Source organism: Chryseolinea sp. H1M3-3 (genome assembly GCF_029360725.1).
GTDB lineage: Bacteria > Bacteroidota > Bacteroidia > Cytophagales > Cyclobacteriaceae > Chryseolinea.
The window spans coordinates 461,371-519,041 of the sequence record NZ_JARKMY010000009.1 but is presented as its reverse complement, the minus strand read 5'-3'; the positions used below and the strand labels follow the sequence as shown (position 1 = coordinate 519,041).

Here is a 57,671-nt window from a genome sequence, read left to right as displayed (position 1 = left end):
ATTCGGAAGGAAAAGCTACTGAACAATCACGTTTAGACAATCAAAAAGATCCGACAGCATTTACTCCTGCAGTCGAAAATGAAAGCGGAGAAAATGCTGTCAACGAGAATTTGGCTGCTTTTGACCGAAAAGAACAAACCTCCAGTGTTACTGTGGTTAATAAAGATAACAAGTCCATTGCCAATACTTTACCGGATGAAAAATCACAGACTACTTTAACTCAAAAAAACAATCTTGTTGGTGTTAAGCCCGAGCGTCCGCTTCCCGCTTTCTATGAACCCAAACAACCAGAACTTCAGCTCCCCGTTTCAACAGCTGACCCCGGCATGTTATTGCTTGCTAAATTAGATGCAGAAGAAAAGAAGTACGCCAAGGAAGAAAAAAGGCAGCAGAATAAATCTGAAAAACTGTGGACGTCGGTAGGGTTTGCAGCTGGTGCATTTAATGCTAATAATCCGAGCATTTCCCCCGTTCCTTCCAATAGCTACTATTCCCTGAATGTTGCTAATACAGCATCAAAACAATCCAAGGCTTCAGGTTCGGCGTACTCTGTTGGTGTTAGTATAGGAACCAAACTCTCGGAACGGTGGGTGCTGCAAGGCGGCGTCAACTATTTGACACAATCCTCAGACTACACTGCTAACAACGTGGTGGTTATGGGCGGCAACTTTGACGCACCCAAGGCTGAGTCACTAAATGCTTTCAACTCCCAGTTAGCGGATGCATCTGCACAAACCAGGGTAGCGCAAACATATCCGTACAATGTAAATAATAGTGTGCGGTTTGTGAGCGTTCCCCTCCAGGCTGGTTACCTTATTCTTAATAAGAAATTTGGAGTTCAGCTAAACGCCGGTGTATCGACGGATCTGTTTCTGCAAAATACAATCACTCCCGACGGCGGTGGTTTATCTAAGACGACGCAAGGCCGAGGTGATGATTCCCCTTATCGTTCGCTGAACTTTAGTGGATTGATGGGAACAGAATTAAGCTATAAGTTGGGTTACCGTTACAGAGTTTCTGTTAATCCGGGACTTCGCTATCCTTTTAGTTCTGTATATAAATCGGCGACCGGTGTTGATGCCACACCACTTACCTTTGATGTCGGTTTAAGATTCCGTTACATTTTTCACTAGGCTTTCCAACTTTCAATCTGCTGCCGCTGTCTAAGCATTCAAATAACCTACCGTTATATGGATACCTTAGAGAATCGATTACAAAAGAGGATGCATGTTTCCCTCTATGCGCTGCTCTTCCTGACGATACTTTTGGCGATAAGTGTTCTTTTGGAAAGTTGTACGGATAAATGTGAAATCAAAAGTCAATACGTTTATCTTGAACCGGTATACACAACCGTCGATGAACTCAGGGCGAGTATTAATCTTTCAGCTCCTGAACCCATTAAAGCGGTAGGTAAGATCTATCTGAAAGACAATTTTTTATTTGTGAATGAACCGGGCAAAGGTATTCACATCATTGATAACCACGATCCAGCACATCCGAAGCCTAAAAGTTTTCTTAAGATCCCGGGTACTTATGACATGGCTGTCAAGGGGAACGTCCTCTATGCAGATAGTTATGTCGATTTAGTTGCCTTTAACATCTCTGACATAAATACTATTAAAGAGACCGGGAGACTTGAAGGCGTTTTCAAAAACTATAGAAGTTTTGGAATGCCAACCGACGTGAATTGTTGTGTCGTTACCGACTGGACTCAAAAACAAGTTGTTGAATTATATGAATCAGATTGTGATGTCAACATGCAGCCATGGGGGGGCGTTTACTATGAAGATGGTATAGCAGTGCGTATGGACATGGTTGCAAGCTTCAGTTCAAAGGCCGCTGTCACCCCAGGTTCTGGCTCTGGACCAGGTGTCGGCGGCTCTTTGGCTAGGTTTACGATCAGTGGTGATTATCTATACATGCTGGACGGCAGTGACCTGCAAGTCGCAGATATTACGAACAACAATAACCCTGTGGCTAAGGGCAGGTCTGTATTAGCCTGGGATATTGAAACCATTTTTCCATATAAAAATAATTTGTTCATTGGTTCCGCCAGTGGTATGCACATCATGGACATTTCATCACCGGAGACTCCAGTGAAGTTAAGTACTTATGCGCATGTCAGAAGCTGTGATCCGGTAGTAGTGGATGATAACTATGCTTATGTAACGCTTCGCTCGGGAAATATGTGCCAGGGCAATAACAATCAACTTGAAGTGATTGATATAAAAGATCTAAGTTCTCCCACGCTTTTGAAAGCATATCCAATGACTAACCCCCATGGACTTGGTATAGACAATACGACGCTGTTCGTCTGTGATGGTGATGACGGGCTAAAAGCATTCAATGCTTCTGATATCAACGCTATCGACAAAAATTTGTTAGCACATTATAAATATATCAATGCGACTGATGTTATTCCCCACAACAATACTTTGATCATGATAGGAGAGGACGGCCTGTTTCAATACGACTATACTAGTCCCACAAGTATTAAATTGTTAAGTACGATTGCAATACAGCATGAGAACTAGCCTTGTAACCCTAGCTTTCATGATCACTGGATTTTCGTTGTCTGCGCAGACCGAGACAATTGAAACATCCGAAAACAAACCGAGATACTTTAATAACTTTTTAGCCGGCGCACTACTGGGCGAAGAAGGGAAGGGGACCGGCGTTTCACTTTCAACGACTCATGGTGTCCGTTTAAAAAGATGGACTCTTGGGGCTGGCGTTGGCTTCGATTCATATCTAAATTGGAAAGCAGTTCCTGTGTTCGGTAGTATTGGATTTGACTTCGCAAACATTAAACGCAATGCTGTTTTCCTACAGTTCAACGCCGGCTATTCCAATGCCAGAATCGTCAACAGAAATAATCAGCAATGGGTCTCGGATTATAGAGATTATGGGAGTGAAATGATTTCTTCGCTGATCGGGTATCGGATTGCCGCAGAGAAATTCAGTTTATATATTATGGCGGGGCATAAATTTCAACGCGCGCATTATTCCTACAATCCCGAACCATGGCGTAGTTCGTATCCAGCAACAAAGATTAGCGTGGAGGAAAATATGAACAGGTTAGTAGTGCAGATCGGATTTGGACTCCACTAATGCTTATTCAACTCATCAATCGCGGTAGCGATGTGTTCCCATTTGTCGTTCACTTCTTTTAATTCCTTTTCCACTTCATTAAAAGTTTGCTGAACCTGTTGCAGCTTTTCAAAATTTCCGAACACTTCAGGCTTAGCCATCTCGGTTTCCAAAGAAACTTTTCTTTCTTCAAGCGATCCTATTTTTACCTCAATATCCTTCAGGTCCTTTTCCAGCAGCTTTAACTTATTATCATTTTTTGGTGGTGCTGGTGTAGCATCTTTCGGCTTCTTATCTTTTTTAGGTGGCTCTGCCTGGCTAATGCCGTCTACTGCATTTTTCTTTCTCCAATATTCATATTCATCGTATGTGCCAGGATATTCTTTTATCTTTTTGTCTTCTATGTACCAGATTTTGTTTGCGATCTGGCTAATGAAATGTCGGTTGTGGGAAACAACAACAAAGCTTCCTTTATATTGTTGAAGGGCTTGTATGAGGATGTTTTCCGAAATAAAATCCAGGTGATTCGTAGGCTCATCCAACAATAAGAAGTTCGCTTCGGATATCAAAGTTTTCGCAAGTGCTACACGCGATTTTTCTCCTCCAGAAAGTACTTTGATTTTCTTAAATACATCTTCGTCGGAAAACAAAAAGCATCCTAGGACGCCTCGCAGTTCTTGTTCCGACTTCCCGGAGCCCGCCTGCTTGAGTTCTTCCAAAATTTCATTTTCAACGTGCAAAGATTCCAACTGATGTTGCGCATAAAAAGCCTGGATTACATTGTACCCAATAATACGTTCTCCATCTACAGGCTCGGTATTTGAAATAATTCTCAGCAAAGTTGATTTACCCTTACCGTTAGCACCAATCAGCGCGATTTTGTCACCACGTTCAATGGCAACAGCAGTATCTTTCAAAATTTCCAGCGGACCATACGCTTTAGAAACATTGTTCAGCGTGACAATAAACCTGCCTGGTTGCTGATTGAACTTGAATTTAAAATTCACAGCAGCAGTATCGTCTACCACTTCTTCAATCATGTCCATTCGTTCGAGGGCTTTTACTCGTGATTGAACTTGTTTCGATTTTGTTGCTTTTGCTCTGAAGCGTTCAATAAACCGTTCCGTCTGCCGTATTTTTTGTTGTTGATTTTCGTAAGCGTTCTGCTGAATTTCCTGACGCAACTCTTTCTCTTGTAAATAGTAACTGTAGTTACCCTCATAGGTGACGAGTTGTTGTTGGGTAACATCAACGGTTTTCGTTATGACATTATCCAGAAATGTTCTGTCGTGAGAAACCACCAATACAGCGCCATCATAATTCCGAAGGTAATTTTCAACCCATTCAATTGAAGGCAAGTCCAAGTGGTTGGTGGGCTCATCGAGCATGAGAAGGGAAGGTTTTTCCAATAGGAGTTTGGCTAACATAACACGCATTCGCCAGCCTCCTGAAAATTCCCGAAGGGGACGGTGAAGATCTGCCGTAGCAAATCCAATTCCCTCCAGCACTTCTTCGGCTTTGGACTGAATGGTGTATCCTCCGAGATGTTCATATTTTTCCTGGAGCTTCGAGAGCTTGTCAACCAGACTGTCAGAATATTCAGTCTCAAGTTTTTTAATAACAACCTCAATTTGTCTTTCGATATTAACCACTTCCTTAAAAGCGCCCATCGCCACGGTTAAAATCGAGTCGTCGGATTGATAGGAAAGCAAATCCTGATTAAGAAAGCCAATCGTACAGTCCCCACTCTTACTTATCGACCCCGCGTCCAACGTCAATTCGCCATTAATTAATTTTAGTAAAGTCGATTTACCCCTTCCATTCAGGCCAATGAGACCTATTTTATCATTTGGTTTAATAAACATGCTGGCATTTTCGTACAACGCCCGACCGCCAATGAAGTATGATATGTTTGATACTGAAATCATGGGCGCAAAATTAACGGATTTGGGTGATTTTTAGGCGTCAAAAAGTTTTTAAAACGATCTTAAGACTCGCTTTAACCATTTATGGAATGATGTGTTTTTGTAAGTTGTTAATGCCTTACATTTCCGCTACAAGTCAATATTCGTCCTTTCTTTAATTTTGTTACTAAATTGATTTCCGATTAAAAGAGATAAACCCTGACTATGAATACATTAAAATCGATTCCTGTTATGATGCTAGCATTTGTGCTGGCCTGTAGTAACACAAAAACACCTGATGACTCAACTTCAGATTCAACCTCAGCATCGGCTACGGGCCACAATGCCGCTAACGACGAAGGAGGTGAAGCCGCAATTACTGACTATGCGAAAACGCTTCCTCTGGATAAAATTAAATTGCCTGCCGGGTTTTCTATTGATGTCTATGCTGAAGTAGAGAATGCACGTTCCATGGCATTGAGCCCTTCGGGCGTAGTATATGTAGGGAATAAGGATAAAGACAAAGTGTATGCGGTAAAAGACACAAACGGTGATTTTAAAGCAGATAAAAAGTGGGTACTGGCTTCTGGATTGAATATGCCGAATGGTGTAGCATTTAAAGATGGAGACTTATACATAGCAGAGGTTAGCAAGATCTCGAAGATTGCCGGTGTGGAATCAAAATTGGGCAATCCTCCAGCACCTACTACAGTAAAGGATGATTATCCAACAGAGACGCATCACGGATGGAAGTACATTGCATTCGGTCCTGATGGAAAGCTATATGTTCCAGTTGGAGCGCCATGCAATATCTGTGAATCAAAAGACGAAGTGTATGCCAGCATTACACGGATTAATCCGGATGGGTCTGCGCGCGAAATATTTGCGAAAGGTGTTCGTAACTCTGTTGGTTTTACATGGCATCCGGAAACAAATGAGTTGTGGTTTACTGATAACGGTCGCGATATGCTCGGAGATGATGTACCTTCTTGCGAGTTAAATAATGCATCGAAAGCAGGAATGCATTTTGGTTATCCGTACTGTCATGAGGGCTCTATCAAAGATCCTGAGTTCGGAAATAAAAGAGCATGTTCGGAATTTACACCGCCTGCCGATAAACTTGGACCTCACGTTGCGCCCTTGGGCCTGAAATTTTATAATGGCAATATGTTTCCTGCAGCGTATAAGAATCAGCTGATTGTCGCAGAACATGGATCCTGGAATCGGTCAAAAAAGAGTGGATACAATTTAAGCCTGGTGAAGATGAGTGGCAATAATAAAGTTACGAGCCATGAAGTATTTGCCAGCGGGTGGCTGGATGACGCCACCCAAAAAGTTTGGGGGAGACCTGTCGACGTGCTGTTACTTCCCGATGGATCAATGCTTGTTTCAGATGATCAGGCAAATGTGATTTACAGAATTACTTACAAGGGTTGACCTCCACCAAATTATTGATCAGCCATTTTAGGTAGCCCAGGCGTTGTTGATGATGCGAAATATTAAGTCTGAAACATAGCCATAAAAAAACACTCAATATTCAAACTCCATGCGAATTGAATATTGAGTGTTTTCTTTTGTACGATGTTACTTCAATTCCCTTAACCAGATGTTACGGTAGCTGATCGGCTCACTTGGATCGCCATGATCTTGTAGTAAGATTGGGCCAGGACCATGTTTCTTATAGGATGGTTGTCCGCGATAAGTAGTTTCTCCTTTTATCTCCACATTATTTTGTACCAAAACGCCATTATGGAATACAGTAATTCGTGCAGGGCTTTTTAATGAACCATCATCATTAAAACGAGGTGCAGTCCAGACTACGTCATAAGTCTGCCACTCGCCTGGTTTCCTGGAAGCATTGGCCAACGGAATATGTTGTTTGTAAATACTTCCTACCTGGCCATTCACATAAGTTTTGTTGTTGTAACCATCCAGGACTTGAAGTTCATATCCGGAATCACCTTGACCGGTAGCTGCAAAGAAAATCCCGCTGTTACCGCGAGCTTGTCCTGATCCTGTAATGTTCGCGGGAATACGATACTCAAGATGAAATTGATAGTCTTCGAATGACCGTTTAGTGCGGATGGGGCCTGTTCCTTTTTTTACGGTAATTATACCGTCACTTAAAGTCCATTTTGCAGGACCTGTTGGTTCTTTAGGTGACATCCATTCATCAAGATTCTTTCCATTAAATAATATAATGGCATCAGATGGCGGCTCACCTGCTTTCGCGGCGGGCGAAACAAGTTTAGGTACAGGTTCCCAGACTTCTGTCAGTTCTGGTTTCGGTAAGTTATCATCTTGCGCAAAGGTAGCAGTCGTTGCCATGATACATGCTAAGATTATGAAGGACGTTTTCATGTTTTATAGTGTTGAAGTGTTGAAGTTCGAAGTGTTGAAGTTACTGGTAATTTTCATGGTGGTGTACTATCTCTTTTTCGCTAAAGTGTTTAGAGTTATCAAAAGTCATCGGCGATATCGTCCACCTTTTTACTCTTATCATCACGCATCATTTTGTGTACACCGTACGAAATATATAACATCCGAAGTTGACGTTTATTTTCTGCACTAAATTTTAGAATTAGATTGTCAGTCTTCCAAAAGTAGGTTTCATTTTTCATGTCGTAATCCGATTTACCATAAAGTGATTCCAGTGCTTTCATCAAACGTTCATCTTTATCGGTGATGACATTGATTTCATAAATAAGATCCTTATAGGTCTTTAGTTCCACCTTGTAAATTTTGACTTCGCCAATTTTTTCGTAGTCCACATTTTCCACTTCATAAAGCTTGGCGGGGAATTCGTCTCGCTCTTTAAATTCTTTCTTGAGTTTAAAACCCTTTACAGAATCAATAGATGTTCCAAGTTTGATGTCCTTGAAACCATTACGTTTGTCGAGTTCCGATAAACCCTGACCGAAGCAAGTCGACACCCCAAAAAAAACTAGTGAAAGAAATCTAAGTTTATACAGCATCAATTAATAAACTTAATAGGAATCGAAATTTTAGTTTTATCCCAATAAAGCAAAAGATCGGCCACTTCGTTCCGATGATCAAATTGCATGGTAAATGATTCATAAACCATATCCGTAGTCGTCACGGGAACATCAAAACGCATAACATCGAGCTTGGAATTGTAATTGTAAGCACCCCATAGTCCAACTTCGCTATTTATTATGACTGTCCATTTATCTTTTTGAGGAATGGTAAATAAAGAATAGGTTCCTGCCTTTAATAATGTGCCGTTAATCTGGATGTTTTTTGTTGTCGTTATTTCAGTGGCCTCATTGGCTCCTGTACGCCACACTTGATCGTACGGAACAAGTTTGCCAAAAATGTCTCGATCTCTTTTCTGTGGCTGTGAGTAGGTGATTTTTATATATGCATCTTTATATCGGATAGCAATAATGGCAATCGGACTCGGACGTGGTTTCACTGGTTCCTGACCAAATATGTCCGGCATGGCACACACCATCAGAAGCATGAGTATGAAAGAGTTTCGTTGTATCATGATGTTTTAAAGATAGTAATTTGTGACAATCTACTGATGTTGCACGACTTGCAATTTCTAAACCACGCGAGAGTAGGATGGAAAGCGAAGAATCTGTTTATACCGGATTTTTTATTCGCTATAAGACTTATAACTTCGAAACTTTATTAACAATTATGGATCGCCCGGCATTTGATGATATATATATGGAGTTGGCGGTAAATTTAGCCAGACGTTCTCATTGTATTAAGCGGCATGTTGGTGTGGTGCTGGCAAAAGACACTCGAATTATTTCGATTGGCTATAATGGTCCACCTCCGGGTACACACAATTGCGATGAGGAGTGGCCGGAGATTGGCTGTCCCCGCGATTCTAAAGGAGGATGCTCATTAGCGATTCATGCCGAGCAAAATGCGATATTGTATGCCGTAAAAAATAATGTATCAGTAGAAGGTGCTACGCTATATACGACCCTTTCACCTTGCCTTGCCTGTGCGCGAATTATTTTTACCATGCGTATAACAAGAGTGATCTTCTTAAAGTCATACGCCGAACATAAAGGTATACCTTCGGATGAAGGCGTAGATTTTTTAAGAAAGTTTGGAGTAACTGTTGACCGATATATTGGCCAACTCAGTAATGTTACGCATATGATCTGACCACCCAAGGGCAATTCTATCCCTTTTCATCCGTGGTGATGATCCAGATGTGAATTATTATTTTGCGAAAAACGAAATGATCAGTCCGCCACAGGCGGATTATTGAATTACCTTTTCTAAATCACTGATTAATTTAGCGGTAACGCCTTTATTGTTTTTATTTTCTTTAAATACAGCAAGTGCGCGTCGTGCCATTTCGTATAAGCCAATGGGATTCTTATCTGCTTTGTAGCTGCCGATGCACCATTCTAAGTCAGCCTGAAGTTGATTGTCAAGTCCGAGAGTTTTCAATTTCTCTAACGCAGCTTCTGTAGTTTTTACTACTGGATTTGATTCGGAAACCGTCGTTGTTTTTGTTGCTCGTTTTGCTGGAGCTTTGCTTGCAGTTTTTGTTGCTGTTTTAGCCATAATAGTGTGGGTTAATTTTTTTTTTCGAAAGTTACGTGTGTTAAGTCGGTAAGACAAGTGGTTGATTTATATAATTTTATGCAACCGAATGAAGTACCCTAAGTGTTAAACAGAAATTTTGTACTACGGTTTAAAAAATGTCGCGGTGGTGAAATGTTGTTGTGAAGAAGTCTATGGTCCAAGTCTACCTGCTGTATCTGGTGAATTAGTTTCCGTTGAATATATAGTAAGTCGTCTAGATCCTCGTGTCCAATATTGGAAATGGCGACGGGCTTAGGTAAGCATCAATAGAACCGAGCGACACATATCAAGGACTAACGATAATTAGTTGTTACCGTCAAGTTCGCGAAGGCTGTTCATCAGCCAACATAAGTTCAAGCTGAACTAAACGATGGCTCGACTTTTTTGTAGGAATAAGGAAAAGATGTTGAACAATGGTTCGATGCATGTTCACTGCGAGCCAATTTCTACCAAAGGATCCACTTGATATTGAAAGCGTATTTATAAACCCGAATAAGATTCACTTGTTTGTTTTCGTCGACTTGCTACGGATAGTAGTAAGCGTTATCTCGATATACGGCAATCATTCATTTCGTAACCGAGGTTTCATCTGCTGAGTAATCACACCTCACCCTAAAGTAAGTCCGACGCGCTCTGAGAAATGAAACTCCTTGCACTATGTGAATATGCGATGCCTTGAAGAAATGTTTGAGGAGGTATTGTTTGGAAGTTATCCGGAGTGAGGTTCCCGTTATTAAGGAAGGTAATTGAAATTAGGTGATGATGTTGACTATTCAAGGAGAGCGAAGTGGTATAAAAAACGAAAGGGAAGTAAATCTAATTTACTTCCCCTCGCAAAGTTTCCTTAGGCCTTGCCTAATTACTTCTTCTTTTTAGCGGCCTTCTTAGCAGTTTTCTTTGCTGCTTTCTTTGCTGCTTTCTTCGCTGTTTTTGCCATAGCGTTTTTTATTTTTGTGTTAAACGATACGAAAAGTTATAACAAATATTTTATTCGCAAAAATTTTTCGCAAAAAATTTTTCATTCAGCGTTTTTTTTCGGATCATAAAAAAAGAAGAAGTGATCAACTTCATGACTTATATTACATTCACTTCTGCTTGAAGAGTGATGTTAAATTTTTCTTTCACACTCTCTTTAATCTTCATCGCGAGCTCCCAAATTTTTTCTCCTTTACCTCCACCGTAATTCACTAACACGAGTGCTTGATGTTGATGAACACCGATGTTGTCAAAAGTTTTTCCTTTCCATCCGCATTGTTCAATCAACCACGCCGCAGGAATTTTTACAAGACCATTTGTTGATGGATAAGATGGAAGCGATGGAAAATCCTTCTTAATAAAATCCATTAAATCAGCTTGTATTGAAGGATTTTTAAAGAAACTTCCAGCATTACCGATGCGTGTGGGATCAGGTAATTTGTTACTACGAATGTAAATCACGGCATCACTAATTGCTTTGAGTGATAAATTTTTTGCGCCAAGTTGTTTCAATGTTTCATCAATAGCACCATAACTAACATTGAATTGATGATCTTTTTTTGTGAGTTGAAAAGTAACACTTGATATCAAAAATTTGTCTTTCAATTCTTGTTTAAAGATGCTTTCGCGATAACCAAACTTGCAGCTTTCGTTATCGAAATATCTTACATCACCTGTGCTGATTTCGACTGCCTCAACACCCAAAATATTTTTTTTTATTTCTACCCCATATGCACCTATATTTTGCATCGGAGCAGCTCCAACCGTACCTGGGATGAGTGAAAGGTTCTCGATGCCACCATAATTTCGATCCACACAATACATCACAAACGCATGCCAATTCTCTCCGGCGCCGACACGTAAAGTGACAGTTGAATCATCTTCACGGACAATTTCTTTTCCATAGATCTCTACTTTGATGACTAATCCGTCAAAATCTTTTGTCAGGAGTAGGTTACTTCCGCCGCCGAGGATAAAATATTTTTCTTTTTTAAAAATTTCAGATGCAAACAGGCTCTTAGCTTCTTCAACCGACTTGATTGTTGTAAAATATTTAGCTGTTGCTTGTATTCCGAACGTGTTGTAGGGAAAAAGATCTACATTTTGTTGGATCGTCATGAGAATAATTTAACGGATGTTAATAACGCGAAGGTATTGAGTGATCAGGAAGGCGCCAAAGGATCGACATGATGCATAAAAAAATAAAAGCTATGTTCCCCATAGCTTTTATCCTGCTCAAGTCATACGCAATCAATTTACATTTTCAGCAAGCTTGTCTTTTGATAATTTAAAGATGCATATTCTTGGAAAGCGACCCGCTAAATAGGTAGTACCACATACCGCAAGTCCTCCGTCGGCTGTCTGTGTCAGACTGGCGATCTCAAACGGGTTAGAGAAACCCAGGTATCTACTGCTGATAAACGTCCCGGCCGCTTCATCGTAAAATAGAAGTCCGATTTGTTTTGTTTTCGTATCCGTGCCGTAGATCAAAACATTTTTATTGTCGATAGATGCGCGCAAAATCTTGACTTCAGCATTTTCAACCATCTCTGGCAAGCTGTATCCACCAAGATCGGTACTCGACGTATTTCCTGATGTAGACAAATCTTTGTTAGGTAAAAGGTAGTTGTCGCCAAAGTTGAATCGTGATGTAGCAAACTTGCTTCCTCCAAGAGACGTGACTGCGCTAAAACCTCCATCATCCTGTTGACCTTGAACAACTCCTATCGGATCATCAGAAGTGATATTCGTGAAGACTAATGAAAACGTATAATTGTAGAAGCCATTAAAATAATAGAGGCTGCTGCCGGCGACACGACCAACTTCAAATGGATATTGTCTGCCGGTTCTGATAAAATGATTGATAATAGGCTCTTCAATATCTTCTCCGGTTCCGATACTGTATCCTTTTGAAATTTGTAGCGCTCCTGAAACACTTACTAAAGAAATCACTGATTCCTTACTGCCATTGTTATAGCTTAAGAGTACGAACTCATCTCCTTCGAACGACGAAGCCGCCGGATAAGTAAGACCTCCTTCCACCGGTGTAATGTTAACTGCACTGAGATCAGCATCTACGTCAACAAGTTGCGCCTCTTGTGTTACAGCATCCATGCAAAAGAAATAATACTTGTCTTGATATGCCGCGAACTTAGCAATAGGATTGACGGAGCTTTCCTCCACCTCAATTTCGGTAACGAATTTTCCGAATTTGTCGGCTTTCAATAAATATATACCAGTAAAATTCGAATTGGTTAATTTGCGGCCGCCTAAAACCAAGTAGCCGCCATCTGGTGTCTGTCTTATATCAATAGGAAAATAAGAAGCATCAAACTTACTGTTGTCAAAAATACTGGTGAAGTTATTGGTATCGAATGCCGGATTAGATTCTTCGGTACATGAAAACATGAAGCCGCCAAGAAGTGTGATAAGTATTAATATTCTTTTATTCATGACGCAGCTCATTTTAGATCTAATGTTTTGAAGCCACTGGATAAAAAGCGTAATGGGAAGAGGCATCCGATAGAGATATTTAAATTATCGAGCGTGAGATCATCCATAACGTCCCCAACTCCTGATAAGCGATCGCTGTCATAACGGTTTTTGGTCGAAACGATGTTACTCATTCCATGCCGATACAGTACGTCAAAGTTCAGGCGAACATTGTTTCCTAAGTTGTAGTTTAAACCAACGCCTCCCATCAGACCCCAATGATTTTTAGCAAAAAGATCTTTCGCTCCGAGGTTGATCGTCTCCTCAGTGAATTCGTTCACACCACCTGCAGCATTATCTATACCTTTTACTGATACCGATTTACTCGCGTTGATCAGCATTGCGGAGTAAACTCCGATCTGAACATATGGACGAATCTTGTTTCCCATGATGTCATACTTTACGATTAAAGGAATAATCGCATGGTCAACTTTTTGTTCTTGCTCAAAGTCCAGTTCAACATGATTTGTTGTTTCTATGTCCGACGTCCACTCATAGGAGTTTGTATACAGAAACCTGCTGTGTTGATAAGTTGGCTGGAAGCTAAATGAGAATCCCTTAAAGTAAAAAGTTACCTCCAACGTCGCCTGCGAGCCGACTAAATCATAGTTCTTATACTGCTTGGCAATGTGATCGAACTCATAGTTGGTTGGTGCAATGACACTGTACGATTTCTCCACACCAACCTTTGACCAGTTAGGTCCGGCTTTTAATCCAAGCCACCATTGTTTGTTCAGAAATTTTGCATCCTCCTTCGCTTTCTTTTCCTTGTATGCAGGCGATGCAGGTTTCTTTCGTTTTTTTTCCTGAGCCACTCCAGCGGTGATGATCAGGCAGCAAAGTAAAAGGAGAGAAAGTCTTTTCATTGGTCCAAAAGTGTTAAGGTGTTAAGTCTCGCTGATGTTTTGAGTTTAAGTTAGCTACTTTAAAATCACCAGCTTCTTAGCTTCTTTATAAAAACCTGTTCTTAATTGATATATATAGTGTCCTGCGGGAAGTCCTGAAATATTCACATCCACTTTATGTTCACCGGGGTTATAAATACCATCGACCATGTTTAGTACTTTCTTTCCATCGTTGTTGAAAAGATCAACGTTAACATGATAAGAACTGTTGACTTTAAAATGGACGGTGGTTTTATCCCTGGCAGGATTAGGATAGCAGTCTTCAAGCGAAAAACGTTCGCCGATAAATCCTTCGGTACCAAGAATGACTTGTTGGGCGAGTGGAAGTTCCTGGAATATTGTTCCGTCAGAAGTTCCGGTGGTCATCAGACCTTTTGTGTCGTCGTTTTCAAAATTTCCGTCCGGAAATATTTTATTCAGTTTACCGTCATCGACCAGCATCCAGTCACGAAGGATGTTTGCATAGACCACCCGGTAGTCATACTGCATGGCTAGATTTGTACCGGAAGCATTGGTAAGAAAAGCATCACCAACGACACCGGGCTTAACACCCTTTCCAAAAATAAACATCGGACCGGCAGTACCATGATCGGTTCCATAACTGCCATTGGACCCAACTCTTCGTGAGAACTCTGAAGTAGTAATCGTCAACGCGCGATCTTCAAGTCCACGCGCCCTCAGATCTTCCTGAAATGCTTTCATGCTGGTTGACACATGGTACATGAGTGCGGCGTGACTTCCCATAGTCGGGTCATACTTTTCTACCTGATCGGCATGTGTATCGAATCCCCCGATTTTGACGAGGAACACTTTTGTTTTACATCCGCCGGCGAGTAGTCGTGCTACTAACATCAACTGTTCCCTTAGGCGATTAGTCTTGCTGCCATTGGGTGCGTTGAACGGATAAGAAGAAGGGTAGACCACGCTGGATGGGGAAGTGCCATTAAGGACATCACGGAGTCGTTTCGTGTAGTCTTCAGTTTTGTCTTCCAGATCCAATATCCACTTGAGCTCTTTGTAGTACGAGGAGTCTTTTAAATACTCAGGTGGAATTCCGCGTGGGTCTACCGTTTGATCTTCAAAGAAACCTTCCAGATTGGTTAAATCATCTGGCCCGTTTCCTGATAGTGTAAATGATGTTGGAATATTTCCTTCTTGATGGAATAGCAATGACACATCACCACCAATTTCAATGGCGAGCGGGTCGATCATTTCATTTTCCGGAAAATTCGGATTTAAAAATTCTTCGGGATATCGGTAAGGTGCATATTCACCTTGTAAATAACGACCTACCCAACCGGATTGAAAATAGTCGTCATACGATCCACCCATAAATGTTATATCGCGTCCACGAAAGTGTGAACCATTATTATTTTTATAAGAGACACCCTGAACTACCGCCATCCGTCCCTGATCATACATCGCTTTCATTGCAAGCATGTCGGGATGAAGTCCGATGCGAGAACTTTCTGGTAATGTGCTGTCCAGCTCTACATATTTTCTTAGACTGTTAGCGGCAGGTATTGCAATGTTTGCCCGCTTGCTGTAGTACTCATCGTACTTCGCCACCGGAATACAACAATTCAATCCATCGTTACCGCCATGCATCTGAAGGATGATCAGCACACGATCATTCTGACTGGCGGCTGCCATACGCGTCAATACGTTTTGTCCCATAACACGCATCGAAATACCTCCTAATGTAAAAGGTATGCTCATGGCCAGCGGAAGCTTTTTTAGAAAATCTCTTCTGGATTTGTTCATGATTTGAAGCGTTTAGGATAATTGATATTCCGGTGACTGTAATAATGAACCAAAAAGACGGTTGAGCCATTCGCGCAGTTCGCCAATATCGGTGCCCTGATTCCAGGTGTCGGTCCAGTATGCTTCAGGATTCATACTAACATCCGTAAGAAAACGATTTTTAAAATACGTCAGCCGTGGTGCTGTTAAACTCGAAGTATCATCCGCGGTGTCGTCAAATGTCAATGCATCGTGGTGTGGTAGTAGATACGTTGCAAGCGCAATCAGCAGTGCTTCGGAATCAGCAGCCACGGCAGCGAAATTATCGCGCACATATTCGTACGTGTTCACATTGAACGCCATCATTCCCTGGGGATCGATAAGCGTCCGGATGAAATCATACCTTCTGGATAATGAGTTTGTTGTGATCCAATAGCGATGGTACACTGGGTACTGGTGGTAAGCTTCGTAACCGGCCACGTCGTATGGATTATAGAAGTTCATCCCCTGATTTACAATATGATCGAGTATTTGCCCTGTCGCTTCATAGTACTGTTCCGTCTGGGTCATCATATCGGGTAACTGCACATTAAAGAAACGCAACGTACCAACTACCAGGTCGATTGGCGATTTTATAAGCCCGCCGAAGCTATCGTCGGTAACACCTCCGGCGGCTTCGTAGAAATGTTGACTCCTCAGCAAGTTTTCAATAACCGGTTGGATCTTGAAATTATTTGCGGGAGAAACAAAAAGATCTACCATTTGATCAATGATACCTTCAACTACAAGTGCTTCCTGCTGGGTATGCGGCGCCCACAAATAGAATCGATAAATTTTGCGGCAAATATTTCTTGCTGTTTCTGGTTGCTCGTAAATAAGATCGATGAGTTTGGCGATTTCATCCAACGCACTTTCTTCTGTTGGATTCCCGCCCGGCATGAGCAACGGATCGGGTACTATCGTATTTCCAGGGAATAATGTACTTGTAAAACGATCACTGAATTGTTTAGGTTGTGTAGTGTCATTGTCATGTGCGGAAGCATTGGTAGGACTTCCTTTCACGATACCCCTTGGTAGATTTGTATCGGGGTCGATATTTGAAAATTCGTCATCGTAGTCCCAGCCCGTTAAAATTCTTGCAGCGGTCTGTACATCCGATTCCCGATAGACACCATAGTCACCTATTTCTCCCGAAGTAGTGGGAGGGTTAGCGTCAAGACCTCTTCCTATTGTGTAAAGTTCGAGAAGCTCGCGCGCATAATTTTCGTTGAAGCTCCCTTTAACATTCAGAGCGCCATCCAACAACTGTAGCATAGCATTGTCGACGCTTACTTTAACCGTTAGCTTTTTAAAATTTATGTCGATGTCAGCAACATTGCCATCCAGTGCGAACTGACGGAAGAGTTCATTTTGAAAATAAAGTGCACGGGTGTTATTCACTTTTTCCATGATCATGGTAAAGTGGGTATGGAGAAATAAAACAATTTTTTCGCGAGCGGAATATGCAAGCGATGGATTCATCATCTGTCCGACAAACCAGCGCAGTAGTAGCGAACCTAGATCTTCGCTGTTGGCATCAGTGATCCCTGATATTACCCATTCTTGGCCGGTCTTCGGATCAATCGGTAAAACAGGTGCGGGCAGTGCTTGCCCAAATAATTGCGTAGTTGCCTGTGTGGGCGTTAATAAAGCAAATGAATCAATCTGCTGTTTTGTCGCCCCGAAGGTTGCTCTTCTCAATAAATGAGCCGCCCTTTTTAAGCCCAGTGTACCACCAAATTCAGGTAATGGCATATCATAGATTGGTTTCTTTCATCAATTAATCACCAAAAATTGGTTCCATTAGAACAGGAACAGACAAAATGCATTTGAGGCCGATTTAGCGTTACTATTTTCTTTTCAGGGTGATTTACTTTATTTGATAATTTTTGCGGTTCGGTGATGCCAATAGGTCTTGTAATGCTTTGGAATGGCAGAATTCTGAGTGGCAAAGCGAGGCGTGGCACAAATAATAAACGCGTTAACGAAAAATTCTTTTATTCGCTACGAGTGCTTCTTCTTGTCAAAGATCTTCGGCATAGTGCTTAATATTAAGAAAGAGCCCGGTTGGTATTATCACCATTTGTAGTTGAAGACTTGGCTGAATTTCTATTTAAATTTAAGTGCTTTATATATTCTACTTTCAACAAATCGCTTTATGAAAATAATCGAGTGCCCACGTGATGCCATGCAGGGTCTGGAAGAGTTTATTCCGACAGCAATAAAAATCAAGTACATTAACCAACTGTTACGCGTCGGTTTTGATACGATTGATTTCGGAAGTTTTGTCTCCGCCAGGGCCATTCCACAGATGAGAGATACTGCAGAAGTTATGAACGGGTTGACCTTAGGTGAAAGCCAAACGAAGTTGTTAGCTATTGTTGCCAATACGCGTGGCGCATTTGAAGCGTGTAAATATGATGCAATACATTATTTGGGATTTCCACTTTCATTGTCTGATACATTTCAACAGCGCAATACCAACAAGTCAATCGGGGAGGCATTGAATGTATTGGAAGAAATAAAATCTGAATGCGTAAAGACAAACAAAAAATTAGTCACTTACATCAGCATGGGTTTTGGTAATCCATACAATGACCCATATGATGTTGACTTGGTGTTAGGATTTGTTGATGTTTTAAAAACGTTGGGATCAGATGTGATTTCAATAGCCGATACCATTGGTGTGTCAACGCCAGAAAATATCCGTTATCTTTTTACGTCTGTCACACAACAATATCCTACTTTGGAAATCGGTGCGCATTTGCATTCTACGCCGCATACGGCTATTGAAAAAATCGAATCTGCCTATCAGGCTGGTTGCAAAAGATTCGACGGCGCTATCCATGGATTTGGTGGGTGTCCGATGGCGAAGGATGAGTTAGTGGGTAACCTTGCCACGGAAGAAATTATTATGTATTTACAAGCTCAGCACGAAAACACGCACATTAATTCCAGTGAATTTGCATTAGCGCTGCGGTTGGCCGAGGAAATATTTCCAAAGCACTGAAAATATTACCTTGTAACGATCCTTCCCGAATTATCAAAGTAGTTGTGCGAAAATTTGCCTTGGTTTGGCATTGGATAATTGTCCAAAGTCACTTTACACACGCATCTTTTGGCTTAAATGAAAGGCGAATAAATTATATAGAAATGAAATGTTATCACGTGATCGTAGGGTTGGTTTTATTTTCTTCCTCTGCTTTTTCTCAGAATGCAAAAGACTTAACTCAGAAGGGCAGGGAACTCTATGAAAAAAATGAATTCATGGAGGCATTATTAAACCTTAATAAAGCGCTGGAAATTGATCCAAATTATTCGCCGGCTTACTACTTGCGAGGTAATATCAAAGATAACTTTGAAGATCGGCATGGTGCCATGAAAGATTATAACATCGCGGTGGAAAAAAATCCAAAGTTTGCCGATGCTTTTTTTGCGCGTGGCAATGTAAAGATGAAACTTCAGGATTACTATGGCGCCATTGCAGACTATAGCGCAGCCATTGGCGTAAATGAGAATTATATTGAAGCATATTTTAATCGCGGGAGGGCGAAACAATTTTTATTGGCATACGAAGACGCGATTAATGATTGTACCAAGATCATTCAGATCAATTCCCGTAATGTGGATGCCTACTACATGCGCGGAATTCTTCGCATCAATTTTGGCGATTTAAAAAATGGCTGCCTCGACCTCAGCAAAGCTGGAGAATTGGGTGACCATAAAGCTTACGAAGCGATCAAAGAAAAGTGTAATCAAAAAAATCAGGAAGAAGTAAATTAAGGCGTCGCGATTCGCCTAGGCGAAACATCTATCAAGCTTTTACAATCTTATAGACCTTGCCGGGCAACGGGGAGAGTACACCTTTAAACTCCAGATTCAACAGTAAGGAAGCTAACTTTCCAATGTTCAACCCCGACCGCCAACATAATTCATCAATCATCAATTGGTTATTGTTTTCCATCATCACCCTTAAAATGGTTTGTTCTTCCGGTTCATAAGCTTCCAATAACAAGGGCTCATTTTTTCTTGCAGGATTTTTAACTTCCGAACTCCAGTTTGCCACGTATTCCAAATCATTAACGGATGTAATCAGGTGCGCTTTGTTTGCTTTAATGAGACTGTTACAACCTTCAGAGTAGCTGCGGCCAACATTTCCAGGGAAGGCTAACACATCCTTATTATAAGAGTTAGCAATTTCTGCAGTGATCAATGCGCCACCTTTTTGCGCCGCCTCGACAACAACAAGGACATCACAAAGGCCGGCAATAATTCTGTTCCTCGCGGGAAAGTTGTGAGCGTCTGGTTTTGTTCCCATGGGGTTCTCAGAAACGAGACCTCCTTTGAGCAACATCTTTTTTGCAGTTTCCATATGTGATGCAGGATACATCACATCGATACCACTTCCCATAATGCCTACAGTGGGTAAGTCGTTTTTTAGGGCTTGTTTGTGCGCCTGAATATCAATACCATAAGCAAGTCCACTAATAATAAGTGCATCATGTTTTTGTAATCCGTAGATTAATTGTTCAACACAATCTCTTCCGTAATCAGTTGACTTTCGGGTGCCGACTACTGCTACTGCTTTTGGATTTTCAAAATCGATATTTCCAGTAGTATACAGGAGTGTCGGGGCATCTGGAATTTGCTTTAGACGTGAAGGATATTTTTTGTCTGTAAAAAATATGAGCTCTACTTTTTCTTTTTCCGTTTTCTTGAACTCCTTTTCAGCTAATGCGAAAGGTTTACCTTTTACGATAGCGTCTGCCGTAACATCACCAATACCTGGTATCTTTTGAAGTTTCCCTTTTGGAATTTTAAAAACTTTTTCAGCACTGCCACAATAACTGATCAACTGCTTAATGATGTAGTTACCAATTCCCGGAATAAAATGAAGGGCTAATAAAGAAAGCCGGCTTTGATCCATAGACAACGGTGAAGAAAATTATGACAATAAAAACGTGAAAGGATCTATCTATACTTACGAACAACAAAAAACTTAACAATTTTTAATGTAACTTTTCACGGAGCTCAACGAGAAATCCCCGAACGCGTTTTAATGAATCTATAAATTCCATTTTATCGCGCACAGCTTGCGTATCATTGCGCAACATTTCTTTTGCACCCTGAAGGGTAAATCCTTTTTCTTTTACCAGGTGATAAATAGTGCGGACACTATCAATGTCTTCTTTGGTGAACTGCCGATTTCCTTTACGGTTCTTTTTCGGTTTGATCAGTTCGAACTCCGATTCCCAAAAACGGATGAGTGATGGAGCTACGCTAAATATTTCTGCTACTTCTCCAATGGAGTAGTAAAGCTTTTCTATTTCTTTTTCCTTGTAAGCCATGTTATTGAGCAAGGTAAGTAATTAAACCATTTTCGTCAATCCGAATTGGTGATTCAGGAAAATCTTTTTTTGTAAGCTCTTGAATTTTCTTAATTACCTGATTTTGAGGATCAATTCGGACACCGGTTTCATAAGTTTGATAAGTAGGGATGATCTTTCCGTAAAAAAACTTTCCCTTTTTATCTGTAAACACTTTGACGATGGGCGCTAATCCATTAACGCCATTCACACTGATGCCGCGGTAAGTACAAAAGTTGCCCAGGCTATAAGCAATAAAACGTTCATTGTAAATTTCAATAGCACGTGTAACATGGGGCCCATGACCGAAGATTATATCCGCACCTGCGTCTATTAATGTATGCGCGAACTTGTAAACATCTCCACGGTTTTCACCATAATATATTTCATTCGTGCGTGGTACACTTTCAAATTTTGCTCCCTCAGCGCCACCATGAAATGAAACAATGACAATGTCACATATCGAATCCAATCTTTTCACAATTTCAATAGCGCCTTCAATATCATTTATGTCAACACAATTGCTATTCGGCGAGAATGCAGCCAGGCCATATTTGACACTGTCCTTTTCAAAAATAACAGTAGGGTGTGTAACTTGTCCTGCGTGTAAAATATTTGCTTCCTCTAAAGTTTTGATGCTGCTCTTTCTGCCGGGGTCTCCCATGTCACCAGCATGATTGTTTGCAAGGCTCATCATATCAAAACCTGCCCTCACAAGATTATTCACATATCGAACAGGAGTCCGAAAGGCATAGCAAACTTTAGGGTCATTGCATTTTTTTGGTACACCGCCTTCATCGAGTAATGTGCCTTCAAGGTTACCAAAGGTAACATCTGCGTCTTTTAAGATAGACTCTACATTTTTCAATAGGTGAGCGCCATCATTTGGAGGCAACTTATCTTCCGGATAGTTGGTGCCCATCATAATATCACCCACGCCAATAATAGATACTGTATCAGGGACGATAGCAATGGTATCAATAGCAACATGGATAGAAATCGAAAGACTATCGGAAGGTTGAGACAATGTGTCTCGTTCCTGTGCTCTTATTATAGAAGAGACAAATAAAATGGAAAGAAAAAAGTAGTATCGCATCGTAAATCTAGGCGCAAAGAAATAAAAAAATCCTGGATACGTGGTGGTTTAGCGGTAATTGACGCTAATTTTGTGGGTTGAATAGGAAAAAGTGGAATGCAGAAAGCAAAAAGCTTCAGCTCATGGCTTAAAACCTGCTTTCTTCGGGTTTCTGCTTAATCTTTAGCCTTGAGCAACAATGCTTTTTTGCTTTCATTCAACGTTTAACGCGCATTAATATAAGATTCATGGATTCGGCCTCGATCAGACGAAAGTTTTTAGATTTTTTTGCCAGCAAAGGTCACGCAATTGTTCCTTCGGCACCTCTCGTGCTAAAGAACGATCCAACACTGCTTTTCACTAACTCAGGAATGGTGCAGTTCAAAGATTATTTTCTTGGAAACGCCACCTCCAGACAACCGCGGATTGCTGACACGCAAAAATGTTTGCGCGTAAGTGGCAAGCATAACGACCTGGAGGAAGTAGGAATTGATACCTACCATCACACCCTGTTTGAAATGTTAGGCAATTGGTCATTCGGTGATTATTTCAAGAAGGAAGCAATCGAATGGGCTTGGGAATTGTTGACTGAAGTATATAAGCTTCCGAAAGATAGATTGTATGTCACCGTATTTGAAGGTGATTCAAAAGAGAATTTAAGTTTTGATCAGGAAGCGCATGACTATTGGAAACAGTTTATTGCTGAAGATAGAATACTGAATGGAAATAAAAAGGATAACTTCTGGGAAATGGGGGAGATGGGGCCTTGTGGTCCTTGTTCTGAAATTCATGTCGATTTAAGAACGGAAGATGAAGTAAACAGAATCCCCGGGAAAGAATTGGTAAACAATGATCATCCCCAGGTAGTCGAGATCTGGAATCTTGTATTCATGGAGTTCAACCGTAAAGCTGATGGCTCTCTTGAAAAATTACCTGCACAGCACGTTGATACCGGGATGGGTTTTGAACGCTTGTGTATGGCGATTCAGAAGAAAACTTCGAATTATGACACCGATGTATTTTCACCACTCATTGATTTTATCGGCGAGGCCGCAAAGGTAAAATACAAACAAGATGAGAAGTCCGACATAGCGATGCGTGTTATCGCCGATCACGTTCGGGCTGTTTCATTTGCTATCGCTGATGGTCAACTCCCTTCTAACACGGGCGCAGGGTATGTTATTCGCCGGATATTAAGAAGAGCCGTACGCTATGGATTTACATTTTTAAATTTCAAAGAGCCATTCATACATAAGTTAGTGCCGGTTTTAGGAAACCAGTTGAAAGATGTATTTCCGGAATTAGAAAAACAGAAGGAGTATGTGGGCAAGGTGATTTTAGAAGAAGAATCATCTTTCCTGAGAACACTTGAAAAAGGTTTAAAGCGATTGGAAATTATCGAGACTGACCTGAAGAATAAAACTGTTAGTGGCGAACAAGCATTTGAGTTATACGACACCTTTGGCTTTCCGCTTGATCTCACTTCTTTAATAGCACGCGAGCGTGGATTTTCCGTTGATGAGCAAGGCTTCAAGGCGGAAATGGAAAAGCAGAAGTCACGTTCGAAGGCAGCCGCAGCAAAAGAAACAGGCGATTGGTTTTTGGTTGGAGAAGATCAGAAACCGGAATTCATCGGTTACGATCATTTGAGTACGGACGTGAAAATTGTGAAGTACAGAAAGATCAAACAAAAAAATAAAGAGCTCATTCAACTCGTATTTGATCGTACACCCTTTTATGCGGAAAGTGGCGGCCAAGTGGGAGATATCGGTTACATCGAAAATGCAAATGAGAAAATTTTCATTATCGATACAAAAAAGGAAAATGAAATGATCGTTCATTTTGCTGAAAAACTTCCTGAGAATTTAAATGCCACTTTTCACGCGCAAGTAGATAAAAGAAAGCGCATGCTTTCGATGGACAATCACTCTGCAACGCACCTGCTGCATGCCACACTGCGTCAGGTATTGGGAAAGCATGTAGAGCAGAAAGGTTCTTTGGTGAGTGACAAGATTTTGCGTTTTGACTTTTCGCATTTTACGGCCATGACAAATGATGAAATTCTAAAAGTTGAAGACATCGTGAATCAAAAAATCCGGGAGAACATTAAACTCGACGAAAAACGAAATGTACCTATAGAAAAAGCAAAATCGCTTGGTGCGATGGCTCTGTTTGGCGAAAAGTACGGTGACTTTGTAAGAGTCATTACTTTTGACCCTGATTTTTCGGTGGAACTTTGCGGTGGAACACATGTTCCGGCGACAGGTCAGATCGGTTTGTTTAAAATTATTTCTGAAAGTTCGGTAGCTGCCGGTGTAAGAAGAATTGAAGCTATTACGGCCGATGGGGCTGAACAATACGTTCGTGAAGAACTACGGGTGTTGGATAAGGTGCGGGAATTATTAAAGAATCCGAAAGACCTTATTACCACCACCATGAATTTGTTGGAGGAAAAGCATGCGCTGGAAAAGAAAGTTGAGCTCTTCCAACAAGAGCAAGCGAACTTATTAAAAGATCAGCTTGCAAAAAAGGCAGTAAAGAGTAATGGTTATCATTTGATTATAGAGCGCGTAACGGTAGCTAATGCAGAAGCACTTAAAAACATTGCTTATGGTTTGCGAAATCAATTTGATGATTTGCTGCTGATTCTGGCTGCAGACGTTGAAAGTAAGCCGCAAGTCACAGTGATGATCGGTGAAAAACTTGCGCTGACCAATAAATATCACGCAGGAAACCTTGTGAAGGAGCTCGCGAAAGAAATTGAAGGTGGTGGGGGAGGTCAACCTTTTTTTGCAACCGCCGGCGGCAAGAACTTGAACGGATTAAACGCTGTTTTAGAAAAAGCTCGTAAATTGATAGCCTAATATATGGACAAATCAATCAGAGACAAATACATTTCAGTTATCGGCCTGGAAGTTCACGCACAACTTCTAACCAAGAGTAAAATATATAATACGGACTCTACAGCATACGGTAGTCTTCCTAATACAAATGTTGGCGTTGTTACGCTCGCTCATCCTGGAACACTACCGCGACTCAATAAAAAAGTTGTTGAGTATGCGATAAAAATGGGAATTGCCTGTCACTCTGAAATAACACGCTTTAACATCTTTGATCGAAAGAATTATTTCTATCCAGATCTTCCGAAAGGCTATCAGATTACGCAAGACAGAACGCCCATTTGCAAAGGTGGCTATGTTACCATCAACACTAAAGAAGGAGAGCGGAATGTTGAATTGCACCGAATTCACATTGAAGAAGATGCGGGTAAATCTATGCACTTGGCTGCAGAGCCGGATACACTCGTCGACTTTAACCGTGCAGGCGTACCGTTGATTGAAATTGTAAGTCAGCCGGACATGCGAACTTCCGACGAGGCGTATGCATACTTAACCGAAATCAGAAAACTTGTTCGTTACCTGGATATTTGTGACGGTAATATGGAAGAAGGATCTTTGCGTTGTGATGCAAATATTTCAGTAATGTTGAAAGGAGCGAAGGAATTTGGTAAAAAGGTAGAGGTAAAAAATATGAACTCTATCCGAAATGTTCAGCGCGCTATCGATCACGAAATTGAGCGTCAGATTGAAGAAATTGAAAAAGGTAATACGATTCCATCGGAAACACGAACATTTGATGCGGCCACCGGACTCACCTTTGGCATGCGCACAAAAGAGGAATTAAATGACTATCGATACTTCCCTGACCCTGATTTAAGTCCATTGGAAGTATCTGACAAATGGTTGAATGAAATCAAGGCCACCATGCCGGCGCTTCCACGCGAGTTGTATAACAAATACATCGCTGAACTGAATCTTCCGGAATACGATGCGCAAGTGTTGACCGACTCGAAAGATATAGCTCTGTATTTCGAGGAATTATGCAAGCTTACCAAGAATTATAAGGCTGCCTCCAACTGGGTAATGGGACCGGTTAAATCCTGTCTGAATGACCTGAGTTTGTCGGCAGACGAACTTCCTATTAAGCCAAAAGAGTTGGTCGATTTGATCGCGCTCGTGGATTCTGGTAAGATTAGCTTTTCTGTGGCATCCCAGCGTGTATTCCCGGAGTTGTTAAAGAACCCGAATAAATCGTCGCTGGAAGTTGCTCAGCAGTTAAACCTCATCCAGGAAAGTAATCAGGACGCTATCATTCCCATTATTGATGAGGTGCTGAAAGAATTTCCATTGAAAGTGGAAGAATACAAAAATGGCAAGAAAGGAATTGTCGGTATGTTTATGGGGGAGGTAATGAAAAGGAGTAAAGGGAAGGCAGACCCGAAAGTTGCAAATGCATTGATCACAAAAAAATTAGAAGAGGTATGATAAGAGGAGAAAACAGCTTAGAGCTTACCGTCCGAAGCGAGAGTTTGAGACGCACTTTAGGAAGGCTATTTACATTTGGTTTATTGCTTTTTGCTTTCTGCTTTTCCTGCTCGTCGGCGAGTAAGGAAGACGCCAATGCTACTGCGAGCGCGGATAGCTGGGAAGTGACGGTGAGTGGGAAAGTCGGATTTCCACAGCAAGGCCAGATTCTTATTCAGGAAATCATTAATGGCGGCATGGGCTGGCAGGATACAGTGAAGTTAAAGAGCAATTACACGTATTCGAAAAAGATTAAGCTTTCTCAGCCCGGTTATTATAAGATTACATTCTTCAACAAACAGTATGTTGATTTTATCTTATATAAAAGCAACGTGGAGATCAACGTGGATGGTAATGATCCTAACGGCTTTATTGAAATCAAAGGTTCACCCGATATCGATATCATCCGCAAGACTCAAACCATCTTGCGCGATGTCGAATCGTCACCAGAAATGGCGAAGATCAGCCAACAGTATTCTGAAGCCGCCCAAGTGAAAAATGAAGCTAAAATGGCGGAATTACATGCAACGTATATGAACGAGGTCGCTAAAGGCCAACAGCAGGTCGCCGACCTTTTAAAGAAGGAACCGCCATCGCTCGGTGTTATCAATCTTTTGCAGAGCAAAGCCATCGATGCCGACCAGCATTTTGATACGTATCTGGCAGTAGCCAACAAGCTAAGAAAAGAGTGGCCTAACTACGAGCATGCGAAAGCCTTTGTCAGCATGGTCGATAAAATGAAGACCATCGCCATCGGCCAGCCGGCACCAGAGATTGCGCTGCCTGATACAACGGGCCAGGTAGTTAAACTATCGAGTATGAAAGGTAAGTATGTGTTGGTGGATTTTTGGGCAAAATGGTGTGGCCCTTGCCGCCAGGAAAATCCCAACGTGGTACGTGTCTTTCATAAATTTAAGAATCAAGGGTTCACGGTATTTGGAGTATCGCTTGATCGTAAAAAAGACGATTGGTTAAGAGCAATTGAGGAAGATAAGCTGGCCTGGACACATGTTTCTGATTTAAAGTACTGGCAGTCAGAAGCTGCTAAAACTTATAACATCACAGGTATTCCATTCTCGTTGTTGCTTGATCCGAATGGTATAATCATCGCGAAGAATCTTCGTGGACCAGCGCTTGAAAAGAAGTTAGCTGAAGTTTTTAAAAAATAGATTTCGAATGAAGTATTTTGTTGGCTTTATACTTCCGTGCGTTGTAATTTTTTCATGCGGTAGCCCGAAAGAAGAAAAGGAAACGCCCATAAGTTTTGAGACTAAAACGTTTCGAATTGAATCACAGGGCGGATGTAAGTCCGATACACTCGCTTGCGCTTATTTCGAAGTTACCTACCCGGAATTTTCGGGCATTGATTCAATGGTCACAAAAGTTATCAAACAGCGAATTGATGCAGCTGTATCGCTCGGTAATCCTGAGTCGCAGGGCTTAAGTATGCAGGAGATAGGTAGGATCTTCATTCAGGATTATGATGATTTCAAAAGTGAAATTCCGGAGGCTTTTGGGGGGTGGCACTATACAGCCAACGTCAACGTGGAAGTATTAACCGATTCCTTGCTGAGTCTTTCTGTTAACGATGAATACTACACCGGGGGCGCCCATGGTGGCTCGGGCGTTTATTTTATAAACTTGAATCCAAGAACAGGTGCAGATTTTACCTTAGATAATTTATTGAAGCCAGGATACAATGAAGCACTTACAAGTGCCGGAAATAAAATATTCAGACAAAGCCGCCAATTAGCCGACACGGCTTCTTTAAGTGAAAACTATTTTGAATTTCCGGAAGATAAATTTGAGCTGAATAAAAATTACGGTTTCAAAAAAGAGGGTATTGTATTTTTCTATAACAACTATGAAATCGCACCGTATGCCGCCGGGCCCACGGAAGTTTTAATTCCGTACGAGGAATTGAAAGCGTGGGTGAAGTGAAGTGTTGGGGTTTCCGTTCTTAATGTGCGAAGTCAGGTGTCTATGCGCGGTTCTTTTGTGTTCTGTCAGGTTGAATGTTCTGGTGGTTAGTGGCAATCTGGTATCGATACTTCGGTGTTTCTGAGATTTAAATTTTTAGGGTAATTTAGGTTCATTAGCATTATCCCTGACGAACTTACGCCACCAACCCTATGAAAACTGACAATAAAAATCTCCTCCATAAAATCGTTGATGGTCGTACTGACTTAGTGGTTGAGTTCCTTGCAGAAGGTCAACCGGCAACAACAAAGAATGAACATGGTGTTTCATTAATCCAATGGTGTGGCTACTTCGGAGATGTGAGTGCCATTAAGATTTTAATTCAGCATGGGGAGGTTCTTCATTCGTTAGGTGAAAATTTTGATTTAAATGGTGCTGCCTTCCACGGTCATGCGCAGCTATGTGAATACTTGCTTGAAAATGGTGCAGCCGTAAATTTTCCATTGCGCGATACCGGCGAAACGCCGTTACATGCAGCATTAAGTAAGACGAGTCAACCAAAGTTTGATGAAGTGATCAAAGTACTCCTTCGTTACGGCGCTAACCCGAACATCAAAACGAATGATGGAGTAGAGACGGGAGCTTTCATGCGCGATTGTCGTACCAAAGGAGAAACACCGCTTCACCGCGCTGCGGCTTTTGCATCCGAAGAAATTATTCAGCTGCTTCTTGATTCAGGTGCAAAGCCAGACATAAAAGACATGCATGGCGATTCGCCTCTTACCTGGGCAAGTTGGTACTTACGACCCCGGACTATCCTTCGAAAACTCTGTTACGGTAATTTTAGAGCGTAGGCTTTTTACAATTCCTCAGTCTAAAACAAAAGCTGGCGCATCCTTGAGAATGTCTCCATTCTCCCTAATTTGTATTTCAAATTAATGATCATGTTTGATTTTTTATCCAGGACAAAGATGCCGCTAAGACGCTGTCTCATCCATGCTTTTGGATTTCGAAGCGCACTTCGATTTTATAAGCGGCGATCATTCATACTGGCAATATTTCTTGTGTTGGTTTTAGGAAGCTGTTCTAAAAAAATACAAAAATCATTTGGCTACATCCCGTTGGGAGTTGGCACCTTATCGAATGAGCTAAAAGTTTTTCATGATATCTCGTCACTCCCACAGTACGTTGAAAACGTTTATGACGGACAAGTATCCACCTATGATACCACCTGGAAAAATAATGATGGCTTCAATGGAACGTATTCGTTTTTAAGAAGAAATGCTGACAGCAGTCTTGTGATTTTTGATGTCAAAGGTAGCGGTGTTATTAACAGGATATGGACACCGACACCAACAGAAGATACATTGGATTTTTATATTGATGCTGATCATCCAACATTCTCTATTAAATACATGGATCTGTTTTCAGGAAAGGAGTTTCCTTTCGTAGCTCCCTTGTGTGGAAACCAGTTAGGCGGATTTTATTGTTACGTGCCCATTACGTTTGAAAAAAGCTGCCGAATTGTTTCAAGAGGTAAGAGAATGCAATTTCATCAGATTCAATATCGGCTATATCCGGAAGGAACAAAAGTGAAAAATTTTTCGATGGATCTTTCTGCAGAGGAAAAATCAGCGTTTCAAAAAATTGAGAGCCTATGGAGTATGGATGAAAAGTCTGTTCGTGATTTTTATCCCCGCGAGATGTCCGAGTCGCATAAAGAAATAACGATTAAGCCGAATGAAACGGTGACAGCTTTCGAGACTTACAAGGGCGGCAGGATCCTCGGAATCGAAATTGAACCGATTCATGTTTTCACTGGGCTGAACAAAAATATTGACATTCGAATAACCTGGGACAATGAACCGCAGCCTGCTGTGTTTTGTCCCGTAGCAGATTTTTTCGGGTTTGCATTCGGATCTTCATCTATGCAAAGCTTGCTGTTAGGAACGCAAGGCAGTAAAAATTACTGTTACTTTCCCATGCCATTTGGTAACGCAGCGAAAATTGAATTTGTCTACAGGAAGGACAACAATAATTTAGCGCCAGCAAAGATAAATATAAAAGTGTGGCATTCTTCTCAATCAAGAATAGAAGAGCGGGAAGGAAAATTTTATGCGCATTGGACTAATGATCGCCCCGCAAAAGGAAAACAACATGTGTTGTCGAATGTGAAAGGCAAAGGGCATTATGTAGGCACTGTTTTACAGTCACAGGGGCTAAAATCAGGAATGACTATTTTTTTTGAAGGCGATGACTCCACCGCCATCGATGGTGGTTTTCGGATGCATGGTACCGGATCAGAAGATTATTTCAACGGCGGCTGGTATGCGATGCTCGACAGGTGGGATGGAAGAATGAGTCTACCCCTACACGGGTCGTTAGATTATTCATTGCCGTTTGCCCGTACGGGTGGTTATCGTCTCTTCCTGTCGGATAAGATATCCTTTTCAAAAAGTTTTTACCATGGCATTGAACATGGTCCGGTTGGCAATGCTTTTCCCGTTGAGTATACATCGATTGGTTTATATTACGCTGATCAACCCCCGGCATCAGTCATAGAACCTGAGTCAGCAAGCACCCAAGTGTTTTTACCGGATACACTTGTAATTTATCCACAGCTGATGGACTACAATGTTTTTGGTAATCTCGACATCAAGACCACGTGGAAGTTTGGAACAGGAGGTGAGAGTTATTTCTTTACAGCCGGAAATGATACGTGGTTAAGAATATCTTTGAACGAAATCCCTAATGCTAGTTACAGGCTGCTATTGGATATTCAGAAAACCCCGGAAGGGTGCGACTTCTCAATGTGGCAGCGCCAGTCACCATTATCTCATTGGATATCCACCTACGACGCCAATGGAGCGCGTATAAAAGACCTTTTTATAGCGGATCTGGAAGTAAAGGAGTTTAAGAAAACCATCACTATCCGATTTAAAACAGATGCATTGAAAAAGACGCTTTTGCTTCATCGACTGATTTTGGTAAAAAAATAGGCCGTCTCGTTACGACGCGTACTACACTTGAGGCAATACAATAATTTTTATCGTCAAATAATCTAAATTTAACATCCAATTAGTTATTGCAAGAAGAGTAATAGCAGCAACGCTGCTTTATTGGTCTTTCAAGAACAGTTCCAGTTCAACTCGTCTATTTTGTGCGCGGCCGGTGGCCGTGGCGTTGGTAGCGATGGGCTTTGCCTCGCCATAGCCTGTTGCTTCAATGCGGCTTTCGCTCACACTATTACGGGTGAGGTAGCTTTTTACAGCATCCACTCTATCTTGGGACAATCTTAAATTCGTGGCCTCGCTACCTTGTGAATCGGTAAATCCGCTGATGCGCAAGCTGTAGTCGGTATATTCCTCCAGGATGCTGATGATTTCATTCAGCATCGCATATGAATTGGATTTTAATGTAGCCTTGCCTGTTTCAAAATAAATTCCGCGTGTTGCAAAATTCAGCCGTTTTTTAACTTCCTCACGAACTTCGGGGCAGCCATTAGCTGTTCCGTTGCCTGGAGTAGTCGGACAACGATCAATTTCGTCAATAACACCATCGCCATCGGTATCGGCAGGGCATCCGGTTTCATCCACCTTGATCCCAGCAAGTGTATTGGGGCATTTATCTTTGGCATCTTCCACACCGTCGCTATCAGTGTCAGGACAACCCTGGAATATATCAAGACCGGCCTGGTTAGGACATCTGTCGTTGGCGTCTTCAGTTCCATCATTGTCTGTATCCGGGCAACCATTAAACCTGGCGGCGCCGGCTACATCGGGGCATTTATCATTAATATCTGCAACATTGTCTTTGTCTTTGTCAGGACATCCTTCAAGGTTAGAAAGGCCCGCAATCGCAGGACATTTGTCCAGATAATCTGCAACGGTGTCGCCATCCGAATCGATCGGGCAACCTTTTGAATCAACGGATACCTGACCAGGCGTATCCGGACACGTATCTTTTCGATCCGAGACTCCATCCATGTCGGTATCCTTTGACTTTCGAAGTTTGAATACCAACCCTGCGCTATGCTGTAGATAAACATCATTGTCACCCTTTGTAACACCATCCCACGCATCGTACAACGGCATGTTCAGTGTATTTGATATTTCAAAACCCAGCCGTTCACTAAACTGAAATAAAATGCCTGCGCCCACTGCGGCATTTGCCTGAAATTCTCCATCTGAAATTGTGCTGTTATCAAAGTTGGTATACACCTTTGAATCGATGTAAGTACCGCCGATGCCAGCTACGAGAAACGGCGCAATGACGGCATCCTCTTTGAAGATATGATCATTGTTGAATTTATATTTGATCTTGACATTGAGGGTTAAAAAATCCGCGTCCACACCGTATACTTTATCATCATTTTGATATTGGACCTGATTAAAGGAAAATTTTTCAACAAGGTTGAAAGAAGGACTCAAATACTGTTGCAACGATATCGCTGCGCCTGGTTTAGGGTGATAAAAGTTATAGAAGTGATAGTGGTTTCGATTTAAGTCTCCGGTATACTCATTCAACGTTCCATACACACCAATGGAACCGCTTTGACTGTATGCAGAGACGGTAAACAATATCAATACGCATAATGAGAAAGAAGATTTGCCTGCCTCTTTTAAGTTAATCATAGTCTTTAATGAAAATTTCACTTCCGATGATTCAAATTGAAGGCCAGATCAGACATTCACTTTAAGCTGTTGTATAATTCTATAAAATGCATGTCTCGAAAAATATGTGAGGTATTATTCCACAATCCGATTATTGAACGTAACACCTCATAATCTTTCCTTAGTTCTAACATTTCTTGTTATATATTGTTTCATCAGTGTCGTGTCCAAAGGCTATGAAAATTCTATTTATAATTAATCCCATTTCTGGGGCAACCAGTAATGACAATGCGATTTTAAAAATTCATGAAAAAGCGGCAGCAACGCACATAGATTTTAAATTCTTTTACACGTCGTCTGATAATGACGACGCCCATATCCAAGACCAGCTTAAAGACTACAAACCAGACAGGGTAGTGGCTTGTGGTGGTGATGGCACTGTCCAGGTTGTTGCCAAAAATATTATGAATAGAAATATTCCGATGGGAATATTGCCGTTAGGTTCCGCCAACGGTTTAGCCACTGCGTTAGGACTATCCGAGGGATTAGAGGAGGCTGTTGATCTGGTCTTTGATGAGGCTACTACCATTATGCTAGATCTTCTGAGGTTTAACGATAAACATATCTGTACGCATCTTGCCGATATTGGTATCAACGCGAAGATGATTAAAAACTATTCTGAGCAAGGAGAACGGGGAATGCTCGGTTATGCCAAATTTTTACTGCAGGCCATAAAAGAGAGTCCACTATTGACCTATACCGTTGAGACGCCAGACGAAAAATACGAAAAGGAAGGATATATGATCGTTATCTCAAATGCGAATATGTACGGTACAGGTATACGCATATCGGAAGGGTCAGTCTCGGATGGAAAATTTGAAATATCCAATATTGAACGAATCGCATTGGACGAAGCAATCAAGGCTGGGCTTACCAAATTCAATGTATTTATAGATAAGAACATGTTTTCCGATGTGATCAGCTGTAAACAAGCCGAAATAAAGATTAATCAAAAGGTCGACTTTCAAATTGATGGAGAATATATGGGTAAAGTAGATCACCTTAAAATAGATATCTTTCCTGCGGCAGTGCCTGTGCTTATAAAAAAATGAGCGCGACCGTGCCGATATTGTTAAGTTTTTACGCATTGTCAAATGGAACAAAGAACCTTTTTACAGGACAATTGACATATTCGTCGCTAAGAGACTTTAGTTTCATATCGTATAGTCCCAGAAAAACATTTCGAACGCTCCTGGCGCTTTATCGCACACGTTTTTTTGCTAATAAACACATTATCCTTCATTTTGATCATGGATCTGCTGTAACTAAAACCGATGCCTCAGGATCCTTTTTTTTTATAGCGGAAACGAATACGAGCCAAACCCACTTAAAAGAAATAAGTCTTTCCAACGGCCAAACTGTACGCATCATTAAGGATTTGTATACCTGCAAAATAAATCATGTTGATGCCCCGTTCATCGTGGTGTCCGACATCGATGATACACTTCTTCACTCCCACATATCGAATAAGTTATTAAAATTCCGGACGCTGATGTTCACGTCAATGGAGAAGAGAAAGGCTGTGACCTCAATGATGAAGTTGATTCGTGACCTTCATGAATCCGGTGCGGCTTCATTCTATCTGTCTAATAGTGAGCAGAATTTATATCCATTAATTTATCGCTTCCTGATACACAATGGGTTTCCATCTGGACCACTATTCCTGAGACAGATGCGGAAGGTACGCGATATCTTTCGATTCAGGTCTTTTGAGGCGCGAGAGCTTCACAAGACTAAAATGTTGCATGAGATAATTAAACTGTTTCCCGAAAAAAAATTTTTCCTTTTAGGAGACAACACGCAACTGGATTTAAAGATCTATTTAAAGATCGCGGCACATTACCCGGAGAACATCAGGTATATCATAATTCGAAAAGTCCTGAGCCGGTCGCACGATGAAGCATATTTAAAAGACACTGAGGAGAAGTTAAAAGCAAAAGGGATTGGATTTTATTATGCTAACACTTTCCCGTCAACATTTGAATTATGAGGAATGATTGTGGTATAAAATACACATTGAATTGTCAAAACCCCGATCGTTTAATCCGTACGAAGGGGATCTTTACTTTGGCTTGATTTTTTATCAAAGGGTTTAAAACTTCTTGATATGAAAAATTTATTATCCTTTCTTTATTTCTTTTTGCTGCTGTTCACAATGACAAGCTGCGAGCTTGTTGGAGATATTTTTGGAGCAGGCGTGTACACAGGAATTTTTATAGTGATTTTCGTTATCGTACTAATTGTTGTCGTCGTCGCTAGAATATTTAAACGATAGTACAGTAACGTAAAGCATTGACTATTTCTTCGGTGTAACTTTGCCAGGCGCCGGCAACATTTGTGGCTGCTTAAAATCTTCTTTGCCGACAGCGCTTTCTTTTCCCAAATACATCCAATTAATAGAGGAAGAATATTTTTTGAAGACATTGTTGATGTCCTGTATGCTGGTCTTCTCCACATCAGACATAAAGGATTCGGTCTTTCTCCAGTCTCCACCTACTTCGGCAAGTCCTAACGACATGGTTTGAGAATCATTTGTTTCTAACCCAAGGAAATGTTCTGTAAGATAACTCTCTTTCATGTCCTTCAGTTCCTTCTCTTTAAACCCTTGATTCTTTACTTCATTGATCTGCTCAATCATTACTTGCAGCGTTTGTTTGGGATCCGTAGTGGATGCATAAAACATAGCGTATGGATTATTGAAAACAGTAGACGCATAGCCGGCACTGGGTGCATAAGTGAGACTTCTTTTTGTTCTGAGCTCAACAAAGAACCGGTCTCTCATAATTGCCATGGCTAACATCATGGGAACACCTTCCTTTTCACCAACAGCAGGAGCACTCATTACTCCTCGAATATAGTTGGTAGGAATTTCACGATTCTCGATGGTAGCTTCCGCTTTAATTTCAAGCTTGGGTTCTAGCATTGGCTTTTTACCGGCCGGCAACGAAGCGAAAGCCTGGTTCACCCGTTCTTTCAGATCTGCCTCAGAAATGTTCCCAACAACTACCAGAAAACAGTTTTGTTTACCGATGATTGACTTGAAATGATTCATCGAACTCTCCAGTGATAATTTTTCCAAGCTAGCTGATGTGCCACTCGGAATCTTCGCATAGTTATGATTGGTAAAGGCCGATTCCATGCTCCGGTTTCGCAAGTGCGCATCAGGATTTGACTCCGCTTGTTTGGCTTGTGCTACAGCTTGGGCTTTAATTAAATCAAACTCCTTGGCTTCAAATCGTGGCTGCGTTATTACATCAGCAAACAGGTTCCAGGAAGGAGCCCAATATTCTTTAATGCACGACATACTGATTTCGCTGTAGTCATATGATGTACTAAAGCTGATGTTAGTCCCTATCTTTTCTAACGCGGTGGCGAACTCAGTTTTGTTCATGTTTTTTGTTCCGCCCTCAACAGCAACAGCCAGCGCCAGGGATTCGATTCCCTCTTGTTCTTTGGAATAATTTGCCGTACCTCCCTTAATAAAAAAGCGAACACTGATGATGTCTTTAATAGAAGGCTTTAAAATGACTTTTAAACCATTTACAGTAAATTCAGTAGCCTTATCTTCTGCTGTTCGCAATGAAAAGGACGTTGCTGACAACATAATTGCAAACAGAAAAATATAACGATTTAAGTTTTTCATGCGGTTAGTTTTTTGTCGTTTTTAAGCTGGCCTCCAGGGCGGGTCTATTCTCTGCCGTTGTTAGTATACCGGTTGCGTTAGGCTTACCTTTTATATATTTTCTGACATACTGCTGGATGTCTTCGCGCGTAACTTTTTTTATGTTCTCTACATAGGCTGTATAATAATCAATAGAGGCGGAGGCCCACCAATACGTTACCGTATGAATAAACTCCGATGTTTTTTCACGGCTATGTGCGTCGTCAATGGCAATCAGTGTTTTTGCGGTCTGCAGTTGTTCATCCGTAAAATAATCATCACTATCCCATCGGTTGATATGCTCCTCTATTTTACCCAACACTTCCTTAATTTTTTCAGGATGCGGTACTGCGAAAATCAATATTGGACCCGTGTATTTACAGGTCTGATAGTTAACACCTATGTCAAAAGCTAAACCGCTGTCTATAAGATCCTGTTGCAGTTTGGAAGATTTTTGGCTCAAAATAAAGGAAAACACATCTGCGGCATACGTAGCTTTTAGGTCATTGCGCGTATCGGGACCGTGATACCCGCGGGCGATGATCGGGTTTCTTGTGTTAGCGTTTTCGGTGAAATAAAGTTCAGACTTTTGCAAGGGTTTAAATTCAGGAATCGGATACTTGACAAAAGGATCAAAATCCGAAGGAGCCCAATCTTCAAATATTTCTTTCGCCCTGCGGAAACCTTCCTCATGGTCAAGATCTCCGGCCAGAACTAAAATAGAATTATTAGGATAATAATATTTCTGTTGAATGGTCTGCATCTTCTCTTTTGTTGCTGTCAAAATGATTTCATGGTCTCCAATGACATTTTTGCGACTGTAAAGATCTCCCCAAAGTTTTTTATTCATATCATTGATTAACCAGAACGTCGGGTTAGATTCTGCCCGTTGAAATTCTCCGTCCACGACAGGATTTTCCTTTTTCATTTCATCTTCCTTAAATAAAGGGTAACGGATGGCCGAGTTCATAAACTTCAGTCCTTCCACTAGAAACTTCTTGTTGTGGGTGAAAAAATAATTAACGCGTTCATTTGAAGTAGTGCCATTCCAGTCAAGGCCAAGTTCATTCTTCCGGTTTAGAAAAGCTTCTTGTGACGGGAGATCTTTATTGGCTTTGAAGAACATGTGTTCATATAAGTGCGAAAGGCCATTGTATTGAGGGTCCTCCGTGTAAGATCCATTCTTCACGCATATTTCTACAGTAATTAAAGGGACTGTTTTATCCTCAATGACCAGTACCTCAAGCCCATTTTTCAATTTTGTCAGGTGAAAGTTGGGTGGCAATTTTTGGGCGAAACTTATCTGAACCAGCAAGAGGCCGATAATGAGGCAGAGGAGTTTTTTCATATCATTTGATTTTAGTCTTAAGAAAACGAGGGGTAAGTCCTGCTCAAAAATAAAACAAAAATTATTAGTGCGGTCATAGGGGTAACTCAACGTAGGGTTGTCTAACGCATAAGAAACAAAAAAACTATGAAAAGACAATTAAAAACAATCGTGCTGATGTGTTCTATTCTTTTATCGACAGCCGCAATGGCGCAGGAAAATGACATAAACGAAAAGAACCATATCGAAACCGTTTTCAAGAATGATACCCGTTCCGTCCGCGGATATGGTGCCCTAACCAATAAATTCACCACCCTTGGGGGCGAGTACGCTAACTTAGTGGGTGCTTATGGAGGTGTCTATATCAACCATAAATTTTTAATTGGTATTGGGGCCGCTGCACTTACAAACAACCTTTCTGTACCGCTACAATATAGTACCGATCCTTTACGCAACATGAGTTACGAGTATGGCCAGGTAGGATTGGTTACAGAATATGTACTGGGTTCCAACAAAGCATTTCATATCGCTTTTAATCTTTTCTCGGGCGCTGGATTTACGTTACAACACGAACGTTACGATTGGCATAATCATGATGATGATTTTGACTTTGATGATGATGAAGTAAATGACGAGAACTGGTTCTTTGTTGCCGAACCTGGCGTTCAATTTGAAATCAACGTATTCAAGTGGATGCGTTTTAGCCCTGGAATCTCTTATCGCGCTGCCTTTGGTAGCGATGGACTTGGAATGAAAGATTCCGATATCAGTAACTTATCATACAACGCGACCTTAAAGTTTGGAGGATTCTAAAAACCGCTTACGCCTTTGCTGTAGTATCAACAGCAAAGGCGTAAAGCTTTTAAAAGTTCTCGGGAAGGGTATGAGTTCTTCCGCTGTTTTCTTTCTTCAGCCACACCATCAATGGGGAAAAATAATCGAGTATTGCTTTGGCACTCACGTCAGTTCCGAGGTTTTTCTTTAGGTGATCGCGCCAATCAACACTTGCCCCAGGCGCCATTAAGGTTCGTAAAAAATCACCGACTTCTTTACTTCCCCAATAGTTCGTAGCGTGTACATCTTGCTTCAGAATATTTTTTGCGATGTGATCATGGAATTGAAAAAGCAATATCTCGGCCATGGCGTAATCATAATATTGGGCAGGATCGTCAATGATATGAGTTTTTGTACAACCATCACAAAACTGTTCGTCGCGCGGTGAAGGAGGAACAATGCCCTGGTAACGTTGCGCCAAATCCCACCAGGTTTTGTTAAATTGATCTGGCGGAATATTTTTCGAGTAGAGCGCTTCTTCAAAACGGGTCATCGTACCGGACGCCCATGGAAGTACAATGATATGCTGTAGAGCGTCCGTTAGTAGTTCGAGCGTATCATCCGATACAATATTTTCTGGTATTAATTTTAATGACTGTAGCAACGGCTTCTGTAAGGAGGCCAATCCAATTTGGGAGCCGATTGCTTCGTGGTAAGCCCGGTTCGCCCCGTTTCTCAACAGAACGGGAACATCAGGCGTGGAATAAGATTGAAAGTAGTAAATATGCCCGAGCTCATGAAGGCTCGTTTCCCACCACTGGGTGTTTGTCTCGACACTCATGAGTGACCGAACATCCTGGTCAAGGTCGATGTGCCATGCGGAGGCGTGATTGTTTTTCTTATACTTTGCGTCGGGAGGAAGGGGATAAAGACTTGATTTCTCATAGAAAGATGCAGGTAGCGGGGCAAACCCAAGCGAAATGTAAAATTCTTCACCTTTCTTCACGATCCATTCAGGTGTTTTTTTATTGAGTGTATCGGTCAAGTCGATACCTGTTGATTTTGAGTCGACAACGGCTTCCCAGTTTTGAGCCCATTGATTTGGAAGCCAGTGTGCAGGAATGAAGTCGGGAACCTTTTGATTAAATTTCTTTGCCAGCTCATGCCGTGCCCAGGTATGTAGTTCACGATACAAGGGCCAAATCTCTTTAATGAAATTGTCGTTCATGGCAAGCATCTCTTCCGTAGTCATGCCGTATTCTGAAACCTGGTATGCGAAGTAGTTTGGAAATCCTAAATCCTTGACGGACTTGTTTCGCAGGTCGCGCAATTGTTCCAAGCCTGGTTTAAGTGGTTTACCTACTTCTTTACTGGCATTCCAAGCTTTTAATCTTTCATTAAGATTATCGGATGAAGTCAGTAAATTTGAGATATCGTTTTTGGTAACTGACTTTCCATCGATCTTGAAATCAAATCCGTAAAGTACTTTGGTCTGTTCCGCATTTACTTTGATAAGTTCTTTCACTGTTTCTGCCGCGGTAGCAGGCGCGCCGCCTGCAAGGAAAAGTATGTATTCCATCTGCCGTTTTTGAAGCGGTGACAATTGATCCGCGATAGCGAGATATTTTTTTGACGAATCTATATTGGCAACGCTTCCGGTAAACTCAGTAAGCTTTTGTGCCGCGACTTCATATAACTTTTGAGTAACAGTATCACCTTCCTCAATTTTTGTATTGAGAAGCCAGGCTGCTTCATTAGCTTCGGTGCTGAGCCGTTTGTATTCCAGAGCATAGCGATCAAGATAAGCGGCCGCCAGGGAATGAGAAGGATCGGCTTTTTTTTCCTCGGATTTATTGCAAGATGAAAGGGACAAGGCCATTACAACTGCCAGGGCACAATGGTGTAGACGCATAGGTGAATGAGTTTCATTAAAAGTAATTATAAAATCAGAGACCGTGAATCGGGAATGACAAAAACTTAGGGAAGGCTTCGTGCGAAAGGTCAACACTTTATTATATTACGCCCTTAAATCTAAACCATGAAAAGAACCGCCTGGCTTTTGTATGCCTTCGCATTAATAGCATTGACTTCCTTTACTCACATTATGCAGAAAAAGAAAATCGTTTTTTTTGGTGATTCGATCACTGAGGCGGGGATCAAACCCGGCGGTTATGTTGTTCGTATTGCTGAGCTGGCGGCGGCGGAGAAGTTATCCGATCGCTATGATTTTGTCGGTGCCGGTATTGGAGGCAACAAGATTTATGATTTATATCTGCGCTTCGAAAGTGACGTACTCAGCAAAAGCCCTGATATCGTTGTCATTTATGTAGGTGTTAATGATGTGTGGCATAAACGTTCGCATGGAACGGGGACAGATGCAGACAAATTTGAAAAGTTCTATTCGGCACTCATTAAAAAGTTTCAGGAAAAAAACATCAAGGTGGCCCTTTGTACGCCCGCTGCGATCGGAGAGAAGACTGATTACAGCAACGAGCTTGATGGAGATTTGAACCGATATAGCAACATCATACGCGGATTGGCAAAAAGTAATAATATTCCACTCATCGATTTACGACAAGCATTCTTAGACTACAATAAAAAATTCAATGCAGAAAACAAGGAATCAGGTGTACTTACTACTGATCGGGTGCATCTGAATGAAAAAGGCAACCAGCTTGTGGCTGAAGAAGTTTGGAAAGTAGTAAAGACCCTTTAGTCATTAGTCTTTGATCTCTCTCTTTTCTTACGAGCTTACGTACCTCCAGCTTATCCTCGTATTGTTAGTCGCTATTTTTACAGGAATGTCTAAAACCGGCGTTCACGGCGCAGGCATGTTGGCGGTACCGTTGCTTGCAAATGTTTTTGGAGGGCAATCTTCAAGTGGAATTTTACTTCCCATGCTTGTGATGGCAGATGTTCTTGGCGTTTGGTACTATCATCGTCATGCATCGTGGTCGCATTTGAAGATCTTATTTCCCTGGGCTGCGTTGGGAGTAGTCGTGGGTACCATCGTTGGGAAATACATTAACGATGAGATATTTAAAATCATCATGGCGGTTATCATTTTGGTAAGCGTTGTCGTGATGTTGTGGCTTGAACGTGGTCATAAAGAAGATGTACCCCATCAAAAAGCTTTCGCAATAACAACAGGAGTACTTGGCGGGTTTACGTCCATGGTGGGAAACCTCGCCGGAACCGTGCTGGCTGTTTATTTACTTTCCATCCGATTACCAAAAAATGTATTCATTGGAACAACGGCCTGGTTCTTCATGGCTACGAACTGGTTTAAGGTACCGTTCCATATTTTCGTTTGGAACACAATAACGTTAAATACATTTCTCTTTAATCTTCTCGCAATACCATTCATTATCGTTGGCGCTTACTTCGGTATAATAATCGTTAAGCAATTATCTGAAAGAACCTACCGGTGGTTCATTATTTTTATGACCATCATCGCTGCTGTATTCATGCTGATCTGAAGATAAATTGCAACCTGCTGTATTGTTACCTTGCAATTGTTGATGTTAGGAACTCACACCGGAACGTCCTATCTTAAATTCATGAAATGTTATATTCAATGGTGGCTCATAACAATTGTTTTATCAGCCTGCAATCAACCTGCGCAACGCAAACCGATTGCCTTACATCCTGAGAACCCGCATTATTTTATTTACGATGGTAAGCCGACAATTCTGATTACTTCAGCAGAACATTATGGCGCAGTGCTCAACCTGGATTTTGATTATGTCAAATATCTGGATGCGCTCTCAAAGAGTGAGTTAAATCTTACCCGTACATTTACGGGCGTATATGTAGAACCAGTAGGGGCTTTCGAGATTGAACGTAATACACTTGCACCGGCCCCACAAAAATTTATTTGCCCGTGGGCACGGTCGAAAACTCCAGGTTATACCAATGGTGGTAATAAATTCGATCTCACCAAATGGGATGAAGCCTATTTCACACGCCTTAAGGATTTTATGGCAGAAGCGGAGAGGCGAAATGTTATGGTAGAGCTGGCATTGTTTTGTCCTTTTTATGAAGACTCACAATGGAACCTCAGTCCCATGAATGAAGTCAACAATGTTAATGGGAAGGGACCAAAAGACCGTACGCATGTCTACACCGTTGATAAATCAAATGGGCTGCTTGAAATTCATGAAGCATTGGTTCGGAAGATTGTTAGTGAGCTAAAAAATTACAGCAACCTGATCTATGAAATCTGCAATGAGCCATATTGGGGCGGAGTAACCATGGATTGGCAGCATCACATCGCGTCCGTTATACGTGATGAAGAAAAAGATTTTTCGCAGCAACATCTTATCTCTCAAAATATTGCAAATGATCATCTTAAAATCGAAAATCCACATCCCGCTGTTTCGGTTTTTAATTTTCACTATGCATATCCACCCATTGCTGTTGCGCAGAACTATCATTTTAACAAGGTGATCGGGGATAACGAAACAGGGTTTGATGGTCAGGCTGACAGCACATATCGAAGAGAAGGTTGGTCTTTTATTCTGGCAGGTGGTGCCTTGTACAACAACCTGGATTATTCTTTCACCGCTGATCACGAAGATGGATCTTTTCAATATCCGAATACGCAGCCGGGGGGAGGAACTCCTGCACTCAGAAAGCAACTCAGCTTCCTCAGAAAATTTATCGATGGTTTTGATTATTTGAAGATGAAACCCGACAGCACGTTGATTCCTGGTGACCAAAATAAAAGAGCATATGTTCTTTCTGAGCCGGGAAAACAATACGCGATTTACATTTTCGGCAAAGGGCCTCACGTCTTTGAACTTACGGTACCTGCAGGAAATTATACCGTTGAATTCATGGATCCGCTTACCGGAACATATGCGGCAAAGCAAAATGTTGCTTCAGATAACAAATTGAAACTAACTTCTCCTGCTTATCCGGAAGATCTTGCGGTCAAGATTACTTCCGCGGATTAAATAACAACTGCTCTTATTTTTACCACAGCTTTTTTTAAATATTCACTGAAGCTCAGCATTTCATGACGGTTCCTCAGCGGTGAATTGTATTTTTTTTATTGTGTCTTTTGCAGCCATACTTGATCTTTCCTCCTGATCCATTTGTATATAAAAAAATTAATTGTCTTATTTACTTAACAAAATATAAGGATATGGCGAAAGAATATCTGGGCGAGTTTGAGGAATTGGTGTTAACACTCGTTGCAGCTTTACAGGAAGATGCTTACGGCGCTGCCATTTCAGAAGAAATTGAAACGAAATTTAAACGTGAAGTAAACCTGAGTGCAGTACATGTAACACTTTATCGCCTGGAGGATAAGGGATACATCAAATCGAAAATGGGCGGTGGAACCAATGAAAGAGGAGGGAGAAGGAAAAGAATCTTCACCATTACTTCTGCCGGTATGGCGATGTTGCGAGCAATGAAAGAGACGAGGTTGGAGTTGTGGAACATGGTGCCGCAGCTCAAGATGTCGGGATTATGATTCATCTGATGATATGATTCTATGAAACTGTATCCTTTTATTGAGGAGTGAATGCTGTCAATTGTTCTAACGTTTTAGATAATTTAATCATGCCGTAAGCAAAGTGCTCTCTATAAGAGCGGATCATTGTAACTACGCATTGGTGAACAATATGCCGAAGGAAAATAAAAGACCTATGGGGCGCAACAAGTGGTTACGACTGCTTGAGTTCATTTGCCCTGAGCATTTATATGAAGAAATCGAAGGCGATCTCATTCAGAAATTTAATCGGGATGTTGACAAATGGGGTGAGAAAAAGGCTCGCCGACGGCTCGCCTGGCATACGGTAAGTTTTTTCAGACCTGGGATTATTCTGAGGAATAAATTTTCATTGCATATACCCTCATTCCATATGTTAAAACATTTCTTCAAAATCTTTTTCCGCACTTCTTTAAAGAATAGTGGATATTCTTTTATCAATGTTTCCGGATTAGCCGTTGGCCTGGCTTGCAGCATTTTCATTATACTCTGGGTAATGGATGAAGTGTCGTATGATGATTTTCATCAAAACAAGGATCAGGTATATAAGATTATGGCGCACCACACTTTTCCAGATGGAACGCAAACATATGATAACACGCCTGGTCCACTTGCTCCAGCATTGAAGGGACTTCCCGAAGTAGCTGAATCCGGACGAATAATATTCAGAAACCAGGTATTGCTGCAGAACGAGAATAAATCCATTTATCATAAAGCTGTCTATGCTGATTCATCCATTTTTAAAATCTTTACGATTCCACTTCTTTCCGGAACGACAAACCAATCGTCTCAAGACAATAATTCAATTGTAATCTCAAGAAAAGTGGCTGCGTTATATTTTAAAGATGAAAATCCTATTGGAAAGGTATTTCGCGTCGATAATACATTTGATGCAAAAGTAGCAGCAGTCTTCGAAGACCTTCCTGAAAATTCCACACTCGAATTTGATTTTATTATTCCCTACCGGATTTATGCAAAGACAGATCAATATAACAATGAGTGGGGTGCCTGGAGTGGTGGCGTGACCTATGTAAAACTGCATGAGAAGGCGAAGGTAGAAGCATTAAATAAAAAGATACATGAAGCATTTACAAAACCGAATATCTGGGTTCGATGGGATCCAAATGTCGAGTTGTTTTTGCACCCTATGTCGGATTGGAGACTACACAATAATTTTACAAATGGTGAACAACATGGCGGACGTATAACCTATGTCACTACTTTCTCAATTGTAGCCATATTTATTCTTCTGATAGCATGCATCAATTTCATGAATCTTGCTACCGCTCGATCCGTCAGCAGAGCTCGTGAAATTGGTGTCCGAAAAGTTGTCGGTGCTGGGCATAATTCATTGGTAAAGCAATTTATGATGGAATCCGTTTTGACGGCGTTCATATCACTTTTCTTTGCATTACTTGCAGTCCATTTACTCATGCCATTTTTCAATGAGTTAACCGGAAAACAAACGCGGATTGATTACACCAATCCACTAGTCTATGTTGGTCTGTTGGGAATAACGGTCCTAGCTGGACTGATGGCCGGTAGTTATCCAGCAGTTTTGCTTTCCTCATTCAAGCCTGTGAATGTATTGAAAGGAACAATAGCGGGTTTAAGCGGGGCAGGTCTACGAAAGGGCTTGGTGGTTTTTCAATTCAGTTTATCCGTAGTGCTTATCATTTGCGCCATCGGCGTTTACCAACAGATCGATTACATGCGGACCAAAAATCTAGGGTTTAATAAAGACGATGTTTTCTATTTCAGGAGCAATGCCGATCTGCGTAAAAATTTCGATGCTTTCCGAAACCAGGTGCTTCAAAATCCGGCAATAAAAGTAGTTGGCCAAAGCAACGATAACCCTACTGACCTTTTAACCAGTATTGTACTTGCCGATAATGCGTGGCCAGGGAAAACAAAAGAAGATAACATCGCTTTCAAGTCACTTCAATGTGATTACGATATGTTGCCTGCTTTAGGATTTACATTTGTGGATGGTAGAAATTTCTCAAGGGAGTTTGTAGCGGATTCAAATAACTACATCATCAATGAAGAAGCCGCCAGAAGCATGCGACTTGAGAATCCTATTGGTGAGGAACTCGTCGCACCACGAAAAGGAAAAATCATTGGTCTTATAAAAGATTTTCACAGCACAGATTTGAAAGGACGTATTGCGCCAGTGATCATTGCTCTGCGTCCTGAAGCCACCAATCAAATTTTTATCCGCTATGAAGCCGGACGCCTTGAAGAGGCGATGGAATATGTCAAAGATGTTTACAAAAAACTGGAACCGAATTTCCCATTGGAATATGCGTTCATGGATCAAACTTTCGATCGACAATACCAGGATGAAATTTTGATGAGCAAACTCTCCACATGTTTTACAGTGATAGCAATTTTTATTTCGTTTCTAGGGCTTTTTGGACTTGCATCCTTTACAACTGAGAAACGTGCAAAGGAAATTGGCGTTAGAAAAGTTATGGGTGCATCAGTCACCGAATTGCTTTCATTGGTGTGTAACGATTTTGTTAAACTCATTGTACTGTCATTAATCCTTGGCTTACCCGTGGCCTGGTGGGCAGTGCAAAAATTTCTGCAAGAGTACGAATATCATACCGAACCCGGTGTAAGTGTATTTTTGATTACTGCGTTCTTACTACTGTTCATTACAATCGTCACAGTGTCGTGTCAATCGTCACGTGCTGCACTTGCTAATCCTGTTAAAACATTGCGAACAGAGTGATATCGTATGGCAGTGGGTAAAAAAAATATAGGTCCACCGAAATGGCCATTACAATTCCTTCGAAGGATTTGCCCTGAACATTTGTACGAAGAAATCGAAGGCGATCTCATTCAGAAGTTTAATCGGGATGTAAAAAATCTTGGTCAGCGGCGGGCGAAGAAAAAATTGTTATGGAATACTATAAGATTCCTCCGGCCTGGAATTGTGTTGAGAAATAAATTTTCGTTCGAACTTATTCAACTGCATATGATATGGAGCTATTTTAAGCTAGCGGCCCGAGGCTTGGTTCGTTACAAAATGTTTTCAACAATTAATGTGCTCGGACTATCCGTAAGCATGGTGGCTTGTATTTTAATTCTGCAGTATGTACGGTTTGAATTTAGTTACGATGATTTTCACAGAAACGCGGAGAACATCTATCGGGTTGCTACTAAAGTCACGTTGCAAAATGAGGTTATTGTTCACGAAACAAACACATACGACGGCATTAGCAAAGCATTAAATACTGACTATCCTGAAATTAAAGCGGCCACAACTGTTCGCGGATTCAATTCAGACAGAACTTTCATACACTATCAAGACAAAAATAATAAGCTGGTTCCTCTTGAAAATTTTAAAGCGTTTGATGTCGACAGCATCTTTTTTAAAGTCTTCTCATTCCCATTGTTACAGGGAAATTCAGAGGTTGTTTTACAAGACCCATATACTGCCCTTATATCAGAAACATTCTCAAATAATTATTTTTCGGGCGATGCGATTGGAAAATCCTTCCAGGTGTATAACGGTGAGGAAACTCAGCATTATAAAATTACCGGCGTTTTAAAGGATGTCCCATCGAATTCACACATCAAATTTGACATCCTTACCCGCTCTGACCCAAGAACAAAAAACTTTTGGAACAATGATGTAGGATTCTGGGATTGGGGCGGTCAGACTTATGTTTTGTTAGCAGACATTACGCTTCGTGGGGAGCTTGAAAATAAACTCGCTCAACTAGCGCTTTCAAAAAACGGTCTTAAGAATAACAAAGACGACTACGGACAAATCAGCACGTTCGAACTTCGACCGCTTGGGAACATTCATTTGTACTCACACCTTCAAGAGGAATTGGAAACGAACGGAAGCAGTTCGCTGGTATACGCATTGATCATGCTTGCAATTATCATTCTTATCATGGCGTGGGTGAATTATATTAATCTATCCACGGCAATGTCGGAAGAAAAGATAAAGTCTATCGGGGTTCGTAAGGTGGTTGGTGCAACCAGGTTTAGTTTGGTTTTACAGGTCTTAACAGAGTCGTTACTTTTTAATGTGCTTTCTGTTTCGCTCGCGGTTGTTTCGGTACACATGTTATTGCCATCGTTCGCTAGCTTCTCCGGTGTCCCGCTGACTTACGGCGTTCTGTATGATAATACAATGTTAATAGGTCTGCTCGTTTTTGTTCTGGTCAGTGCGTTGATGTCGGGTTTATATCCTGCGTTTGTGATTGCTTCTTATTACCCGGTGCGGGCACTGAAAGGAAATTTGAATACAAGCCGTTTTGCTTTGCGAAAAATATTGGTTGTATTTCAGTTTGCTGCCGCGATCAGTTTGATCATTACGACATTGGTTGCCTATCAACAGTTATCCTTTATGCGCGATAAGGAATTGGGCATCAACATTAACCAGGTAATGATCATCAAGGCAATGAACTTCGACAAAGAAACTTGGTCGGATTCGGAAGGGGGATTTACAATTGATTCAACGTATTCAAACAAGGCTAATCTTTTTAAAGAAGGAATTCGTGCGCAGGCTGGATTTCTTAATGCAACTTCATTATCACATATACCGGGTCAGCTACCCAACTGGGGAACTGAATTCAGGGCTGAATCTATCGATCCTCAGAAGGCTTATCGGCTTATTGCCATGGGCGTGGACTACGATTTTCTTTCAACATTACAAGTTAAGATATTGGCAGGCCGAAATTTCTCGCACGATTTTCTATCGGACCGTGGCAACGAAGGCAAACGCGCTGTTCTGATTAATGAGGCTGCAACAAAATTACTTGGTTTCAAAACACCACAAGAAGCAATTCATAAGCACATCTCAACTTATTGGGGTGCAGATTATGAAATTATTGGCGTGGTAAATTCATTTCATCAACTTTCGGTGAAGGAAAATGTCCAGCCGATTTACTTTATTCTTCAACCCAGGGCCCTCGATTATTTTGCTATTCATTATCAAGGTAGAAATGCAACGGATGCTATAGAACAAGCCCGGATTACATGGAACAATTACTTTCCTGATACTCCATTCAATTATTTTTTCCTGGATGAATATTTTGACCAGCAATATCAATATGACCGCAAGTTTCGTGACATCGTCAGCTTGTTCTCGGGACTTACCATATTTATTGGTTGCTTAGGTCTGTTTGGGTTAACCTCGTATTCAATTTTAAAGCGAACGAAAGAGATTGGTATCCGAAAAGTGATGGGAGCGACTGCTTCAAATATTATTGCTCTATTTACGAACGATTTTATGAAGCTGATATTAATAGCTAATGCTGTGGCCTTGCCGTTGGCTTATCTTGGACTGAAACGTTGGTTGGAAAGTTATGCATATAAGATTACGCTGTACTGGTGGCTATTTGTAATTCCCGTGATTTTGGTTTTGGTTATCGGAGTGATGACGATCAGCTTACAGATTCTTAAGGTTGCGTTGAAGAATCCAGTGAATAGTTTACGGAGCGAATGATAAAGTGGGAATGGAGTTGTTCCTGGATACGCCAGCACTTTTCTCTCGATCCGATTTGTTGAGCGCCTACCAAACTGTCTTCAAAGCGCCAAACATTCTCGCGAAACATCCGGAATTTGGACGCATGCGAGCAAAGGACTGCTCACCCTGTTCACGTTAGCGTCCGAACTATTTTTTGATCGTGTTTTAATAATACCGGTGCCAACTCAACGCCACCTCATCAATTTTGATACATCATAGCACCCCTCTCTCGATCCGATTTGTTGAGCGCCTACCAAACTGTCTTTAAAGCGCAAACATTCTCGCGAAACATCCCGAACCTCGGCGCAGCCCCTTAAGCAGTACTCATTCTATATACTCTAGACTTGATGAGTATTTAAATTGCCCAGACTTTTGCGACCTCGAACAAGATTAAAAAGCATCTATTCCGCGCCAAGAAATGTGAGGATCGATTGAGGTTCTCTGTGGCGCGGCGGCACATTGGTCATTAACACGGCGGGCTTCACCCGCCGCTACTGATATGTCGCCCCGCTGGGGCTATGCGTATTGCGCATGTATCAGAATTGCAAAGACAAAAGACTTTCATCCGGCGATATTATTAGATAAATCACAAAAAAAACGTCACCTCGTGTGTTATCAATAACAAATTAATTCATGCTTAAAATGATCAATATTCATTCCTCTAGCGACAATTTTGGAACGTATCCAAACCTATCCAGTTAGCGAATAAGCCAATCATAAATGGCTGCAAATGGAACAACAATTTGAGAAGAATTATTTCCTAATTCGGGCATAAATCGATTGACTAATTCTGGTTTAATATAGCTGTCGAGATCAGAATGTTTTCAAAAATGGTTTGGATGATAAGAAAGAGGTCACAATATCGTAGCTATATTGATCCATTTAGGCCACTTCCCAAAGGAATTCACTAGAGACAAAGCTGAGATCCATTTAACGTTCGTACAACCCCAACCAACAATTATCCGTTTGTCCAATAACCGTCATTAAATTCCGATTTTTATTATTTCCTTTACAAATGAACCTAACGGTGAAGCATCTCAATTTATAGTATGGACAAAGAATTTTTAAAGAAATTATATCAATCGCACCAAGCTTGCCCTACATGTCCCGCGCCGACGGAGGTTTCTAACTTTTATGTAGAGCTATTGGGAGCGCTTTTTGCCGATTTTACACAACTGGCTTCGCTCTCCGAAGAGGAATTTTTTCAATTGATGGATCGGCTTCAAAAAGAACTGGAAAGAATACTTCGCCATAATCCGACAAGGAGTAGCGGTAATCCCACCGACATTGCCCAGCATTTTTTTGACACGTTGCCAGTCATCTGCGAAAAATTGGAGAACGATGTGACGGCCATGTATGAAGGAGATCCCGCAGCAAAAAGCCGGGGTGAAGTGATACGTACCTATCCTGGATTTTACGCCATCGCTGCATATCGCATTGCACATCAGCTTCACGATTCAGGCATTCAAGGTATTCCCAGGATAATAACAGAACATGCGCACAGCAAGACCGGTATAGATATTCACCCAGGGGCAAAAATCGGCGAGCATTTTTGTATCGATCATGGCACCGGGGTAGTTATCGGTGAAACGTCCGTCATCGGCAGTCATGTGAAAATTTATCAAGGTGTTACCCTGGGAGCTTTAAGTGTAAACAAAGAAGATGCTGAAAAGAAACGTCATCCTACAATTGAGGACAATGTGGTGATATACGCCGGCGCGACGATTCTGGGAGGCAACACGGTAATTGGTAAAAATAGTGTGATAGGAGGGAACGTATGGCTTACGCGAAGTGTACCTGCTGATTCAAAAATTTACTATCAGGCAAAAATGTATAATGGAGATACCAATGAAACGGACCTTGTTATTTTTAGATCTGAAATATAAATCCTTCCACCTAGAGATCATCTTTTAAGTATCTTCAACGCATGACCTTATCTGAATTAATCGGCAATACACCACTCGTTGAATTAGAACACATTCCAGTGAATAAACGAGTTACTATTTATGGCAAGCTCGAAGGCAATAACCCCGGCGGAAGTGTGAAAGACCGCGCTGCATATGGTATGATTACGGCTGCTCTGGATCGGAAAGCTATTAAGCCTGGTGATAAGCTTGTCGAGGCAACAAGCGGCAATACAGGTATTGCATTGGCCATGATTGCCCGTTTGAAAGGATTGGATATGACCCTTATCATGCCGGATAATTCAACGCGAGAACGTGTACTAGCCATGGAGGCGTATGGGGCAAAGGTGATTTTGACTCCAGCATCCAAAACGATAGAGTACTCACGTGAACTTGCTGAAGAAATGGCACGCAAAGAAGGTTACTACATGCTTGATCAATTTGCCAATGCGGATAATTATGCGATGCATTATAAAACAACGGGTCCTGAGATCTGGCGAGATACCAACGGTAAGATCACACACTTCGTTTCGGCAATGGGCACTACGGGTACCATTATGGGCGTATCTCGTTTCTTAAAAGAACAAAACCCCGCTGTACAAATTGTGGGTACGCAACCCACGGACGGCTCATGCATTCCCGGTATCAGGCGGTGGTCAAAGGAGTTTTTGCCTAAAATTTTTGATGCAAGGCGCGTAGATCGTACGATGGATGTAAGTGAAGCAGATGCCCGAACCTATACCAAACGGCTGGCGAAAGAAGAAGGTATTTTAGCAGGTATGAGCAGCGGCGGCGCATTAAGCGCTGCGATGAAGATTGCCAGCGAAATCGATTCAGGTGTCATCGTATTTATAGTGTGCGATCGGGGTGACCGTTATTTAAGTTCTGATTTATTTGAGTAGTTATGATCCGTTTAAAACGAACTTTAGTTACTGATCCGGATTTTCAAATGCTGGTAATCGATCTGGATAAAGAGCTTTGGACAAGATATCCTGACACACAGCAAAATTTTGCGCCCCATAACAAAGTTGATCATACTGTCCGTGTTGTTGTGGCTTATACGGGAAACGAACCTGTGGGCTGTGGCGCATTCAGGCCAACGGAAGACGAACATATTCTCGAGATTAAGCGAATGTACGTTTCTCCAAAAATGCGCGGGCGGGGAATTGCCAAACAGATTTTGCAAGCGCTCGAACAGTGGGGAAGAGAAGAAGGCTTTACACATTCAAAATTAGAGACCGGAAACAATCAACCCGAAGCCATTGCCGTTTATAAACGCGCCGAGTACAAAGAGATTCCCAATTATCCACCTTATACCAACATGACTGAAAGCATTTGTATGGCGAAATCGTTGCTTTGAACTGAAACCGTTTATATAAACAAAATTGTTTGAAACTAATTGTTGTGTAAGTTTCGATTATGAAACTGCCATACGCTATCCAGCTTTTCGTTTTTCTATTTTTATTTCTTACCGTAAATGAAATCCAGGGACAGAATTCGGATCGGTTTAAGAAGGAAGTAGATTCCATTGTTGCTCTCAATCAGGCTGTCAACAAGTCTGATCTGATTTTATTTACCGGAAGTTCCAGTATTCGTTTGTGGAAAGATCTGACTTCATCTTTTCCAAACTGCAATATCGTGAATTTGGGTTTTGGAGGATCAGAAATGGCAGACCTACTTTATTTCACCGATCAACTTATCTTGTCTTTTAAGCCCAAACAAATTTTCATATACGAAGGTGACAACGATATTAGTGCAGGCCGAACCGATGAACAAATTCTTTTGGCTGCCGATAAGATCTTAACACGAATAAGAAAAGACCTTCCACAGGCTGAGGTTATTTTTATCTCACCCAAACCAAGCCTTAAACGATGGGGGCTAAAAGAGAAATACGAGACTTTTAATGCAAAACTTAATGCGTGGACGCAGAGCAAGAAAAATGTACGTTATGCCGATGTTTGGACACCGATGCTAGATCAAAACGGTACCGTGATGAATGATATTTTTATTGAAGATGGATTACACCTAAACAAAAAAGGATACGCCATTTGGACGACTACCTTGAAAAAATATGTAAACGCGAAATCAACGCAGTAACGACTACGAGTTTTATTGAGTTTAAATTCGACCCTTTATCTGGCTTTGATGCCACTATCCACATTCTGATAAATGCGCATTGTTTTGTTTCCAAAGGCCTCGTTAATTACTTTTTTTAAGCGCCCTGATTTTGTCGAGATGGGATTGTACTACGGGAAGATACTTTGTTGCAAACACTTGAATATCGGCATCGCCGTAATCGGCTGCATTCTTTAAAATCTTTACGTCTCTCTTGTGATCGATGATCATCATCCTGATGAATTTTTTATCAAATGACTTGCCGTGGAGCGCTCTTAGATCATGTAGTCCATCGGCTTTTTCGGGCCCCAACGATACTGGTAATGAAACATTTTTTTTCTGCGCAATTCTTTTCAATTCTTTAAGCATTTCTGTCTGGTCGTCTTCCATCAATGAACCGTATTCTTTAAGTGAACGCTTCGTACTTCTCTGCTTGGCAATTTTACCTTCCTCTAAATCCATTAATCTTCCTTCTGTAATTTCATTTAGAAAACTGATTACGGCTTCATCCACCGCGGGTTTTTCTCCGGATATTTTTTTTCTATTAAAATCGGATTTAACAACAGCTTTCAATTCTGTTGGTCGAAGTATATTTTCTTTTGCTTGAGAATTGTCGTTCGTAGAGATTTTATCCGACTGTGTGAGGATAGTCGTGATCAAAATGATGATGCTCAGATTAATAATGGTAATAAGATTTCTCATATACGTTAAAGATTAATTAACATATATTAAATACTATGCCATGATACATTTTCCGCATAAAAAAACTGGAGCAGGATTTCTGGTCAGATCGGGTCATTCAATAGTGTCACCCTAACGCATAGTTAACTCAAGCAGATGAGACGATTATCCCTGAACCTGTGTATTAATTCCACGGCTAAGGAAAGTTTTTCTACTACAAGGGTTACATCAACGTCGTTTATACATAGAACTTCTGTGGAATGCTTTTTGAAAACTTTATGTCGACATCAATAAATACATATCTATGGCAAATGTAAAGCATGTTGAAAACGTACCTCAAACTCAGTTGGACACCAGCATGGCAAAAAGAAAACCTGTTAAACTAGGATGGTCTACCGAGGAAATTGACAAGATCACGCACGCCTTAAATTCTCTATTAGCAAATTATAACGTACACTTTCAGAAGCTTAGGAATTTTCATTGGAATGTAAAAGGTTCCGATTTTTTTGATCTTCATGAAGCATTCGAATCCCAATACACCGAGGCACTTGCAAATATTGATGAGATCGCTGAACGTATTCGCGTCTTTGGTGAAACGCCGCTGAGCACGATGCAGGAATTTTTACGCGAGTCAGAAATTAAAGAGGCGTCTACGCAATTGACTTCAGATTTAATGGTTCGGGAATTGTTGAACGATTACAGAGTACTGCTTCAATATATGGCAGCAGTGGTTGAAATAGCCGGTGAACAATACGATGCCGGCACAGAAAACATGATAAAAAGCTTTATCAGAAAAATTGAAAAGCATCACTGGATGTTTACAGCATTTCTCGCAAAATAAAGATTGCAACTATGATTGAAAACCAACCTCGTGAATTGACACTGATATATCATTCTGAAAAACCGGATGATAAAAAAGCTCGTGGCTATGTTGAATCTCTCCGCACTGCGGTCAAGACCTTAGATCTGGCCAGAGAAACAATCACTGAAACACAGCTTGCACAACTCGCTGACAAAATGCAACTGCCGGTTGAAAGTTTAATTGATCCGACCTATGATGATCGGGCCAACACTGCTGAAAACAAAGAAGGTCTTAAAAAAATGGACACCACCGAATTGCTAACGCTTATCAAACACAACCCCAAATTATTAGACACACCTATTGTGATTCTGGGAGCCCGTGCCTATAAATATGGTACGGGTTATAATCTCATAAGAGAATATATGGCGGAAGGAGTCAACTCAACTTCTAACGCTGTTAACATAGAAGAAAGAAAAAGTGATTTTTAATAAATTTTAAATACCACTATGAGTTTTGAGAAGTACGAGACAACCATCCAAGCGTGTTTAGCCTGTGCTACGCATTGTGAAAATTGCGCCTCCGAATGTTTAAAAGAAAAAAATATTCAAAATGTTACTCGTTGTATAGAACTAACGAAAAATTGTGCAGCCATCAGTTTGTTGACAGCACGATTTTTATCCAGCAATAGTGAGTTTATTCCGCAGGTATGTGAGCTTTGTATAGAGATCTGTGAGATATGCGCCGGTGAATGCGCCAAAAATTACATGGATGCTTGCGCGCAATATTGTCAAAATTGTGCCGATGAGTGCCGGGCATTGACATTGGAATTTGCATAAAATATTTTGTATCGATTAATTCATCAATGCAAGAACGTCATACACGGAAATTAGTACTTTAGGGTCTCTAATTTCCATATGGCGGTTTCAACTGAGAATGTTTTATTGCTGGGATCTTTGCTATTGTTTCTGAGCATAATAGCAAGCAAGACATCCTTTAAACTTGGTATCCCCACATTAGTATTATTTCTTGTTGTTGGCATGCTGGCTGGATCGGAGGGACCTGGCGGCATCTATTTCGATGATCCAAAACTATCACAGTTTCTTGGTGTAGTTGCGCTCACTTTTATTCTTTTTTCTGGCGGACTTGAAACAAAATGGGAAAGTATAAAACCTATTTTGTGGCAGGGTATATCATTATCAACAATTGGTGTGTTGATCACTGCCATATCAGTAGGTGTTTTTTCATCTTATCTGCTAGGCTATACGATCTATGAAGGGTTATTATTAGGAGCCGTAGTATCCTCCACCGATGCCGCTGCGGTATTTTCAATTCTTCGTTCAAAAAGCATCGGCCTTAAAGGCAGCCTACGGCCCACACTTGAGTTTGAAAGTGGTAGTAACGACCCGATGGCATATTTCCTTACCGTTAGCATGATCTATTTGATTTCTGATCCAGATGCTTCGCTAGTGTCGTTGATTCCACGTTTTTTCAAGGGAATGATTTTAGGCGCTATATGCGGTTACGCTTTCGGCAAGGCAATGACCTGGGTGATCAATCACATTAAGCTAGACATTGACGGTTTATATCCTGTGCTGATTCTTGCGTTGGTTTTCTTTACTTTTTCATTTACCGATTTCATTGGGGGAAACGGCTTTCTTGCTGTGTATATCGCAGCCATTATTCTGGGAAATAGTAATTTCCTACACAAGAAAAGTTTAATCAGGTTTTACGACGGCCAGGCATGGTTGATGCAAATCGTGATGTTCTTAACCCTGGGCCTATTGGTATACCCTAGTGAAATGGTACCCGTACTCGGTCCAGGAGTACTCATTGCATTGTTCCTGATATTTATCGCGCGCCCTGTTGCTGTATTAACATCCCTAATATTTTTTCGTGATCTCAGCGTCAGAAAAAAGTTATTTATTTCCTGGGTTGGCTTGCGTGGAGCCGTGCCCATCATCTTTTCAACTTATCCGCTCATAGCAGGTATTCCAGTGGCAAATAATATTTTTAACCTGGTGTTTTTTATATCGGTATCTTCTGTGCTCTTGCAGGGAACCACGCTTCCGTTGGTTGCCAAATGGCTTCATGTAAGTGTGCCGGAAAAACTTAAGCGCAAGTTTCCCCTGGACATCGAGCTTAAGGAAAATTTCAATTCCGAACTGGTCGAATTGGATATTCCGGATAACTCGCCAGCTATTGGAAAGCCAGTAATGGAATTGGATTTGCCGAAATCAGCGCTCATTGTGTTAATCCATCGCGATGGAAAATACATCACGGCAAATGGTGCC

Annotated in this window: 48 protein-coding genes (2 of these 48 only partly in view); 30 read left to right on the top strand and 18 right to left on the bottom strand. The window is 41.3% G+C overall.

Translation table 11 applies throughout. From position 1 onward, the window contains the following. The 3 genes in view from P2W71_RS16760 to P2W71_RS16750 are tightly spaced (at most 57 nt apart) and all read left to right on the top strand, a layout consistent with a single transcriptional unit that may run on beyond the window. Positions 1-1,133, top strand: the 3' portion of a protein-coding gene (locus tag P2W71_RS16760) for a hypothetical protein (protein WP_276372442.1). The gene continues 448 nt to the left of window position 1, outside the view; only the last 1,133 of its 1,581 coding nucleotides appear in the window; its start codon lies beyond the left edge, outside the window; it ends in the stop codon at positions 1,131-1,133. Positions 1,134-1,190: 57 nt separating this feature from the next. Further along, positions 1,191-2,534: a hypothetical protein gene (locus tag P2W71_RS16755; protein ID WP_276372441.1), complete on the top strand. Its 1,344-nt coding sequence runs from the start codon at positions 1,191-1,193 to the stop codon at positions 2,532-2,534. A gap of 19 nt (positions 2,535-2,553) precedes the next feature. Further along, positions 2,554-3,111, top strand: a complete 558-nt coding sequence (locus P2W71_RS16750; RefSeq protein WP_276372440.1) for a hypothetical protein — start codon at positions 2,554-2,556, stop codon at positions 3,109-3,111. Here P2W71_RS16750 and P2W71_RS16745 read toward each other — a convergent pair. Next, positions 3,108-5,018 carry an ABC-F family ATP-binding cassette domain-containing protein gene (locus P2W71_RS16745; RefSeq protein ID WP_276372439.1) on the bottom strand — a complete coding sequence of 637 codons (1,911 nt, stop codon included), beginning with the start codon at positions 5,016-5,018 and terminating at the stop codon, positions 3,108-3,110. The genes P2W71_RS16750 and P2W71_RS16745 overlap by 4 nt on opposite strands. A gap of 201 nt (positions 5,019-5,219) precedes the next feature. Here P2W71_RS16745 and P2W71_RS16740 point away from each other — a divergent pair, with 201 nt between their 5' ends. Beyond that, entirely contained in the window at positions 5,220-6,431 is a 1,212-nt protein-coding gene (locus P2W71_RS16740; protein WP_276372438.1) for a sorbosone dehydrogenase family protein, read from the top strand. A gap of 147 nt (positions 6,432-6,578) precedes the next feature. On the opposite strand, the gene P2W71_RS16735 is transcribed toward P2W71_RS16740, so the two are convergent. From P2W71_RS16735 to P2W71_RS16725, 3 genes are all read right to left on the bottom strand, one after another. Beyond that, a complete protein-coding gene (locus tag P2W71_RS16735) occupies positions 6,579-7,355 on the bottom strand; it encodes a DUF1080 domain-containing protein (protein ID WP_276372437.1) in 777 nt (258 codons plus the stop codon). A 98-nt stretch (positions 7,356-7,453) separates the two neighbouring features. Continuing rightward, entirely contained in the window at positions 7,454-7,969 is a 516-nt protein-coding gene (locus tag P2W71_RS16730; protein WP_276372436.1) for a hypothetical protein, read from the bottom strand. After that, positions 7,969-8,505, bottom strand: a complete 537-nt coding sequence (locus P2W71_RS16725) for a DUF2911 domain-containing protein (protein ID WP_276372435.1) — start codon at positions 8,503-8,505, stop codon at positions 7,969-7,971. Before P2W71_RS16725 ends, P2W71_RS16730 begins: the two co-directional genes overlap by 1 nt. Positions 8,506-8,660: 155 nt before the next feature. On the opposite strand from P2W71_RS16725, the gene P2W71_RS16720 reads away from it, so the two are divergent. Beyond that, positions 8,661-9,143 carry a dCMP deaminase family protein gene (locus tag P2W71_RS16720; protein WP_276372470.1) on the top strand — a complete coding sequence of 161 codons (483 nt, stop codon included), beginning with the start codon at positions 8,661-8,663 and terminating at the stop codon, positions 9,141-9,143. A 99-nt stretch (positions 9,144-9,242) separates the two neighbouring features. On the opposite strand, the gene P2W71_RS16715 is transcribed toward P2W71_RS16720, so the two are convergent. From P2W71_RS16715 to P2W71_RS16690, 6 genes are all read right to left on the bottom strand, one after another. Further along, on the bottom strand, positions 9,243-9,551 hold the full coding sequence (locus P2W71_RS16715) for a hypothetical protein (protein WP_276372434.1): 309 nt from the start codon (positions 9,549-9,551) through the stop codon (positions 9,243-9,245). Between the two features lie 1,095 nt (positions 9,552-10,646). Then, positions 10,647-11,666 carry a UDP-N-acetylmuramate dehydrogenase gene (gene murB, locus P2W71_RS16710; protein WP_276372433.1) on the bottom strand — a complete coding sequence of 340 codons (1,020 nt, stop codon included), beginning with the start codon at positions 11,664-11,666 and terminating at the stop codon, positions 10,647-10,649. A gap of 132 nt (positions 11,667-11,798) precedes the next feature. Then, on the bottom strand, positions 11,799-13,001 hold the full coding sequence (locus tag P2W71_RS16705) for a hypothetical protein (protein WP_276372432.1): 1,203 nt from the start codon (positions 12,999-13,001) through the stop codon (positions 11,799-11,801). An 8-nt stretch (positions 13,002-13,009) separates the two neighbouring features. Beyond that, positions 13,010-13,906: an OmpW family outer membrane protein gene (locus P2W71_RS16700; RefSeq protein ID WP_276372431.1), complete on the bottom strand. Its 897-nt coding sequence runs from the start codon at positions 13,904-13,906 to the stop codon at positions 13,010-13,012. A gap of 54 nt (positions 13,907-13,960) precedes the next feature. Further along, a complete protein-coding gene (locus P2W71_RS16695) occupies positions 13,961-15,709 on the bottom strand; it encodes a DUF1501 domain-containing protein (RefSeq protein ID WP_276372430.1) in 1,749 nt (582 codons plus the stop codon). Between the two features lie 12 nt (positions 15,710-15,721). After that, complete coding sequence (locus P2W71_RS16690) at positions 15,722-17,482, bottom strand: DUF1800 family protein (RefSeq protein WP_276372429.1); 1,761 nt, start codon at positions 17,480-17,482, stop codon at positions 15,722-15,724. A gap of 403 nt (positions 17,483-17,885) precedes the next feature. Here P2W71_RS16690 and P2W71_RS16685 point away from each other — a divergent pair, with 403 nt between their 5' ends. Next, on the top strand, positions 17,886-18,737 hold the full coding sequence (locus tag P2W71_RS16685) for a hydroxymethylglutaryl-CoA lyase (protein WP_276372428.1): 852 nt from the start codon (positions 17,886-17,888) through the stop codon (positions 18,735-18,737). Positions 18,738-18,880: 143 nt separating this feature from the next. Next, positions 18,881-19,510 carry a tetratricopeptide repeat protein gene (locus tag P2W71_RS16680; protein ID WP_276372427.1) on the top strand — a complete coding sequence of 210 codons (630 nt, stop codon included), beginning with the start codon at positions 18,881-18,883 and terminating at the stop codon, positions 19,508-19,510. A gap of 31 nt (positions 19,511-19,541) precedes the next feature. On the opposite strand, the gene dprA is transcribed toward P2W71_RS16680, so the two are convergent. The 3 genes from dprA to P2W71_RS16665 form a co-directional block, all read right to left on the bottom strand. Further along, on the bottom strand, positions 19,542-20,654 hold the full coding sequence (dprA, locus tag P2W71_RS16675; protein WP_276372426.1) for a DNA-processing protein DprA: 1,113 nt from the start codon (positions 20,652-20,654) through the stop codon (positions 19,542-19,544). 82 nt (positions 20,655-20,736) lie between these two features. Next, positions 20,737-21,075 (bottom strand): MerR family transcriptional regulator, encoded by a 339-nt coding sequence (locus P2W71_RS16670; RefSeq protein ID WP_276372425.1) that lies wholly within the window; start codon positions 21,073-21,075, stop codon positions 20,737-20,739. Position 21,076: 1 nt separating this feature from the next. Next, entirely contained in the window at positions 21,077-22,189 is a 1,113-nt protein-coding gene (locus tag P2W71_RS16665; protein ID WP_276372424.1) for a CapA family protein, read from the bottom strand. A 227-nt stretch (positions 22,190-22,416) separates the two neighbouring features. On the opposite strand from P2W71_RS16665, the gene alaS reads away from it, so the two are divergent. The 6 genes from alaS to P2W71_RS16635 all read left to right on the top strand — a co-directional run bounded on the left by alaS (position 22,417) and on the right by P2W71_RS16635 (position 31,451). After that, positions 22,417-25,032 carry an alanine--tRNA ligase gene (gene alaS, locus P2W71_RS16660; protein WP_276372423.1) on the top strand — a complete coding sequence of 872 codons (2,616 nt, stop codon included), beginning with the start codon at positions 22,417-22,419 and terminating at the stop codon, positions 25,030-25,032. Positions 25,033-25,035: 3 nt separating this feature from the next. Then, positions 25,036-26,493, top strand: coding sequence for an Asp-tRNA(Asn)/Glu-tRNA(Gln) amidotransferase subunit GatB (gene gatB / locus P2W71_RS16655; protein WP_276372422.1), 1,458 nt, complete (start codon positions 25,036-25,038; stop codon positions 26,491-26,493). Then, positions 26,490-27,701 carry a TlpA disulfide reductase family protein gene (locus tag P2W71_RS16650; RefSeq protein WP_276372421.1) on the top strand — a complete coding sequence of 404 codons (1,212 nt, stop codon included), beginning with the start codon at positions 26,490-26,492 and terminating at the stop codon, positions 27,699-27,701. The genes gatB and P2W71_RS16650 overlap by 4 nt, the downstream gene beginning before the upstream one ends. A 7-nt stretch (positions 27,702-27,708) precedes the next feature. Then, entirely contained in the window at positions 27,709-28,473 is a 765-nt protein-coding gene (locus P2W71_RS16645; RefSeq protein WP_276372420.1) for a DUF3298 and DUF4163 domain-containing protein, read from the top strand. 191 nt (positions 28,474-28,664) lie between these two features. Continuing rightward, on the top strand, positions 28,665-29,306 hold the full coding sequence (locus P2W71_RS16640) for an ankyrin repeat domain-containing protein (RefSeq protein ID WP_276372419.1): 642 nt from the start codon (positions 28,665-28,667) through the stop codon (positions 29,304-29,306). 90 nt (positions 29,307-29,396) lie between these two features. Continuing rightward, entirely contained in the window at positions 29,397-31,451 is a 2,055-nt protein-coding gene (locus P2W71_RS16635; RefSeq protein WP_276372418.1) for a glycoside hydrolase family 172 protein, read from the top strand. 117 nt (positions 31,452-31,568) lie between these two features. On the opposite strand, the gene P2W71_RS16630 is transcribed toward P2W71_RS16635, so the two are convergent. Continuing rightward, positions 31,569-33,086, bottom strand: a complete 1,518-nt coding sequence (locus tag P2W71_RS16630) for an OmpA family protein (protein WP_276372417.1) — start codon at positions 33,084-33,086, stop codon at positions 31,569-31,571. 215 nt (positions 33,087-33,301) lie between these two features. On the opposite strand from P2W71_RS16630, the gene P2W71_RS16625 reads away from it, so the two are divergent. The 3 genes from P2W71_RS16625 to P2W71_RS16615 all read left to right on the top strand — a co-directional run bounded on the left by P2W71_RS16625 (position 33,302) and on the right by P2W71_RS16615 (position 35,400). Continuing rightward, positions 33,302-34,177, top strand: coding sequence for a diacylglycerol kinase family protein (locus tag P2W71_RS16625; RefSeq protein ID WP_276372416.1), 876 nt, complete (start codon positions 33,302-33,304; stop codon positions 34,175-34,177). Continuing rightward, a complete protein-coding gene (locus P2W71_RS16620; protein ID WP_276372415.1) occupies positions 34,174-35,115 on the top strand; it encodes an App1 family protein in 942 nt (313 codons plus the stop codon). Before P2W71_RS16625 ends, P2W71_RS16620 begins: the two co-directional genes overlap by 4 nt. A gap of 117 nt (positions 35,116-35,232) precedes the next feature. Next, entirely contained in the window at positions 35,233-35,400 is a 168-nt protein-coding gene (locus tag P2W71_RS16615) for a hypothetical protein (protein ID WP_276372414.1), read from the top strand. A gap of 21 nt (positions 35,401-35,421) precedes the next feature. Here the strand turns inward: P2W71_RS16615 and P2W71_RS16610 are convergent, their stop codons facing one another. Beyond that, positions 35,422-36,768 carry a pitrilysin family protein gene (locus tag P2W71_RS16610; RefSeq protein ID WP_276372413.1) on the bottom strand — a complete coding sequence of 449 codons (1,347 nt, stop codon included), beginning with the start codon at positions 36,766-36,768 and terminating at the stop codon, positions 35,422-35,424. Positions 36,769-36,772: 4 nt separating this feature from the next. After that, positions 36,773-38,134: a pitrilysin family protein gene (locus tag P2W71_RS16605; RefSeq protein ID WP_276372412.1), complete on the bottom strand. Its 1,362-nt coding sequence runs from the start codon at positions 38,132-38,134 to the stop codon at positions 36,773-36,775. A 126-nt stretch (positions 38,135-38,260) separates the two neighbouring features. Here P2W71_RS16605 and P2W71_RS16600 point away from each other — a divergent pair, with 126 nt between their 5' ends. Then, positions 38,261-38,926, top strand: a complete 666-nt coding sequence (locus P2W71_RS16600; protein WP_276372411.1) for a hypothetical protein — start codon at positions 38,261-38,263, stop codon at positions 38,924-38,926. A 49-nt stretch (positions 38,927-38,975) separates the two neighbouring features. On the opposite strand, the gene P2W71_RS16595 is transcribed toward P2W71_RS16600, so the two are convergent. After that, a complete protein-coding gene (locus P2W71_RS16595; protein WP_276372410.1) occupies positions 38,976-40,799 on the bottom strand; it encodes a M2 family metallopeptidase in 1,824 nt (607 codons plus the stop codon). 126 nt (positions 40,800-40,925) lie between these two features. Between P2W71_RS16595 and P2W71_RS16590 the strand changes: the two genes are divergently transcribed. The 10 genes from P2W71_RS16590 (at position 40,926) to P2W71_RS16545 (ending at position 53,879) form a co-directional block, all read left to right on the top strand. Then, positions 40,926-41,603: a GDSL-type esterase/lipase family protein gene (locus P2W71_RS16590; RefSeq protein ID WP_276372409.1), complete on the top strand. Its 678-nt coding sequence runs from the start codon at positions 40,926-40,928 to the stop codon at positions 41,601-41,603. 10 nt (positions 41,604-41,613) lie between these two features. After that, positions 41,614-42,366: a sulfite exporter TauE/SafE family protein gene (locus P2W71_RS16585; RefSeq protein ID WP_276372408.1), complete on the top strand. Its 753-nt coding sequence runs from the start codon at positions 41,614-41,616 to the stop codon at positions 42,364-42,366. An 81-nt stretch (positions 42,367-42,447) separates the two neighbouring features. Next, the gene (locus tag P2W71_RS16580) at positions 42,448-43,845 is read left to right on the top strand and encodes a cellulase family glycosylhydrolase (protein ID WP_276372407.1); all 1,398 of its coding nucleotides are present in this window, start codon (positions 42,448-42,450) and stop codon (positions 43,843-43,845) included. 191 nt (positions 43,846-44,036) lie between these two features. Further along, the gene (locus P2W71_RS16575; protein WP_276372406.1) at positions 44,037-44,369 is read left to right on the top strand and encodes a PadR family transcriptional regulator; all 333 of its coding nucleotides are present in this window, start codon (positions 44,037-44,039) and stop codon (positions 44,367-44,369) included. Positions 44,370-44,544: 175 nt separating this feature from the next. Beyond that, positions 44,545-47,124 carry an ABC transporter permease gene (locus P2W71_RS16570; RefSeq protein ID WP_276372405.1) on the top strand — a complete coding sequence of 860 codons (2,580 nt, stop codon included), beginning with the start codon at positions 44,545-44,547 and terminating at the stop codon, positions 47,122-47,124. A gap of 6 nt (positions 47,125-47,130) precedes the next feature. Further along, positions 47,131-49,857 carry an ABC transporter permease gene (locus P2W71_RS16565; RefSeq protein ID WP_276372404.1) on the top strand — a complete coding sequence of 909 codons (2,727 nt, stop codon included), beginning with the start codon at positions 47,131-47,133 and terminating at the stop codon, positions 49,855-49,857. A 1,070-nt stretch (positions 49,858-50,927) separates the two neighbouring features. Then, positions 50,928-51,764, top strand: coding sequence for a serine acetyltransferase (locus P2W71_RS16560; RefSeq protein WP_276372403.1), 837 nt, complete (start codon positions 50,928-50,930; stop codon positions 51,762-51,764). A gap of 41 nt (positions 51,765-51,805) precedes the next feature. After that, positions 51,806-52,684, top strand: coding sequence for a cysteine synthase CysM (cysM, locus tag P2W71_RS16555; protein ID WP_276372402.1), 879 nt, complete (start codon positions 51,806-51,808; stop codon positions 52,682-52,684). 2 nt (positions 52,685-52,686) lie between these two features. After that, entirely contained in the window at positions 52,687-53,142 is a 456-nt protein-coding gene (locus P2W71_RS16550; protein ID WP_276372401.1) for a GNAT family N-acetyltransferase, read from the top strand. A gap of 59 nt (positions 53,143-53,201) precedes the next feature. Continuing rightward, positions 53,202-53,879, top strand: a complete 678-nt coding sequence (locus P2W71_RS16545; RefSeq protein WP_276372400.1) for an SGNH/GDSL hydrolase family protein — start codon at positions 53,202-53,204, stop codon at positions 53,877-53,879. A 102-nt stretch (positions 53,880-53,981) separates the two neighbouring features. Here the strand turns inward: P2W71_RS16545 and P2W71_RS16540 are convergent, their stop codons facing one another. Beyond that, complete coding sequence (locus tag P2W71_RS16540; RefSeq protein ID WP_276372399.1) at positions 53,982-54,599, bottom strand: DUF4142 domain-containing protein; 618 nt, start codon at positions 54,597-54,599, stop codon at positions 53,982-53,984. A 283-nt stretch (positions 54,600-54,882) separates the two neighbouring features. Between P2W71_RS16540 and P2W71_RS16535 the strand changes: the two genes are divergently transcribed. From P2W71_RS16535 to P2W71_RS16525, 3 genes are all read left to right on the top strand, one after another. Next, positions 54,883-55,419: a DNA starvation/stationary phase protection protein gene (locus P2W71_RS16535; RefSeq protein WP_276372398.1), complete on the top strand. Its 537-nt coding sequence runs from the start codon at positions 54,883-54,885 to the stop codon at positions 55,417-55,419. A gap of 11 nt (positions 55,420-55,430) precedes the next feature. Further along, a complete protein-coding gene (locus P2W71_RS16530) occupies positions 55,431-55,868 on the top strand; it encodes a hypothetical protein (RefSeq protein WP_276372397.1) in 438 nt (145 codons plus the stop codon). Between the two features lie 426 nt (positions 55,869-56,294). Continuing rightward, a protein-coding gene (locus P2W71_RS16525; protein ID WP_276372396.1) for a potassium/proton antiporter crosses the window boundary here: on the top strand, positions 56,295-57,671 show its 5' portion. 96 nt of this gene lie beyond the right edge of the window; 1,377 of the gene's 1,473 nt are visible here — the first part of the coding sequence; it begins with the start codon at positions 56,295-56,297; its stop codon lies off the right edge, out of view.

Coding starts and splice junctions, on each gene's coding strand:
- P2W71_RS16755 (WP_276372441.1), top strand. CDS start 1,191: ATGGATACCTTAGAGAATCGATTACAAAAGAGGATGCATGTTTCCCTC.
- P2W71_RS16750 (WP_276372440.1), top strand. CDS start 2,554: ATGATCACTGGATTTTCGTTGTCTGCGCAGACCGAGACAATTGAAACA.
- P2W71_RS16745 (WP_276372439.1), bottom strand. CDS start 5,018: ATGATTTCAGTATCAAACATATCATACTTCATTGGCGGTCGGGCGTTG.
- P2W71_RS16740 (WP_276372438.1), top strand. CDS start 5,220: ATGAATACATTAAAATCGATTCCTGTTATGATGCTAGCATTTGTGCTG.
- P2W71_RS16735 (WP_276372437.1), bottom strand. CDS start 7,355: ATGAAAACGTCCTTCATAATCTTAGCATGTATCATGGCAACGACTGCT.
- P2W71_RS16730 (WP_276372436.1), bottom strand. CDS start 7,969: ATGCTGTATAAACTTAGATTTCTTTCACTAGTTTTTTTTGGGGTGTCG.
- P2W71_RS16725 (WP_276372435.1), bottom strand. CDS start 8,505: ATGATACAACGAAACTCTTTCATACTCATGCTTCTGATGGTGTGTGCC.
- P2W71_RS16720 (WP_276372470.1), top strand. CDS start 8,661: ATGGATCGCCCGGCATTTGATGATATATATATGGAGTTGGCGGTAAAT.
- P2W71_RS16715 (WP_276372434.1), bottom strand. CDS start 9,551: ATGGCTAAAACAGCAACAAAAACTGCAAGCAAAGCTCCAGCAAAACGA.
- murB (WP_276372433.1), bottom strand. CDS start 11,666: ATGACGATCCAACAAAATGTAGATCTTTTTCCCTACAACACGTTCGGA.
- P2W71_RS16705 (WP_276372432.1), bottom strand. CDS start 13,001: ATGAATAAAAGAATATTAATACTTATCACACTTCTTGGCGGCTTCATG.
- P2W71_RS16700 (WP_276372431.1), bottom strand. CDS start 13,906: ATGAAAAGACTTTCTCTCCTTTTACTTTGCTGCCTGATCATCACCGCT.
- P2W71_RS16695 (WP_276372430.1), bottom strand. CDS start 15,709: ATGAACAAATCCAGAAGAGATTTTCTAAAAAAGCTTCCGCTGGCCATG.
- P2W71_RS16690 (WP_276372429.1), bottom strand. CDS start 17,482: ATGCCATTACCTGAATTTGGTGGTACACTGGGCTTAAAAAGGGCGGCT.
- P2W71_RS16685 (WP_276372428.1), top strand. CDS start 17,886: ATGAAAATAATCGAGTGCCCACGTGATGCCATGCAGGGTCTGGAAGAG.
- P2W71_RS16680 (WP_276372427.1), top strand. CDS start 18,881: ATGAAATGTTATCACGTGATCGTAGGGTTGGTTTTATTTTCTTCCTCT.
- dprA (WP_276372426.1), bottom strand. CDS start 20,654: ATGGATCAAAGCCGGCTTTCTTTATTAGCCCTTCATTTTATTCCGGGA.
- P2W71_RS16670 (WP_276372425.1), bottom strand. CDS start 21,075: ATGGCTTACAAGGAAAAAGAAATAGAAAAGCTTTACTACTCCATTGGA.
- P2W71_RS16665 (WP_276372424.1), bottom strand. CDS start 22,189: ATGCGATACTACTTTTTTCTTTCCATTTTATTTGTCTCTTCTATAATA.
- alaS (WP_276372423.1), top strand. CDS start 22,417: ATGGATTCGGCCTCGATCAGACGAAAGTTTTTAGATTTTTTTGCCAGC.
- gatB (WP_276372422.1), top strand. CDS start 25,036: ATGGACAAATCAATCAGAGACAAATACATTTCAGTTATCGGCCTGGAA.
- P2W71_RS16650 (WP_276372421.1), top strand. CDS start 26,490: ATGATAAGAGGAGAAAACAGCTTAGAGCTTACCGTCCGAAGCGAGAGT.
- P2W71_RS16645 (WP_276372420.1), top strand. CDS start 27,709: ATGAAGTATTTTGTTGGCTTTATACTTCCGTGCGTTGTAATTTTTTCA.
- P2W71_RS16640 (WP_276372419.1), top strand. CDS start 28,665: ATGAAAACTGACAATAAAAATCTCCTCCATAAAATCGTTGATGGTCGT.
- P2W71_RS16635 (WP_276372418.1), top strand. CDS start 29,397: ATGTTTGATTTTTTATCCAGGACAAAGATGCCGCTAAGACGCTGTCTC.
- P2W71_RS16630 (WP_276372417.1), bottom strand. CDS start 33,086: ATGATTAACTTAAAAGAGGCAGGCAAATCTTCTTTCTCATTATGCGTA.
- P2W71_RS16625 (WP_276372416.1), top strand. CDS start 33,302: ATGAAAATTCTATTTATAATTAATCCCATTTCTGGGGCAACCAGTAAT.
- P2W71_RS16620 (WP_276372415.1), top strand. CDS start 34,174: ATGAGCGCGACCGTGCCGATATTGTTAAGTTTTTACGCATTGTCAAAT.
- P2W71_RS16615 (WP_276372414.1), top strand. CDS start 35,233: ATGAAAAATTTATTATCCTTTCTTTATTTCTTTTTGCTGCTGTTCACA.
- P2W71_RS16610 (WP_276372413.1), bottom strand. CDS start 36,768: ATGAAAAACTTAAATCGTTATATTTTTCTGTTTGCAATTATGTTGTCA.
- P2W71_RS16605 (WP_276372412.1), bottom strand. CDS start 38,134: ATGAAAAAACTCCTCTGCCTCATTATCGGCCTCTTGCTGGTTCAGATA.
- P2W71_RS16600 (WP_276372411.1), top strand. CDS start 38,261: ATGAAAAGACAATTAAAAACAATCGTGCTGATGTGTTCTATTCTTTTA.
- P2W71_RS16595 (WP_276372410.1), bottom strand. CDS start 40,799: ATGCGTCTACACCATTGTGCCCTGGCAGTTGTAATGGCCTTGTCCCTT.
- P2W71_RS16590 (WP_276372409.1), top strand. CDS start 40,926: ATGAAAAGAACCGCCTGGCTTTTGTATGCCTTCGCATTAATAGCATTG.
- P2W71_RS16580 (WP_276372407.1), top strand. CDS start 42,448: ATGAAATGTTATATTCAATGGTGGCTCATAACAATTGTTTTATCAGCC.
- P2W71_RS16575 (WP_276372406.1), top strand. CDS start 44,037: ATGGCGAAAGAATATCTGGGCGAGTTTGAGGAATTGGTGTTAACACTC.
- P2W71_RS16570 (WP_276372405.1), top strand. CDS start 44,545: ATGGGGCGCAACAAGTGGTTACGACTGCTTGAGTTCATTTGCCCTGAG.
- P2W71_RS16565 (WP_276372404.1), top strand. CDS start 47,131: ATGGCAGTGGGTAAAAAAAATATAGGTCCACCGAAATGGCCATTACAA.
- P2W71_RS16560 (WP_276372403.1), top strand. CDS start 50,928: ATGGACAAAGAATTTTTAAAGAAATTATATCAATCGCACCAAGCTTGC.
- cysM (WP_276372402.1), top strand. CDS start 51,806: ATGACCTTATCTGAATTAATCGGCAATACACCACTCGTTGAATTAGAA.
- P2W71_RS16550 (WP_276372401.1), top strand. CDS start 52,687: ATGATCCGTTTAAAACGAACTTTAGTTACTGATCCGGATTTTCAAATG.
- P2W71_RS16545 (WP_276372400.1), top strand. CDS start 53,202: ATGAAACTGCCATACGCTATCCAGCTTTTCGTTTTTCTATTTTTATTT.
- P2W71_RS16540 (WP_276372399.1), bottom strand. CDS start 54,599: ATGAGAAATCTTATTACCATTATTAATCTGAGCATCATCATTTTGATC.
- P2W71_RS16535 (WP_276372398.1), top strand. CDS start 54,883: ATGGCAAATGTAAAGCATGTTGAAAACGTACCTCAAACTCAGTTGGAC.
- P2W71_RS16530 (WP_276372397.1), top strand. CDS start 55,431: ATGATTGAAAACCAACCTCGTGAATTGACACTGATATATCATTCTGAA.